The following is a 57,671-nucleotide window of genomic DNA, read 5'->3' on the forward strand; positions in this document are numbered from 1 at the left end:
TCATCCTCGGCACCCGCCTCCTCGTGGGCGAGGAGGCCTTCAAGGACTGGGGCTGGCGCATCCCGTTCCTCCTGTCGGTCCTCCTCGTCGGCGTGTCCTTCTACGTGCGTGCCCGCCTCAAGGAGTCGCCGATCTTCAGCAAGCTCAAGGCCGCGGGGAAGACGTCGACCGCTCCCATCAAGGACAGCCTCGGCAACAAGCGCAACTGGAAGGTCATCCTGATCGCCCTCTTCGGCGCCACGGCCGGCCAGGGCGTGGTCTGGTACACGGGGCAGTTCTATGCCCTCTACTTCCTGCAGAACACGCTCAAGGTCCCGTTCATCACGGCCACCATCGTGATCGCCACCGCGCTCGCCCTCGGCATGCCGTTCTTCGTGTTCTTCGGCGCGCTCTCGGATCGCATCGGCCGGAAGAAGATCATGCTCGCGGGCAACCTGTGCGGCGCGATCGGCTTCTTCCCCGTGTTCTGGGCGATGAAGCAGAACGCGGACAACCCGGTCGTGCTCACCGCGCTCGTGTTCGTGCTCGTGCTGTTCGTCACGATGGTCTACGGCCCGATCGCGGCCTACCTCGTCGAGGCCTTCCCCGCGAAGGTGCGTTACACGTCGCTCTCGATCCCGTACCACGTCGGCAACGGCGTGTTCGGCGGGCTCTTGCCGCTTATCGCCTCGTCGGTGACGGTCGCGACGGGCAACATCTACGCGGGGCTCCTCTATCCGATCGCGGTGGCGCTCATCACCGTCGTCGTCGGCGGGATCTTCCTGAAAGAGCGCAGCGACGTGCGCCTCTGGGACGAGCTCGATCGCCCGGCTTGACGGCGATCTCCCGGCGGACGGAGCGCTGCTCGCGCGCCGTCCGCCGCCTCCTGCTCCTCGCAGATTCGCGAGATACGGGCTCAGCCGTCAGGCAATGAAGCGAGGCATACGAAGGTACGCCGCAGCGAGCCGAACGGCGCGGATGAGCCCGTAGAGCTGAGGCATCTCCTCGAATTTCCGGAAGAACTCACAGGGAGGCGGGAAGACGGGGAGTGAGGTCCCACCAACCTCCCCGTCTCCCCGCCTCCCTGTTCAACTTCGATCGTTCACGCAGACCTGGCAGCGGGTCGCCCAGGCCCGATTCGGCTGAGGGGCGCTCTCTTACCGCATCGCTCGATGCGCGGCCCTGATCTCGTGCACGAACCACAGAGGCAGCGAGTGCACAGAGGAGCATCCGTGTGCTCTGTGCACCTGTGGTTCAAATAGTTTCTCCTCAAGGAACCCGGGCGGCCGTGGGAGACGCGATGTTGGCAAATCGCGTCGATGAATAGTTTCGTTGTCACTGATGGCTGTGGGCTCGCCGATGTGCCCTGTGCGGCTTCGTTACATTGAACTACAGCATGGTATTTGATTCGTCGCGGGCTTGGGAGAGCAATTGTTATTGACTCGGTACGTGGTGTGATCGAGGGGTCGCTGGTCGGCATCGAGATTGGAAATCGGAAATCGGGGGGCACGAACCAAAGATGGGTTGAGCGCGCCGTGTCATCTGCTTTGCGCGCGGCGCGTCGGCGTGGCATCTTACGGAACTTGCTTGCGGCCTTTCGGCCGCTCCTAGGAGAAAATTTATGCGCTTTGCTAGCTTGCTGAGCTTCGGCTCGGTCTCGATCGCTTGCTGCCTGGCCGCCTGCATCGCCGCGTCTCCGGACGACGAAGAGATCCTGTCGCTGGAGGGCGAGCTGCTCAGCTCGGACGGGACGATGTCGGCGGAGCTGTCGTACCAGTCGCAGTGGTCGACGGGGTACTGCGCGAACGTGACCGTGAAGAACATGAGCTCCAAGCCGAGCACGTCCTGGGGCCTTTCGATCGCGCTCAACGGCGCGACGCCGGTCAGCTTGTGGAACGCGCGGGCCACGCCGTCGAACGGGCAGCTGAACGCCACCAACGAGAGCTACAACGGCTCGCTGGGAGCAGCGTCGGCGGGAGCAGCAGCGTCGACGACCTGGGGGTTCTGCGCGAACGGCACGGGGAAGCCCTCGATCACGTCGGTCAACGGCAACGGGAACGGCGGCTCGACGTCGGCGAGCTCCAGCAGCGCTTCGAGCAGCTCCAGCAGCGCCTCGAGCAGCTCCAGCAGCGCCTCGAGCAGCTCCTCGGCCAGCTCTGGCGGAGGCGGCGCGGGCGGCAGCGGAGGCTCCGGCGGCGGAGGCGCGGGCGGCAGCGGTGGAGGCCCGGTGGTCAATTCCGGCCTTCCGACGCCGCCCGGACCCAGCAATGTGGCGAAGCCGTCCGGCGCGGCCGGCGGGTTCAGGGTCATCAACTGGGCCGGCTTCACGGGCGCCGTGTCGTACACGTTCGACGACTCGAACTCGAGCCAGATCCAGAACTACGACACGCTGAACGCGCTCGACGTTCCGTTCACCTTCTACCTCCAGACGGGCAAGAGCGAGTCGACCAACTCGGTGTGGCAAAGGGCGCTGAGCGACGGGCACGAGCTCGGCAACCACACGAAGAGCCACTCGAGCAATGACAGCGGCACCGATACGGACGCCGCGACGCAGTTCATCGAGAGCAGGTTCGGCACCAAGGTGTGGACGATGGCGGCTCCGAACGGCTCGTCCGTGTACTCGAACATCGCCAGGACCCGCTTCCTCATCAACCGGGGTGTGGCCAACAACCTCATCGGCCCGAACGACTCGACCGATCCGTTCACGCTGCCCTGCTATATCCCGCCGACCGGCGCCTCCACGACGGTGCTGGACCAGCAGGTCACGAGCGCGCGGGATGCCAAGAAGTGGCGCACCGTCCTGGTGCACGGCTTCACCGGCGGCTCCGATGGTGCTTATCAGCCCATAGGGCTCCAGGCCTTCGTCGATCACGTCAAGCACTCGAAGGCGCTCGGCGACATGTGGCTCGACAGCGTGGTCAACGTCGGCGCTTACTGGCGCGGCCAGAAGGCGGTCTCCTCCGCCACCACCTCGACGTCCGGCGGCGCGACGACCTACACGTGGCAGCTCCCCTCCAACTTCCCGCCGGGCAAGTACCTGCGCGTGACGGTCACCGGCGGCACGCTCAAGCAGAACGGCGTTCCGCTGAGCTGGGACCCGCACGGCTACTACGAAGTCGCGCTCGACGCGAAGTCCGTGACGCTGTCGCCGTGACGTAGCGGGCCCGCGCCCCGCCGGCCCCCTTCCGCCGCGCCGCGCGCGGTGGGTTTTTCAACCGCCAAGACGCCACAAGACGCCAAGAAAACCACAATCATCTTGGCGTCTTATGGCGCCTTGGCGGTTTCCTTGTTCCGGTAGGGTAGGGGACTTCCCACCAGCATCCGCAAAGGAGCGCTGTCTCCTCTGCGGTTCCAATGTGGCATCTTACAGAGTTTGCTCGCTGCTCGTTTGGCCGATTTCAGGAGAAAATTCGTGCGCTTTGCTAGTTTGCTGGGCTTCGGCTCGGTCTCGATCGCTTGCTGCCTGGCTGCCTGCATCGCCGCGTCTCCGGACTACCCTTCGTCGGCTCGATGACGGGGACCGCGCAGCCGAACTACGCGGTGGCGTTCGGGATGGCCGTGCCCTGAGGCTCGCCGGCGCGGCGCTTCCCTCGCGATCTTCGCTGCTCACCGCTTCTGACGCGGGCCCCAAGCGCGGTCGAGCAGCGCGCGGCACGCCTCGGCCCTCTGGTGCAGCTCTCCGTCGCGAAAGTGCGCTCCGAGCGATGCGTCGAGCGCTGCGGTCGCATCCAGAGCGGCCGCGCGCAGCGCCTCGTCTGCAGAGGGTGCCGCCTGCGCGATCGTCCGCGCCAGCGTCACCGCGACGTCGCCGAGGTAGACCTGCCCGCGCGTCTCTGCGATCGCGAGCGCCTTCTGGCCCGCCGCGAGCGCCGCGCCGAGATCTCCCGTTCCGAGCTCCGCCTCGGCCAGGTTCCGGTACATGTCCGCCAGGTCCGAGCCGGCGCGGCTCTGCTCCCCGATCCGCACCGCCCGCCGAGCGTGATCTCGCGCCGCGGTGAGCTCCTTCATGGCGAGCTCGGTCTCGGCCAGGTTGCTGTACCCGATCGCGATCTGATGCAGATCGCCCGAGCGCTCCTTGAGCCGGATCGCGCGCAGGAACGTCTGGCGCGCCCCCGGGAGATCACCCACGCGGAGGCGCATCACCGCGACACCGTTCAGGGCCAGGCTGACGAGGTGAGGGTGGGAGGCGTCCGAGACCACGCGGGTGACCTGGTGGTAGGTCCGCTCCGCGCTGACCGTCCGACCACGCGCCGCCAGCGCGAGCGCCACGCCGAGCAGGGTCGCTGCGACGTCCTCCCGCCAGCGCTCGTCGTTCCGGCGCAGGGTCCGGCAGATCCGGAGCCCGGTCCGAGCGGCCTGCCAGCTCGCTTCGCGCCGCCCCTCGCGGCGATGCAGGAACGTGAGCAGAGCGTACATCGCCAGCGTCTCGCGGAGTTCCCCCGCCTCCGTGGCCCGGGCGATCGCCCGCTCGGCGAGCGCCCGGGCCTCCGGCAGCGCGCCGCGCACCTTGGCTATCAGCGCGAGCCGCGCGTCGATGCGCGCGTCCCAGCTGAGCGCTTCGGGCCGATCTTCCCTCGCGCTCCCGCGGCGCTCCCCGCGGCGGATCAGCGCTCGCGCTTCCTCGTACACGCGCTCGGCGTCGTCGAGCCGGCCGACCCGGCGGAGCGCATCGCCGAGGTCGAAGCGCACGCGAAGGCGCTCCCGGGCGGCGGCGCTCCGCCGCTCCTGGGCGTCGTCGCCGCCGCCAGCCTCCTCGTCGTGGTCTTGCAGGGTGCGCGCGCGCTCCAGGTGGCGGATCGCCTCCGCGTTTTCGCCGAAGGACATGGCCCGCACCGCCGCCCGCGCGTACGCCGAGGCCGCGCGCGCCGCGTCGCCCGCCCGGTCATACTGCGCGGCCAGGAGCGCCACGGCGATCCCTGTCTCCCCTTGCCGATCGAGCCAGGAGGCCACCTCGAGGTGCAGCGCGCGGCGGAGCTTCACGCTCAGCATCTCGTACGCGACCTCGTGGGTCGCTGCGTCGGCGAAGGCCATCTCGCGCTCGCCCTGCAGCGTGGACGGCTCGCGTGCGCGGATGAGCCGCCGCTGCCGGAGCTGTCCGAGCGCTGCTTCCACCGGGACGCCGGTGTCGAACGTCGTGCTCGCCTGCTGCAGGCGCTCGACGGCCCCTTGCCAGAACGTCCGCCCGACGACGGCTGCGTGCATGAGCACCTCGCGGACCCTGGGCTCGAGCCGGTCCAGCCGTGTCTGCACGATCCCCTGGATCGTCGTGGGCAGCCGCAGCGCCCCGAGCCGCTCCTCGTGGAGCACCCACGCCTCGCGCCCTCGCGCCTCGATCGCGCCCGCGTCGACGAGCAGGTGGAGCAGCTCCTCGACGACGAGCGGGCTCCCCTCGGCGCGGTCGGCGAGCGCCCGCACGACGTCGGCGGACAGACCCGGGACGCGGCGGAGGCGGTCCTTGATCATGTCCTCGATGTGGCGGCGCGCGAGCGGCGCGACCTCCTGGCGGTGGTGCGCCGCGGCGTCGACGCCGAAGCCGGGGCGGCGCTCGATCAGCTCGGCCCGCGCGCTGCACACGAGCAGCAGCGGCAGGTCCGCCATGCCCTCGACGAGGCTCTCCAGCAGGTCGAGGCTGGCGTCGTCGGCCCACTGGAGGTCGTCGCAGAGCACCACGATCGGGAGCTGCCGAGCGGCGAGGCGGGCGAGGCGCGTCAAGGCGGCGACGATCCGCTGCTTCACGAGCACCCCGGCCTCTTCGGGCTCGAGCGAGTCGCAGGTGGCGACTGTCCCGGCAGTCCCGCCGAGGAGCGCCTCGACCTGGAGCAGTGCGGCGTCGATGTCCGCGACATCGAGCTCCTCGCCGGTCGCGTAGCCGATCGAGCGATCGTCGTCCGGGGGCGGCGCCGCGGCGGCGTGGTGCGTGTGGAGCCAGCGCAGGCCGAAGCGCAGCTTCCGGCGGATCCCGCGCTGGCTGTCTCGCGGGTGGATCCGGAAGCGCTGGCGGAGGAGCGCGGCGGCGAGGCTGTAGGTGACGTCGGTGGTGAGCGGCGAGCACTGCGCGGTCAGCACGAGGACCTTGTTGGGCTTGGCTGCGAGGTGCGCGAAGAGCTCGGCGAGCAGCCGGCTCCGCCCGGCGCCGGGTGGTCCGACGAGCGACAGGAGCTCGGCCCGGCCCTCGGAGAGCATGGTCTCGAGCGCGTCGAGCATGCGCTGGGTCTCGGCGCCGCGCCCCACGAGCCGCGTCGTGAGGCCGAGGAAATCGGTTCGGGCGAACGAGACGTGGCCGTGCAGCGCGCCCGTGACGCGGTAGCAGGAGAGCGGCTCACGCCGGCCAGGGACGTCGATGGGGGAGAGCGGCACCACGTTGAACCGGCCCGCGATCTGCCGGTACGTGTCACGCGCGACGGCGATGGCCCCGGCAGGCGCGGCCGCCTGCAGCGCGGCGGCGACCCGCACGACCTCTCCGGTCACGAGGAGCTCCGGGCGCTGCGGATCACCGCTCGTCCGCGTGAAGACCCGCCCCGTGGCGATCCCGAACGATGCGGCGAGGGAGGTGGGGGGCACGGCGCGCCGAGGCGTGGGGCTCACGCGCACGGCGGCCACGCGGAGCGCGGCGACGACGGCGCGCTCCGCGTCGTTGTCGGTCGCTCGCGGGACGCCGAAGACGGCGATCACGCGCTCGTCGGCGGAGCGCGTGATCACGCCCCCCGTGCGCTCGATCTCCTTCACGACCAGATCGCGGCTGCGATCGGTGAGCTCGGCGATCTCCTCGTCGTCGAGGTGCGATGAGCGCGCGGCGAGGCTGGAGAGGTCGACGCACAGGACGGTGCAAACGCGGTTCTCGCCCGACGGCGGGAGAGAGGAGCTCGCCGGCGCGGAGGGCGGAGGGAGCGAGCTCTGCGCCGCGTACGGGGGGCTGGAGCCGCGCCTGCCCTGGGACATGGGCGCTGTCCCTGCCGGGCGGTCGCTCTGATCGGGCGCGCGCCCCGTCGCGGCGAGCGACACCTCCGCGGGGGTGGAGCGTGCCTTCACCAGGCTCGACCAGAACTCCTTCATGTTGAGAAAGCGGGCGCCTGGCTCGGCGGTGAGCGCGCGGCGGAGGACGAACGCCACGCCCTGGTGCTGCGCGGCGATGCCGGAGAGCAAGTCCGGACGCCGCCACGCGTCGATCGCGGAGGCGAAGAGCTCCGGGATGGATTCGCCTCGAAGCACGCGCCGGCCCGACGCGACCTCGATGAGGATGAGCGCCATGGCGAAGACGTCGGTCCATGGCCCGGTGGCGCCGTACTCCCGGACAAACTGCTCCGGGGCCGCGTAGACGGGGGTGAACACGCGCTGGCTACCGCTCGTCCCGGCGCAGGCGGCAGCGAAGGGTGTTGTCTCCTCGAACACCTTGGCGATGCCGAAGTCAAGGACCTTGAGCCCGGTGCCGCCGCGAAAACGTACACGGAACAGATTGGCGGGCTTGAGGTCCCGATGCGACACGCGGTTCTCGTGGGCGATGGCGAGCGCCTCGGCAGCCGGAGAGAGGAGCGTTATCGCCTCGTCGAGATCCATGGGCCGGAACTCCCGAGCGTGGCGCGTCGAGAGCGCCGCGGCGAGCGTCTCTCCCTCGAGCCACTCCATCACCAGGTAGGGTGTCCAGACGCCGCGCGGAGAGGTGGAGGCGCCGATATCGAGCGCCTGGACGATGTTGGCTGTCTGCCGCGAGAGCTGGTGGAGGAGCTTCCCTTCGGCCCGGAGCATCGCGAGGAAGCCGTCCTGCCCGGAGGGCGGCATGCCGCGCTGCATCTGGAGGCACTTGATGGCGACAGGGACGTCGAGCCCGAGGTGCACGCCGCGATAGACGACGCCGAACCCGCCCTCGCCGACCGCCGCCTCGACGGCGAACTGGCCGTCGAGCGTCGCGCCCACCCAGCCGAAGGGGTCCGTCAACGTCATCGCAGCGGAGGGTACCGGCTGCCGGATCCCGTGAGAAGAGGGCGTTTTTGTCCGAGGGGACGGTGCCGTCGTGTCGGGTTGGCCGCCGCGCGGACCGATGCGACGAGAGCGGGGTTCGGATCGAGCGAAGCGCTGCCGCAGGGCCGGCCGATGGCCGGCCATCGGCCGGCGACATGACGAGGGCGGCCCGGGCAGCTCTTGGTCTCAGCGCAGGACGCCGTGCGGGCGGGCGCCCGATCCGGTGAAATTCGAGGAGCGCGAGGTGGCGATCGCCTCTGAACGACGTCGCACTGCGTCGACGGGCAGCGGTTCATCGGTGCGCTCATTTTTGCATGTCCGCGCTGCGCGTCGGCAAGCTAGGGTTTGCGGCGAATTCTGGAGGAAAGATGATGTCGAATGGGTTCTGGACCTGGTTTTCGGCGGTGTTCGTGGGCGGTGCCGCGTGCGCAACCGTCGCTGGATGCGGCAGCGATGAGCTCAGCCCCGCGACATGCCCCGAGGAGAACCAGGTCCGAGGTGTCTGCGTCGGTGTTCCGGCAGGGGACCTCTGTGTCGGCAAGAGCTGCCCCGAGGGGCCCAAGTGCAACGAGCTGCTCGACGTCACGAGCGGTGATGAGCTCACGTCCGCGGCTCAAGGAGCCTCACCCGGGACGTGCATCGCGCTCCGCTCGGGCCGGTACGACGTCGTCCGCGTCCCCGGCGGCGTGAGCCTCCTCGGGCGCTCGGCGGCCGCGGTGCAGGTTGAGGGGATCGTGCTCGCGGCGGGCGAGGGAGCCGTGGTGCGCGGGCTCAAGGTCGGCCGAGAGGGCGTGAGCGTACAGGGGGCGAAGGGCGTGCGTATCGAGTCAGTCCGCGTCGTCGGGGAGAGGGGACACGGCGAGCATGCTGGCGTCGAGCTCTATTCGGGGTCTAGCGTCACGATTGTGGACTCGGAAATTTCCGACTCTGGGTACATTGGCGTCTTCGCCGAGAATGCCAATGTGACCCTGGAGCGGAGCGTCGTCTCGGGCGCCCAGCGCGGCGGGATCGTGATTGAGGGGATCCCGGAGGATGATTGCGATTCGAGCTGCACCTGCGCGAACCGCCCTGTGCTGGAGGTGAGGAGCAGTATCATTCGTAGCAACCACATCGTCGGCGTCGCTCTGCGGGGCGCCACCGCCAGCCTGGATACCGTGGACGTGGACGACACAAAGGTTGGCGACGCCTTCGAGACGGGCTACTTCGGAGGCGGCATCTCGGCGGCGGAGTGCTCGAGCGTTTCAAGCGCAAGGAAGGTGCGGGTGCTCGATAACGATTCCTTTGGCATCCTCGTCGACCGATCGACGGCCGCGCTGGGGGATGAGAAGGAGGAAGACTCCATCGAGATCAGCCGCAACACGCGGGGGCTGTGGATCCAGAACGTCTGTAAGGGCGGCGGCGCGGGTTGCGTTACGCTGCACAACGGGAAGCTGGACGGCAACGTCGGCGTGGGCATCGGTATCACGGGCCAGTCGAGGAGCATCATCCTGTGCAGGTCCGCGATCACGCAGACCGCGCGCGCGCGGCTGCCTGTCTTCGACGCGATCAATGAGGACGGGATCGAGGAGCTGTCGGTCGACTACGTGGGCGACGGCGTCGACTGGCTCGGCGGCTCGGAAGTGATACTCGAAGAGCTGACCCTGAGCGGCAATGCGCGGCAGAGCCTATTGATCGATGGTCCTGCGGCAGGTAGAATCGAGAAGCTCCGCTTCACGGGGGACGCGGACACGGCCCCCGTGCAGCAGAATTTCACCGATGGGGATGCTCAGCCCGCAGGCATGGCGCCGCCGACCATCACGGAGCGCACATTCACGATTCCGCAGGCGCCTGCCTCGCCCTAGCCGGAGTGCGCGCGGCGCCGCGTCCGCCCCAGATGCTGGAGCGCGGGCAAGCTAACGGCGGGAGTATGCCGGGCTATAGCAGCGCGGAAGTGCTCGCAGTCAGTGGGCGTGTATAATACCGCTAGCGCGGACGGCGGCGCGCCGTGGTGTCAAGGCTGCGAGAGCGGCGGGAGCGGCTCCGCCTCGGGCGGGGGCTCCAGGTTGCCAGACACCACCTTGCAGTGATCGTCCGTCTCGGTACAGTCTTTGGCATCGTCGGGGGTGCACTGCCAGCCGTCGCTGCCGTGGAAGTCGGGGCGGGATTCGAGCAATGTCTCGCCGTTGAGATCAAATCCGTTGCAGGTAAGGATCGTATCGAGAATCTGGACCTTGGAGCCGAAGTTTGCGACCCCGGCACGGTCATTGTCGGTAATCGTGGAGCTTTGGATCGTGGCCGTGCTCGCTCCTAAGATGACAACTCCATCCCCGAACTTCTCGTCGTGACGCGCCTTCGTTGTCTGTACGAGCGTGGTGTCGATCGTCACGTCCGAATTGCCGACGAATATGCCGATTTCATGGTTCTGCTCAATAACACATGTGTCTATGTTCGCGTTCGTTCGCTTGCCGAAATCGGTTTCGTCTTGAACAACGATGCCCCGCCCCCGCGTACCGTCTCCGCGGGGCTGGGTGCTGCGGACCATGGTGGTCTCGATGGTTGCATCCGAGCCAAAGACGGCTACACCAGTATCATGGTTTTGCTCAACAATGCATGAGCGCACGAGAAGGTTCGCGCGCTCGCCTAGGACGCTGCTGTCCTGAGCATTGATGCCACGTCCTCGCATGCCATCTTCGAGGGGCTGGGTGCGACGGATCACGCTGGTTTCGATTGTAGCATCCGAGCCGCCGATATAGACGCCAAATTCGTGGTTTTCTTCGATTAGGCTTGTGCGGACAGCCAGGTTCGAACGCTCGTCTAAATCGAATACATTCTGAATGTTGACTCCTCGCCCAAAATTCCTATCTGCGCCGGGTCGGGTAGCTCGGACGATGGTGGCCTCGATTGTCGCATCTGCGCCGTCGACGGACACGCCAACCGTTTGATTCTCCTCGATGATGCATGCGTGCATGATCATGCTTGCGCGCTCGTGGGTCTCGAGGTTAACCTGGACAGTGACTCCACGTCCTCCCCACCCATCCGGGCCGGGTTGGGTGCCGCGGATGATGGTTGTCTCCAGAGTTGCATCCGAGCCATTGATGGACGTTCCAACCATGCGATTGTCGTCGACGAGGCACCCACGGATAGTTGCTCTCGCGCGTTCGCCTGTGTTGAGATCATCCTGTATGACGATTCCCCGTCCTCCCTCCTCGGCCGTGCTAGCCTGAGTGCTGCGGACCACGGTTGCTTCTATCTCTGTATCCGAACCGTGGACGTATACGCCGATATTATGGTTTCTCTCAATAACGGATGCGCGTGTGTTCGCGCTGGCGCGCTGCCCTGTGTCGGTTGTATTGTACGCATCCACGATGCCGATTCCATATCCTCCTGATTTGTCTTCGTTGGGCTGGGTATCGCGGATCACGGTTGTCTCGATCTTTGCATCGGATCCGTTGATTAGTATGCCGTATTCGTGGTTCCATTCAATGATTGATGCGCGTATGCTCACGCTGGCGCGCTCGATTCGCTCGCGTGACTCGCCTGTGAGGTCACCGTCTGCGATGTAGATACCCAGTCCTGTTGTCTCATTAATCTTGGACTTGGTGGAGCGGATGACGGTTCCTTCGATCATCGCTTCTGAGCTGAATACGGACACGCCGACGCGATGGTTCTCCTCGATGAGGGAAGCCTTCAGCGCTACGCTCGCTGGGCCGTCCGCATATGCGATCGCGATTCCAAAATCTTGCGTATGGTGCACCCACACTTGGCCTACGCTGATGTCGTGCGCACCGGCGATGCGGATCCCCATGCTCGGCCCGGTCACGGCAAGGCTCCGGATCTCGGTCCCGCTCGCCTTCGTTCTGAGCACCCGAACGGCAGCGGTCTCCTTGCCCACGCCTCGGATCTCCACAAGCCCAGGACATCTGCCCCACAGGCGCACCGCCTTGCCCGAGATCAACACGTCTTCCTCGTACGTGCCCTCTGCCACGGCGACGATGGCGCCGCTATCGGCTTTGTTGATCGCCGTCTGGATCGTCTTCCACGGCTTATCCTTCGTCCCGTCGCTGTCGTCGCCCGCGTAGCTTTGGTCGACGAACTGGGTATTCGCCTCGACCTGGATGTCGCCCCATGGCCCTTCGCCGCAGGGGGTGACCTCACGGCAGCTCGTTTCTCCGGGGATAGCCATCTGCCCCTCGGGACACTCGTCTTCCGGGAGGATCGCCGAGCAGCCGCCGCGGCCATCGGCGACGAACCCTTCTCCGCACGCCTCCGGCGGCACCCCCGCCGGCTGGCATCGGCCGTCCTCCAGCGCAAGCTGGCCCGGCGGACACGGCATGTCCGGCGGCAGCCCCGCTGGTTGGCATTTGCCCGTCGGCAGGGTGATCTCGTCCGGACCGCACGGCTTCGGCTCGCACTGTCCGTCTTCGCTCGCTACCTCACCCGGTGCGCACCGCTTCGCATCGACTGGATCACCACAGCCCATCGTCACGAGCGCAGCGACGAACACCCACGAACAGACCGCCACGAGGGGCCATCGGGTGCTCCGAGCCCTAGAACTCACCATACAAAGCATGCTCCTTCACTGGCTACATTGAAGCCACTGCCGATATCGAGCGCGCGCAGGTGCTAGCCTTGCACCAGGCTTGACCTGAGAGCGGCGGTCGACGGCTGCTCGCGCTTCAGCACGAACAGTGCCATCCTGCGGAGGGCGTATACTCCACAAGACGGGCTTGGTTTATGGGATTTTGCATGCGCGACCGAGGACCGGACGCGGCCACGGCCGGCCCTGTGGCCGGCCAGCAGATGGTTTGACCGACAGCGCTCCGTCATGACGCGGCGCGATGCGCGGGGTGCCAGAAGGGCGATTGACCCGAGCCGAGCGCGACCACATCACAGCCAGAGACGCCTTGCCACGGACAGCCAGACGCCCGGCCACGTCGACAGTCAGCCCCCCGTCACAGCCGCGGATCGACCGGCTCGCTCTCCAGCGCGAGCACCCCGAACACACACTCGTGCACGCGGTGCAGCGGCTCGCCCTCCACGAAGCGGTGGAGCGCCTCCAGGCCGAGCGCGTACTCCCGCAGCGCGAGCGCGCGCTTCCCGGACACGCTGCGGTGGCGCAGCCGCGCGAGGTGCTGCGGGGCCAGGTACTCCGGCCCGTAGATGATGCGCAGGTACTCCGGCCCGCGGCACTTGATCGCCGGCTGGACGAGCCCGCGCGGGCCGCGGACCACCCACTCCCACGATTTCACCACCATGCCCTCGCCGCCGCGCTCGACCATCTCCGTCCAGAAGGCCACCGCCTGCGCCTCGCTCTGCGGGTCCGAGAGGTCGACGACGCGGTGGGGGGTCTCCACGAAGAACGCCGGATCGACCTCGGCGAGCCGCGCGAGCTGCCGGAGGTGGAAGCCGTGGTCCCGCGAGGCGTGCACCGCGCCCTCGCTCGCGAGCAGGTGGAAGGGCGCCAGCCGGATGTCCGAGAGCGACCGCACCGGCCAGCAGTAGCGCCGGTAGGCCGCCACGTACCCGTCCATCGCCGCCTTCCGGGCCGCGTGCCGCTCGAGCAACACCCGCGCGCTCTCGTCGCGCGCTGCGGTCATCGTGAGCGCCCGCACCGCCGCGTCGAGCGACGCGCGGCCCGACGCGCCCACGGCGGCGTACTGGCCGCGCAGGAGATCCTGCGCCTTCGCCGACCAGGGCAGGAGCTCCGCGTCGAGGCAGACCCAGTCCGTGCGCAGCTCGGCCCACAGATCCGCCCTGTCCATCGCCGCCCGCACCCGGTCGATGAGCTCCCGGCTCCGCGCCTCGTCCGAGAAGAACGGCCTGCCCGTGCGCGTCGTGCACACGCCGAGCGGCCCCTCGTCGAGGCGGAACCTCCGCCGCCGCGCGGCCTCGTCGCGGCACACGACCAGCACCGCGCGCGACCCCATGTGCTTCTCCTCGCAGACGACGCGGCCCACGCCGTTCTGCCGGAAGTACGCGAACGCCTCGCGCGGGTGCTCGAGCAGGCCCCCGTCCTTCGCCGTCTCGCTCGGCGACATCGTCGGCGGCAGGTAGATGAGCCACCGGGGATCCACGGCGAAGCGGCTCATCGCCTCGAGCGCCGCCGCCGCGTTCTCCTCGCGGATCGTCACCATGCCGTGCACCCGCGTCCGGATCGCGCGCCGGCCGCGCACGTCGTCGATGTCGAGCACGTCGTAGGCGTGCCCGCGCGATCCGGCCTTCGGCTCGCCCGCGAGCGGCGCGAGCGGCTTCGCGGGCTCGTAGTACACGCGGCGCGCCTTGACCTCGACCAGCTCGCGCTCCGGGTAGCGGAGCGCCGTGAGCGCGCCGCCGAACACGCACCCCGTGTCGATGCAGATCGTGCGGTTCTCCCACTCGGCCACCGTCGTCGGCGTGTGGCCGTAGACCACCATCGCCTTGCCGCGGTACTCCGAGGCCCAGTTGTACCGCACGGGAAGGCCGTACTCGTCGGTCTCGCCCGTGGTCTCGCCGTACAGGCAGAACTCGCGCACCGCGCCCGAGCCCCGGCCCTGGAACGCCTCCTTCACCCCCGCGTGCGCGACCGCGAGGTTGCCGTCGTCGAGCACGTAGTGGCTGACGAGCCCGTCGATGAAGTCCGCCGCCTTCGCCTTGAACGCGTCCGTCTCCGCCTCGAGCTGCTCGAGCGTCCGCTCGAGCCCGTGCGTCGGCTTCACGTCGCGCCCGCGCAGCTTCTTCAGCAGCTTCACGTCGTGGTTGCCGGGCACGCAGAGCGCGGCGCCCGACGCGACCATCGCCATCGCGAGGCGCAGCACGTCCGGCGAGCGCGGCCCGCGGTCCACGAGGTCGCCGAGGAAGATCGCGCGCCGGCCCTCGGGGTGCGACGCGCGCGGCGCGTCCGGCAGCCCCTCCAGCTTGTAGCCGAGCGCCTCGAGCAGCTCGACCAGCTCGTCGAAGCAGCCGTGGACGTCGCCGATGATGTCGAACGGCCCGCGCTCGTCGCGGCGATCGGTCCACAGGCGCTGCCGCTCGATCGTGGCCGCCGCGACCTCCTCGGGCGAGGAGAGCACGTGCACGTAGCGGAAGCCCTCGCGCCGGAGCTCCTTGAGCGAGCGGCGCAGCTCGCGGCTCTGGCCCCGCACGACGTGCGGGCCGAACTGCCGGTCCGGCCGGCCGGCATTGCGCGCGTGGCAGAGCTTCTCCGGCATGTCGAGCACGATGGCCACCGGCAGCACGTGGTGCTCGCGCGCGAGCGCGACGAGCGGCCTGCGCGCGTCCGCCTGCACGTTGGTCGCGTCGACCACGGCGAGCCGCCCCGACGCGAGCCGCTTGCCCGCGATGAAGTGCAGGACCTCGAAGGCGGAAGCGCTGGCGGCCTGATCGTTCTCGTCGTCGGACACGACGCCGCGGTAGTGATCGGACGAGAGGATCTCGGTCGGCTTGAAGTGCGCCCTCGCGAACGTGCTCTTGCCGGAGCCGGAGGCGCCGACGAGCACGACGAGCGAGAGGGAAGGGACGATGAGGGGGGCCTGCTCGCTCACGACGCCACCTCCGTCGCCTGCGCGAGGGCGCTACCGGCGCCGCCCGCGCTGCCGTCCTGGACCTCTGCGCTACCCGCGCCGTTGGTGCTGGGTGTGCCGCCGGCGCCGCCCTCGCGCGTGAAGATCGCCATCTGCGTCGGCGCGCCGAGCGAGGGATCCATCGGGCCGATGGGCAGGTGCTCGACGGCGTAGCCGTGCGCGGCCGCGACACCCTCGCAGAAGGCGTGGAACTCGGCCCGCGTCCACTCGAAGCGGTGGTCGCCGTGGCGGAGCGCGCCGCGCGGCAGCCCCTCGAACAGCGCGTTGTACTCGGCGTTCGGGGTGGTCACGAGGACGACGCGCGGCCGCGCGTGCTCGAAGACGCTGCGCGTGAGCGCGCCGAGCCGCGAGAGGTCCACGTGCTCGATGACCTCGACGAGCGTCACGGCGTCGTAGCCCGAGAAGCGCGCGTCGCGGTAGGTGACCGACGCCTGGAAGAGCTGGATGCGCCGCCGCTGCTTGTCGGGCAGGTCGTCGAGGCGCAGCCGGTTCCTGGCGATCTCGAGGCTGCGCACGGAGACGTCCGCGCCCGCGACGCGCTCGAAGACGCGCTCGTCGACGAGGCGCTTCAGCAGCTTGCCCTCGCCGCAGCCGAGGTCGAGCACGCTCCTCGCCTCGGCCCGGCGGAGCGCCGCGACGACGGCCTCGCGCCGCGCCTCGTCGAGGCTCATCCGCGCCTCGCCCCGGTCCTCGGGCGCGGCCTTCTCGTCCTCGGCCTCCTCGGGGCTCGCCTCGTCGTCGGCCACGAGCCGCGCGAGCGCGGCCCGGAAGAGCGGCCGGCTGTGCTTCAGGTAGCGGAGCGCGATCGCCTCGCGCTCCGGGTGCTCCGAGAGCCACCCCTTTCCCTTGGCGAGGAGGTTCTCGACCTCCGCGTCGCCCACGTAGTAGTGCTTCTTGTCGTCGAGCACGGGCACGAGCACGTAGAGGTGCGCGAGCAGCTCCCTGAGCCGGCACGTCCTCGCGAGCGAGACGCGCAGGTAGGCGCTCTGGCCCCACTCCGGGAACGCCTCGTCGAGCGGGAGGCGCTCGGCCGTGATCTCGTAGCCGAGCGGCTCGAAGAGCCGCCGGAGCAGCGCCTCTCCGCCGCGGCACGGCAGGGCCTCGATCGTGGCGGAGAGGGGGATCGGCGCGTCCGCGAGCTCCGGGCGGTCGCGGCACTTGCCGCCGAGCGCCGAGCCGAAGACCTGCGCGATCGCCACGGAGAGGAACGACGAGGCGACGTAGGGACGGTCGTTCACGTACTGCGCGAGCGTCCCGGGCTCGCCCGCGCCGCGCCCGCGCACGAGGTCCACGGGATCGACGTCGAGCAGGAGGGCGGCGGTGCACCGCTCCTCGGTCGCCTCCGGATAGAACACGTGCGCCTTGCCGAACGACAGCGGGAACGACTGCGTATTCGCCGGGTTCTTGACGAGCAGGTAACCCAGGTCGGTCGCCGGCCGGTGCGTGGTGGTGAGCGTGAGGAGCATCGGGGGCCCGAGTCTACGTGAGCGGAGCGACTCGCCACAATCGCGGCCGCGGCAGGCCCGCCGCGCGGCGAGCGCCGCTCCCGAGCGCGGCAGACAAGGGATCTGCCGCCGCGCGGGGACCGGCGATGGCTCTGCCCGCCAGAGGTCGGCCCAGGGATGGCCATGGCCGGACCTCGTCCCCGGCTCGCGCTCTACGCTTGCGGTCAGGGTCAGCGGCGGTAACGGTGGTGGCGGTGCGATGGCGCGCGTCCGAGGCGCTCCCATCGCGTGACGCCGTGAACAATCAAGAGAAAAGGCCCATGAAGCTTCGTTCCATCTCGGTCCTGATCTGCGCCTTCGCCCTCGGCGCTGCGTCGTGCTCGAAGGAGGCGCCGAGCGCCGGCAAGACCGCGCCCGAGCCGGCGCAGGCGAAGGCGGCGCACGCGCCGGCCGACGTGAAGCCCGGCTCGCACGAGGACTGGTGCGGAGAGCACCAGGTGCCCGAGTCGCAGTGCACCCGCTGCAACGCGGATCTGATCCCGGCCTTCAAGGCGACGGGGGACTGGTGCGCCGAGCACGGGCTGCCCGAGTCGCAGTGCCTCAAGTGCAATCCTGATCTGAAGATCGTCCGGCCGCCGAAGGGGAGCTGACGTGCCAGGCCGCGTTGGCATCGCGGTGCTCCTGCTCCTCGCCGCGCTCCCGGGCTGCGGGGGCAAAGGGACCGACAGCTCCGCGGCGGAGAAGGCCGGGGCGAAGCGGAGCGCGGCGCCGGCCGTCGAGGGCGCCATGTGCAAGGAGCACGGCGTGCTGGAAGCCCTCTGCACGAAGTGCAACCCGAGGCTCGTCCCGGTCTTCCAGGCCAAGGGAGACTGGTGCAAGGAGCACGAGCTCCCGGAGTCCATCTGCCCCATCTGCCACCCCGAGCGCGGAGGCAAGCCGGCGGCCGACGTGGCGAGCGACGGCGCGCCTGCCGACGGGACGAAGGTCAAGCTCAAGACCAAGGACACGGCCCGGCTCGCCGGCATCCTCACCGCGAAGGCCGTCGAGCGTCAGGGCGGCGGCGGCATCCCCGTGACCGCCAGGATCGTCTACGACGCGCTCAAGGTGGCGGAGATCAACGCCCGCGCCGCGGGGGTCGTCCGGCAGCTGCACGTGGACGTCGGCGCCGAGGTCAAGAAGGGCGCGCCGCTCGCGATCATCGACAGCGCCGACGTGGGGGCGGATCGATCGCGGCTCGCCGGCGCGCAGTCGCGCCTCAAGGTCGCCGAGGAGAACCTGAAGCGCGAGGAGCAGCTCGAAAAGGAGGGGATCTCGTCGCGCCGGAGCGTCCTCGCCGCGCAGCAGGAGCTGGACGCCGCCCGCGCCGAGCGCGCCTCCTTCGCGGCCTCCCTGGCCGTCGTGGGCGCGAGCGCGGGCGGGAGCGGGGGCTATACGCTCACGACCCCGCTCGCCGGCGTCGTGACGCAGCGGAAGGCGACCGTGGGCAGGTTGGTCGGCGTCGAGGAGACCTTGTTCGAGGTGGTCGACGTCTCGAGCATGTGGGCCGAGCTCGACGTCCCCGAGACCGAGCTTCCTGCCGTCTCGCTGAAGCAGCCGGTGGTCATCGAGGTCGACGGCATCGAGGGGCGCGAGCTCAGAGGGGAGATCACCTACGTGGCGCCGGCCATCGACCCGGCCACGCGCACGGCCAAGGCGCGCGTCCCGCTCGCGAACCCGGGCGGCGCGCTGCGGGCCAACATGTTCGGCAGGGCGCGCATCCTCGCCCCCTCCCGCGCGGCGGTCGTGGTGCCCCGCGCCGCGGTGCAGCGCGCGAAGACCGTGAAGCTCGTGTTCGTGCGGCTCGCCGACGACCAGTTCGAGGCGCGGCGGGTCGAGGTCGGCGCGACCGAGGGGGACCTGGTCGAGGTGACCAGGGGCGTGCGCCCGGGCGAGGAGGTCGCGACCGAAGGGAGCTTCCTGCTCAAGACCGAGACCCTCAAGGAGAGCATCGGCGCCGGCTGCTGCGGCGAGGACTGAGCCGCGGGCCATGCTGAACGCCGTCATCACGTGGTCGCTCCGCCACCGTTTCCTCGTGATCCTGGCCTCGATCGGCCTCTCCCTGGCGGGCATCCTCGCCTTTCGCCGCCTGCCGATCGACGCCTTCCCGGACACGACGCCTGTGCAGGTGCAGATCAACACCGTCGCGCCTGCTCTCTCCCCCGTCGAGATCGAGCGCCAGATCACGGCCCCCGTCGAGCAGGCGATCTCGGGATTGCCCAGGCTCGAGGAGGTCCGCTCGCTCTCCCGCTTCGGCCTCTCGCAGGTCACGGCGCGCTTCGAGGACGACACGGACATCTACCTGGCCCGCCAGGTCGTCATGGAGCGGCTCCAGACCGTGACGCTGCCGCCGGGGATCCACCGCCCGGAGCTCGGCCCCGTCGCCACCGGGCTCGGCGAGGTGTTCCACTACGTGGTCACGGGCAAGAGCAAGTCGCTGAGCGAGCTGCGGGCGGTCCACGACTGGGTCATCGCGCCGCAGCTCCGCTCGGTGCGCGGCGTGGCCGAGGTGAACGCGTGGGGCGGCGATGAGCGGCAGATCCAGGTGCTCGTCGACCCGGCGGAGCTCACCGCGCGGGGGCTCTCGCTCCACGACCTCTCCGAGGCCCTGGAGCGCAACAACGCCAACGTGGGCGGGGGCAACCTGGACCAGGCCGGCGAGTCCAGCCTGATCCAGGGCATCGGCATCGCCACGCGCGTGAGCGACATCGAGGACATCGTGGTCGCCGCCAAGGGAGGGGTGCCCATCCGGGTGCGCGACGTCGCCCGGGTGGTCGAGGGGCGCGAGATCCGGCGGGGCGCTGTCACCGCCGACGGCCAGGGCGAGGTCGTGCTCGGCCTCGGCTTCATGCTGATGGGCGAGAACAGCCACGACGTCACGACGCGGCTCAAGGCGCGCCTTTCGGAGGTCGAGAAGAGCCTGCCACCAGGGGTGGACGTCGCCGTCGTGTACGACCGCACCGAGCTCATCGACAGGGTGCTCGGCACCGTGGAGAAGAACCTGCTCGAGGGCGCGCTGCTGGTCGTGGCGGTGCTCTTCGCCTTCCTCGGCAACCTCCGCGCCGGGCTCATCGTGGCCTCGGCCATCCCCCTGTCGATGCTCTTCGCATTCGATCTGATGCTGCGCGCGGGCGTCGCGGGGAGCCTGATGAGCCTCGGCGCGATCGACTTCGGCCTCGTCGTCGACAGCTCGGTGATCATGGTCGAGAACTCGGTCCGGCGGCTCTCCGAGGACGCGAGCGACCGGAGCACGACGGACGTCGTGCGCGACGCCTCGATCGAGGTCCGCAAGCCGACGATGTTCGGCGAGCTCATCATCATGATCGTCTACCTGCCGATCCTCGCGCTCGAGGGGGCGGAGGGGAAGCTGTTCCGGCCGATGGCGCTCACCGTCATCTTCGCGCTCATCGGCTCGATGATCCTGTCGCTCACGCTCATGCCGGCGCTCGCGAGCCTGCTCCTGCCGCGCCGCATGAAGGAGCGCGAGAACGTGCTCGTGCGCCTCCTCAAGCGGGCCTACCGGCCCGCGTTGCAGCTCGCGCTGAGGTGGCGCTGGGCGGTGCTCGCCGGCGCCGCGCTGCTCCTCGGCAACGCGGCCTTCCTCGCGACGCGGCTCGGCGCCGAGTTCGTGCCGCGGCTCCGTGAGGGCACCCTCGTCGCCAACACCGTGCGGCTCTCGGGGGTCTCGGCGGGCGAGTCGATCCGCTACGGCACCCGGCTCGAGCGGGTCCTCCTCGACAGGTTTCCGGACGAGATCGAGCGCGTCTGGACGCGCACGGGCACCGCGGAGGTGGCGACGGACCCGATGGGGCTCGAGCTGTCCGACATGTTCATCACGCTCAAGCCGCGCGAGGCATGGAAGCGCGCCGCCACCCAGGACGAGCTCGTCCAGGCGATGGAGTCCGAGCTCGCGGGGATGCCGGGCATGCGCGTCATCTACACGCAGCCGATCGAGATGCGGGTCAACGAGATGGTCGCGGGGATCCGGGCCGATCTCGGGGTGAAGCTGTTCGGCGACGACTTCGACACGCTCAAGCAGAAGGCGCGCGAGATCGAGGCCGCCCTCAAGAAGATCCCCGGCGCCGCGGACGTCGTGACCGAGCAGGTGACAGGCCAGCCCGTGCTCGAGATCGAGGTCGACCGCGCCGCCATCGCCCGCCACGGCATCGCGGCCGCCGACGTCCTGGATGTCGTCGAGGCGCTCGGCGCGCGGGAGGTGGGGCAGCTCCAGGAGGGCGAGCGCCGCTTCCCCGTGGTGCTGCGCATCGACGATCGCTACCGGGAGGACCCCGCCTCCATCGGCCGCATCCTGGTCACCGCGGCGGGCGGGGAGCGCATCCCGCTCGCGCGGCTCGCGAAGATCCGCACGACCGAGGGGCCGGCCGCGATCAACCGCGAGTGGGCCAAGCGCCGGATCGTCGTGCAGGCGAACGTCCGGGGCCGCGACGTGGGCACCTTCGTCGAGGAGGCGAGGGCGAGGCTCGATCGGGAGGTCGCGCTCCCGCCCGGCTATTACGTCCGCTTCGGCGGGCAGTTCGAGCACCTCGAGCGGGCGCAGGCGCGCCTGCTCGTCGTCGTGCCCATCGCGCTCGGGCTGATCCTGCTCTTGCTCTACTTCACGTACGGGCGGCTCCTGGATGCGGTCCGCGTCTTCACGGGCGTCCCGTTCGCCGCGATCGGCGGCGTCGTCGCGCTCTGGCTTCGCGATCTGCCGTTCAGCATCTCCGCGGGCGTCGGGTTCGTGGCGCTGTCGGGCGTCGCGGTGCTCGGGGACATGGTGCTCGTCTCGACCATCCGGCAGCTCACCGCGGCCGGGACGCCGGTGCGCGACGCCATCGAGCTCGCGGCCGAGCGGCGCCTCCGCCCGGTCCTCATGACGGCGCTCGTCGCCTCCCTGGGCTTCGTGCCGATGGCGCTGAACACGGGCGTCGGCGCCGAGGTCCAGCGCCCGCTCGCGACCGTCGTGATCGGCGGCGTGATCTCCTCCACGCTGCTCACGCTGCTCGTCCTGCCGGCGCTCTACAGCGTGGTCGGCGGAGGGCTCCGCGCGGACGCCGCCGGCGAGGCGGGCGCCTCCGAGCCTCCGCGGCGCGCCGGCCCGGCCCTGTCGCCCGCCGCGGAGTAGGCGATGCGTGCGCGCTCCCGCCTCCGCGCGATCGCCGCCGCCGCGGGCGTCCTGATCCTCGTCCAGGCGCTCGCGGTGGGGCTCTACTGGGCCGTGGAGCGCCGCCGCGGCGCCGAGCGGCCAGGTCGCGCTTTCGCGGTCGAGCGGCTCCACGACGGCCAGCGTGTGCCCGACGCTGCTTTCGAGCGGCCGGACGGGAGCACGCTCCGCGCCGCCGCCTTGCGCGGCCGGCCTGTGCTGCTCCACTTCTGGGCCACCTGGTGCGGCCCCTGCCGCGCCGAGCTCCCGCGCTTGCTGGAGCTCGGCCAGCAGCTGGAGAAGGCCGGGAGGCTCCAGGTCGTGGCCGTGAGCGTCGACGAGAGCTGGGAAGTCGTGCGCGCCTTCTTCGGGGGCGAGGTCCCTCCCGGCGTCGTGCGGGCCGGATCCCCTGCGGTGCAGCAGCGGTTCGGGGTCTCGACGTTGCCCGACACCTTCCTGGTGGAGGCGGACGGCAGGATGTCCCTCCGCTTCACGGGCGCGAGGGACTGGCGAGCGCCCGAAGCGACGATGCTGCTGCTTGGACAGGAGCGGCCAGCGCCCTGATCGCGCTTCCCGCTACTCGGCGCCCCCGGCAGACACCGACGACCCATCGAGGGAGCCGCCTGCGCCATTGGTGCCGCCTGCGCCATTGGTGCCGCCTGCGCCATTCGCGCCGCCGGCGCCGCCTGCGCCATTGGTGCCGCCTGCGGCATCCGTGCCGCCGGTGCCATTGGTGCCGCCTGCGCCGCCTGCGGCATCCGTGCCGCCGGTGCCATTGGTGCCGCCTGCGCCGCCTGCGGCATCCGTGCCGCCGGTGCCATTGGTGCCGCCTGTGCCACCCGCGGCATCCGTGCCGCCTGCGCCGCCCGCGCCACTCGTGCTGCCTGCGCCGCCTGCGGCATCCGTGCCGCCCGCGCCATTCGTGCCGCCTGCACCACCCGCGGCATCGGCGCCGCCCGTTGCATCGGCGCCCCCGGTGCCATCCGCGCCGCCCGTTCCACCGGCGCCGCCACCACCACCCGCACCGCCTGTGCCCGCGTCCTCCAGGGGGTAATTCTCGTCGAGGCACAAACGGCCTTCGGGCGTCACGGTGCAGATCTCTCCCTCCGCGCAGTTCCTCTGGCCCCTCGGGCACTTCGTCACGTCGAAGAGGCAGAATCCGTTGGTCTCCACGCCGAGGAACACACACGAGGCGTGCGGCAGCAGGCAGTCGCTGTGGCTGTTGCACGCGGGCGCGCACATTCCGAGGTCACCCACCCCGGGCTCGGCTACCAGCGGATACATGCAGACGCCGTTCTCCAGCCCTCCGCAGTCCTCGTTGGCGACGTCCCCGCCGAGCCCACACACCCCGGCGCACACGCCGACGTCAGCGCCGATGTCGATGCACCACGCCGCGCAGGGATCCCTGCCGTTGGCTCCGAGCGTGCACGCGGCGCCTGCCGGCAGCCCTTGCGTGGCCTTGTCGACGCAGATGTTCATGCGGGGATCGCAGACCCGGCCGCCGCACTGGCTGTCCGATCCGCAGTTCGGCATGCACACGGACACATCCTCGATGACCTCGCAGCGCAGCTCCTCGCGGCCGCGGCACTTCGTCGGATCGAGCTCGTCGACGATGGTCTCGAGCGGGGGCTCGCCCGAGGTGCAGCCGAGGAGGCAGAGGCCGTCGAAGCACGCGCTGCCTTCGCCCTCACAATCGCTGTCTCCTTTACACTCGTTCGTGCAATACCCGCCCGCCGGGCCTCCGCCGAGGAACTCGTCGCCCGACTCCGTGAAGCAGAGGCCGCGCGGGCCGCAATCCGCGTCCCTCTCGCATCGGGCGCCGAGCCCCCGCCCTTCGCCGGAGCCGCCGTCGCCAGAGCCGCCGTCGCCGGAGCCGCCGTCGCCGCCCCCGGCGCCGCTCTGGGCGCTGGAGCCGCCGTCGTTGCCGTCGGACCCGCCGTCGCCGGAGCCGCCGTCGCCGGAGCCGCCATGGCCCGCCGCGCCCGCGCCGTTGCTGCCGGCGCCCGCGCCGTCGCTCGTCGATGTGCCTCCCGGGCCGTCTTCGGAATCGTCAGAGCAGCCGAGAAATCCCGTCGAAAAGGCGACCGTGGTGAGCAAAGCCGCCGCAATTCTTCGCACTCTCATCGCTGTCACCCGAACCAGGAGGCCGCGCCCCCATCGGGCGCGCCATCGACTGATTCACAGACGGTACCGGAATCGGCGCCTCTCCAACATCGGCAAACCGCCTTGTGCCGGCGTTCGCTGCCCCCCGCCGGCCCACCCGGGCGCGGCCCCGCTCAGGGCCGCACGAGCAGCCCAAGAAACCCGGCGAACGTCGGTCTCCCCGCGGTGCCGAGCCGCTCGCCGCCGAGCGTCACGACGGCGCGGGGCTCGGCGAAGATCGCGTGTGCATCCACCAGGAGGGTCGCGCGGTCGGTCAGGCGCAGCCCGGCGCCCCCGCCCAGGGCCGCGGCGACCGACCAGACATCGCCCGTCGCGCTCCGCAGCGGCGGCAGGGGATCACCGCTGACGAACAGGTGAATTCCGCCCACACCGGCCGAGAGCACAGGCGAGATCGCGCCGCCCGTGTCCAGCGCCCATACCGCCTCCAGAAAGGCCATCTCCTGACGGACGGACACCGTGCCGAGCTCACCCTCGAGCGCGGCCCCGAGCGTCGGCCCGGCGAACGTCAGCCGCGCCGCGAGCCCCGCGGGCAGCGCGCCGCCGCGGCCGTGCGCGCCGACCCCGTACGACAGCCGCAGCGCGGGCCCCAGCGCAGGCCCGACGCCGTCCGCGCTCAGGAGCGCCACGAAGCCGGCCTCCACGCCCACGCCCGCGAGCATCCCGGCCCGCTCCGGCGAAGGGGGAATCCCGGCCCGCCGCCGGACGGGCGCCATCCACCGCCGCACGTCCTCGGGAACGGCGGCGCCGCCGTCCTGCGCGGCGCGCCCCTGCGGCTCCTGCAAGCTCGCCTCCAGCAGGCTCGCCTGCAGGAGCTCGACCGCGCGCACGGCCATCACCGACGGCGCCGCCGCGCCGGCCGCCTCCACGGCGCGCACCACCGTCTTCTGCGTCACCCGATCGACGATCCAGAGGTCGGCGGTCGCGCCCGTCCGCGAGCGGACGATCGTCGCGGCCGCGAACGCGTCCGCCTCCTTCGCGGCGCGCTCCAGCCCTGCGCGCAGATCGCCCTCGGGCGCTCGCATGACGCGCACCACCTCGAACCCCGCCGCGCCGAGCTCGGCCCGCAGCCGCGTCGCCGCCTCGAGCACGAGCGGGTCGTCCACGCCGGCGTCGACGATCACCACCCGCGACGCGGCCGCCTCCGCCTTCGGTGAGGGCGCGCCGGGCGGCGCCGCCTCGGCCCGCGCCGCGGCGGGCGCCGACGCGAGGAGGAGCCAGAGCAGGAGAGTGGGGGAGCGCACGCGCCAGGGCTCTATCAGATCGCAGGCGGCGGTGGAGGCGCATCGCAGCGAACGGGGAGGGGAGGGGGCACGGGGCCCAGCGGCGTACCCGAGGAGCCGAGCCACGGGATCCCGCAGCGTCCGTCCGGACGGGCCGCGACCGGGAGGACCTCCACGATGCGGCGCGCTCTCGCGGAGGAGCGTCGATGGGCATAAGCTCGACTGGGCCCCAACCTGCCGTCGAGGCGCCGCCGCAGGGATCAGGGGCGACCGCGCCGATCGAGGGGAAACGCCATGGCAGATGGGGAGCTCGAGGATCTGCAGCAGCTGCCGTCGCGCCGACACGGCGGCTCGGATTCGAAGCGCGACGGCGGTCCGCTGGTGCTCGTGAGCCCGACGACCGGGGGGCGGCAGGGGCAGTCAGGCCAACAGGAGGCCTCGTCGGAGGCCGGGCAGCCTCCTTCCAGGCCAGAGCGGGCGCGGCGGCCGCCCTGCGGGCGAGGGGACGTACGGCAGGCGCCGCCCGCCGAGGAGATCGAGCTCGTCAACAAGACGGCTCGCCGGATCTGCATCCGGCGCGATGGCAGCGATCTCGTCGTGGCGCCTTTCGACGTGGTGCGCACGACGGAGACGGCGGCGCAGGGGCTGGATCTGAGCGTCTGGCTCGAGCGTGGTTATGTGGAGAAGCGCGCCCCGGTCCAGGCCGAAGAGCCGAGCCTCGACGCCGCCGCCATCGCGGGGGTGCTGGTCCTCGGGGGGCTCACGTCGCTGTTCATGGTCACCCTGGACGGCTGGGCCCGCCTGGCCTTCGGCACGGTCGGCATCGGGATGATCGCGTTCACGGTGTTCCCGTCGCTGGAGCGCTGGGCCCGGCATCGCCATCGCAGCACCGCGTTGATGCTGCGCGACCAGTTCTGGCGCGCGATCGGCATGCTGGCGGTGTGCCTTGTGGGGTTCGGCATCCCCGCCGCCACGGTCCTCCTGCAGGCCGAGAAGCGCCTTCACGAGATCTTCACGTTATCGATGCGCAGCATGGCGCTGCTGCTCCTCTTTGCGCTGTTCATCGGCGCCGCGGCGACGTTGCCCGCGCTCCTGTTCTTTCTGTTCGCGGAGCAGCGCCGGAACGTGGTGAAGGAGCAGTTTCACCGCGACGTGCTGCGGCTCGACCCCGCGCTCCGCACGATCGACGAGGCGGAGCGGGCCTATTCTCCGCTGATGAAGGACGCGCTGGACACCCGGCGCGGTCCGCTGTTCTTCGTCCCGATCATCCTCAGCACGTTCCTCCTCTCGGTCGGCTGGGTGATCTCGGCGCTGCCGACGGTGGCGTCCGTGGCGGAGACGCTGGGCGACAAGCCGGTCGAGCTTCACTCCCTGTTCATCCCCAACCGGACCGCCTTCACGTTCGCGTTCCTCGGGACGTATTTCTTCGCGCTCAACATGGTATTCCGCCGCTATGTGCGGGCGGATCTCGGGCCCAAGGCGTACAGCCACATCTCCGTGCGCATCATCATCGCCACGATCCTGGCCTGGGTCATGAGCAAGACGTTCGAGGGCGCCTCGCCCTCGGGCGGCGCGGCGCCCATCGACAACGCGCCCTGGCACCTGCTCCTGCTCGCCTTCTTCATTGGCATCGTCCCGGACACCGGGCTCGCCGTGCTCCATGACCTGCTCAAGACGCGCATGGTCACCTTCTTCGTCCCGACCCTGAAGGACCGCGACCCGCTGACCCACCTCGAGGGCATCACGCTCTACGACAAGGCGCGCCTGCTCGAGGAGGGCATCGAGAACATCGAGAACCTCGCGCACCACAACCTGATCGAGCTGATCCTGCGCACGCGCATCCCGGCCCCGCGCCTGGTCGACCTCGTGGATCAGGCCATCCTGTATCTCCACGCGCGAGACGAGGCCGAGCCGGCCCGGAACGCGCCGTCGAGCATCCTTTCGAGGCTGAAGGCGCATGGGATCCGCACCGCGACCGATCTCGAGCTCTGCATGGCGGCGCAGGAGACGCGCGACGCCGTGATACGGCTGTCCTCCGAGTCGCGCATCCTGCTCCTGCTCAGCGCGCTGCGGGACGACGAGTGGATGCCGCAGCTCCGGAGCTGGCGCGAGTTCCGCAAGACCTACGAATTCGCCTACACCGTCGAGCAGCTCACGCCGCCCTCGCCCGAGACGACGCCCCGGGCGGCGTGACCGCGCGAGGCGTGGCGCAACCTTCCGGCTGAACGGGGCTGGCCGCGGTCCGTCATCGTGGGCCCGCGACCGCCCGCCACCATGGGGTCGGCGCCGCGACGCGCTCGGGCTCGAACGCGGCGCCGATCCCGGGGGTCACGACGCGCGCGCCGCGCTCGGTGGCCAGGGAGAGCAGCGTCTCGGCCGGCTCGTCCCAGTCGTGGAGGGCCAGGTTGAAGGTGCCCCAGTGGACGGGCAGGAGCGTGCCGCCGCCGAGCATCTCGAACGCGGTCAGCGCGTTCTCGGGGCCGAGGTGGATCGTCCCCCACGCGGGGTGATACGCGCCGACCTCGAGCATCACCAGGTCGAAGGGGCCGTGTCGCTTGCCGATGTCCTCGAACCCGGGGAACAGCCCGGTGTCGCCGGAGAAGAAGACCTTGCGCCGCTCCGCCTCGATGACCCAGGAAGCCCAGAGCGTCGCGTTGCGGCTCGTCGGCCCGCGGCCCGAGAAGTGCTGTGAGGGCGTCGCGGTGAAGCGGACGCCGCCGATCTCCGCGCGCTCGTGCCAGTCGAGCTCGGTGATCCGCGCCGGGTCGACGCCGAGCGCCTCGAGGAGCGCGCCCACGCCGAGGGGCGTGACGATGGGGACGCGCGTGCGGGCCAGCGCCTCGATCGTCGGCGCGCAGAGGTGATCGAAGTGGTCGTGCGAGAGCAGGACCGCGTCGAGCGGCGGCAGCTCGTCGAGCGCGGCCGGGACCGGATGGAAGCGCAGCGGGCCGGCGAAGGAGACCGGCGAGGCGCGCTCGCCGAACACCGGATCGGTGAGGACCCGGCGGCCATCGAGCTCGAGGAGGACGGTGCTGTGGCCGAGCCAGGTGACCCGCAGGCCGGTGTCGCTCTGCCGGGCCCAGGTCTCGTGGGGCCGCACGACGGGCAGCGGCGCGGGCGGCTCCCGCCGGCCGCGGCGGAAGAAGAACTCGCCGAGCACGGGCAGCGTCGAGCCCTTGATCATGGTGGGCCCGGCGCCCGACGGGTTCTCGAACTTGCCGTCCTTGAACTGGGCTGAAGCGCGCGCCCGCTCGAGCCGCAGCCCTTTGCGACGCCGTGAATCGTTCATGAGGGGACGACCTCCTGCCAGGCGCGGTGTCTGGCGAGACGGAACACGACCTCGAAGGCGACCATTCCGCGGCCTGGTCGCCGGAGGAGGCGTGGGCTCCTCCGGGTGGAGCGCGCGCTCGGCCAGGGTGGCTCGCTCACGCACCGGACGAGCTTTGGGATCGGCGCGCCGACCGTCAAGGCCTGAACTTGACAAATTGTTCTCAACTTGTCAATGTTGACCATCGCCTGACGCTTTCTCCGCGCCCTGACCCCTTGGCGATCCGCCCCGTGCCCCTCCGGGTACCGCCTCGGGGGAGCGGCCTGCCTGGATTTGTGCAGGAATCAACGCACGGCGAATCCCTGGTCATCCGATGATCCAGGGGGGCCACGGCAACTCTCGTTCAGGCGAGACTCGACCGGTTCAGTGACACGGGCGAAGAGGGCGCGAGAAGCCAAATGTCTCGGTCAATGTGGGACATCGCGGCACAGGTCATTGGCCATCAACTGTCGTGGTCGTGGCTTCGTAAATAGTCGTTTATAAATGCCGACAAATTGAACGAGATGGACGGGCGCGCGGCGAAGTGACGAGGATCGGGGGCGGGCTACCGGCGCGGAGATGCGCAAATTTGTGCGTGTTTGCACGGATTTATCAACGATCGCGCGAGCGAACATGTGACATGTGAAAGACCATGTGAACGCTCACGTGAAAGACCATGTGAACGATCAGGCAAACGTTCACACAAACGACCGTGCAAATGACGCGAAATGACGCGGCGGGACGCATGATGGGCTTGACTCGCAACACGATACGGGACAAGAGTAATCCTCTTAGCGGTGCCTGACCGCCTGTTGAACGAGTCCTCCAGCTCCGCACCTCGTGATCGAGATCCCCTGGGGGGCGATGACCGATGACCGCCGCGGCCGTCCCTCCGGAGCCTCCATCGCGCATTGCGTGTCGAGAGCCCCTGACCAGCGCAAGGGCAGCGTCGAGCTGTAGATAGACCGTACTTCTTACTTGACAGAGGAGAACAACATGAGATTCGCATCAAGGAGCGCCTTGCTTGCCTCCGCGACGAGCCTTCTCGCCGTCTCATGCATCGCTGGTCTGGATGACACCGGCAGCGAGCAAGGCGACGCGCTCGAGGAGAGCCTCACGATCGACCCGAACGCGACCTACACGCTCGTCGGCGTGCAGAGCAACAAGTGCGTCGAGATACGCGGGGGCAGCACGGCGAGCTCGGCGGCTGCGCAGATCGCCACGTGCAACGGCTCCACGCGACAGCAGTTCCGGGCGGAGTCCGCGGGGAGCGGATACTTCCGGCTGCGGAACGTGAACAGCGGCCTCTGCCTCGGGATCAACGGTGGATCGACGGCGAACGGTGCCACCGTCGTCCAATCCAGCTGCGGCAACGCCACGAGCCAGCAATTTTCGTTCGTGGACGTCGGCAACAACGCCCAGCGGATCATGGCCCGAAACAGCAACAAGGCGCTCGACGTCATCGGGCGGTCGACGGCGGAAGGCGCCGGCCTCCAGCAGTACAGCTGGGCGAACGGCGACAACCAGAAGTTCACGTTCAAGGTCGTGGGAGGCAGCTCGAGCAGCGCGAGCAGCAGCTCAAGCAGCAGCTCAAGCGCGAGCAGCAGCTCAAGCAGCGCGAGCACCGGCGGCGGTGGTTCGGGCGGGGCCGGCGGCGCTGGTGGCGCTGGTGGCGCTGGTGGCGCTGGCGGCTCGACCAGCGCCAGCAGCTCGACCAGCTCCAGCAGCGCGAGCACCGGCGTCGGTGGTTCGGGCGGTGCTGGCGGCTCGGGCGGTGCTGGCGGCTCGGGCGGTGCTGGCGGCTCGGGCGGCAGCGACGCGGACACGGGGGTCAACCCGGCGTCGGGCTGCACGCTGGGCTACAGCCAGATCCCGGACGGGAAGGGCGGCAAGAACGTCGAGGCCGTCTGCCTTCCGAAGGAGATGAACTTCAACATGGCCGCGTCGCTGGAGGCCTTCAAGACGACGGTCTACCCGCTCTTGACCGCCAACTGCTCTGGCTGCCACAGCTCGACGGGCAAGGCCCAGGCGCCCATGCACGCCGACGTCGATCCGGCGCTGGCCCACGAGTACGCGCTCACGCGCGTCAACTTCAAGAAGCCGGCGGACTCCAAGCTCGTGGTCCGGATGGGCATCGACCGGCACAACTGCTTCGGAACGAGCTGCAGAGACGCGAACACGCAGATGCTCAACGCCGTCACGGCGTGGGCGAACGCCGTCGCGCCGACCCTGCCGGCCACCCCGCGCCCCGTCCCGGCCGGCGAGAAGGTCACCGAGGACCAGGTGAAGGCGTGGATCGCGACGGACAAGGCCACCGTCGCCGCGGCGGACGCGGAGTTCATCAAGTACGCCTCGCTGCACGAGCTCCACAACGCGGGCGTCAGCGCAGAGGAGCTCAACGTGGCCCGCGTGGGGCTGTCGAAGGCCCTGAACTCGACCGCGCGCTGGGCCCCCGCGATCGTCAACCCGGTGGACATCAACGGCAAGGGCATGGTCTACCGCTTCGATACCCGCAACTACTGGGGGTACAACAAGGGGGTCACGAAGCTCCACTTCGGAGGATCGGACGACGACGTCTTCTTCGGAAGGACCTCGGTCAACTACCTGGGTGAGCCCGTCGGCTCCGACGTCACGTTCAGGGAGCGGTACAGATACACCTCGACGGTCCAGGTGGATCCGAGCTTCGCCCGGCTCGTCTGGGGGCGCGTCCTCGCCGGCAACGTAGAGGGCGCCACGGACAGCCAGGTGCTGCCGCCCAACGTCAACGGCTTCAAGACCGATTATATCGAGGCGAGCCAGCTCGTCTACACGCTGACACGCCCGGACGTCTACAACGCCATCATGGCGATCCCCTGGTACGCGCAGGATCTCGAGGCCGAGCTCGGCGTCATCAAGGACGCGGGGATCAAGTCGTACGAGTACATGCTCACGAAGCAGGCCATCACCGTCGATTCCCGCATGTACTACAGGGCCAGGACGAAGAGCGGCGGGTACTACTGGAAGACGTGGGACGTCTTCTCCGGGCAGCTCGACGGCGTGACCACCATCGAGCAGGCGTACGAGACGGGCCAGATCCGGTTCCCCTTCTGGGCGCACCCGATCCCCAAGTTCATCAGCGGGGCCGGCGGCTCGGCGAGCAACTACAGCTTCATCGCGACGCTGGCGCAGCCGAACGGCACGGAGCCGCCGGGGTGCGACGGGGCGCCGAGCTACGCGGGCGGCAGCTACATCAACTGCCGCTATTACACGGGGACCGACGGGCTCCAGCAGTCGGCGGAGGAGGTGATCTGGGATCTGCCGAACGGCCTGCAGGGGTACTCCCTCTGGGGCGGCATCAACCAGCGCCGCGTCGACGCGTTCGTCAACATCGTGCGCGATCCGCGCCTCCAGAAGAACGCCTCGGACGCGCAGATCAACAGCACGCTGGGCTTCGCCACCCAGGACCGCCGCCTGAACACCGGCAGCTCCTGCATCGGTTGCCATGCCGACGGCATGAACCGAGGCAACAACGACCTGCGCGACTGGCTGGACGCCGGCGGCTCGCGCCTCCCGAAGGGCGAGCACGGGGTCGACGGGTGGATCAACGACGCGGCGACGGTGGCCCAGGTCAAGGAGCTGTATCCCCCGTCGACCGTGATGCGGCCGCGCATGGAGGACGATCGCAAGGTCTTCCTGACGGCGATGGCGAAGATGAAGCGGGGCATGATCCTCGGCGCGGACAAGAACGTGTACGTGGAGCCGACGATCTGGACCATCGAGTGGGCGCAGAACTTCTACAAGTACCCGCTGAGCCGGTCGAATTGACACCTCCTCGCCAGCGCTCGCTCCTGGTCTCCGAATCCTGGCGTCTTGTGGCGTCTTGACGGAACCATCGTTCCGGCAGGGGGGTAAGCGCCCATAGGCGTTAGCCAAGCTCGTTCAGCGACGCTCAGGGCACGAAGCCCGCCCCCCCCGCCACCCACCATCGTCAGCAACGTTCACGTCCACGTAAACGTTCGGATGTAGGAGAACGTGGCGAAGCTTGGTTAACGCCTATGGGGGGAAGCCCACCACCCGAACGCTCTCCCGCCGGATCAAACGATGGATGCCAGAACGGCGTGAGTCCCCCGCCGGGCCTCACGGCGTGAGGAGATCGCGCGCCACGGGCTCGTGCGCGCCGCGCGGGTGGCGCTTCAGGTAGAGCTCCGCGATGGGGCGCGCCGCCGCCCGGCCCGCCGTGCGCTCGACCGCCACCATCTTGCGGCCGAGCGCCTCGGCCGCGAACGGGCCGCCCGGCGACTCGGCGAGGTACGTGTCGTACCAGGCGACGGCCGCCTCGGGCGAGCCGCCGTCGTGGATCAGGCGGCCGAGCAGGAAGGCCGCCGCCTTGCCCTGGCTCGTCCCCGGGAACCGCTTGCGCGTCGCCGAGAGCGCGCGCTGCGCCACGTCGCCGCGCCGCGCGTACCGCGCCGCATCCCCGAGAGCGACAAGGTCGTCCAGCGAGCCCCGCTCGAGCACCCCCCCGAGTCCGCGCTGCTCCGCCTCGGCCAGGACCGCCCGGAAATCCCCCGCCGCCACGCGCTGGGCCCAGCTCGGCGCCGCCGCCGCGCCGGCCGGCGCCGCCGGCCCCGCACCGTCCGTCGGAGAGCTCGCGGGCGCCCCCTCTGCCCGCGAGCCCTCCGGCCGTACGGCCCCAGCGTCGCCGCCCCCGGCGCCGCCAGGCCCGATGGTCTTCTCCTCCCGGGGCTGCGCCGCCGTGCCCGCGGGCGGCAGCGCCTTCGGCGCCGGGTCCGCCGCGCTCGCTGCGTCGCCGCTCGAGATCTGCACGTCGCCCTCGCGCATCCGCGCCACGAGCCGCTGCCCGGCGCGGAGCGGCAGCCCGTCGGGCGCGAGCGGCCCGCGCACGGTCACGCTCCCCTCGTGCAGATCGACGCGCAGCGTGCCGTCGCCGCGGCTCCAGGACACGTCGAACGCCGTGCCGGTGACCAGCACCGCGAACGGCCCCGCCTCGACGGACCAGCGCGCCTTCGGCCGCCGCGTGACGCGCAGCGACGCGCGGCCGTCCTCGAGCAGCATGCGTGCCCCGGCCGCGTCGACGTCGACCACGCGCATCGCGCTGCCCGGCGAGAGCGCGACGGAGGTGCCGTCCGTGAAGCGGAGCCGCGCCTCTCCGCCGGCCGTCGCGGCGATGTACCGGCCCGCGGTGGAAGGCGCGCCCTCGACGGCGTAGTCGAGCGGCCGCGCCGGCCAGAGCGCGACGAGCGCGAGCGCGAACGCCGCCGCGCCGGCGAGCGCGAAGCTCCACCGCGGCCGCCCCGAGAGCGCGCTCCACAGCGGCGAGGCGCGCAGCCACGCGCCCGCGCGGCCCAGGGCTCCCGCGCGGCCCGCGCCGCGGCTCACCGCCTCCACGAAGCGGGCGCGCTCGGCGGCGTCGTGCGCCGCGTCGACGTCCGCGGGGACGCCGCTCCGCACGAGGTCCGCGAGCCGGCTCAGCTTCTCCGCTTCATTCATCGCGATCTCCTCCGTCGGCGGGGAGGGTCCCGGGCCGATCGAGATCTTGCGGGGCCTTGGTGAGGTAGGCCGAGAGCGCGGGATCGCGCTCCGCGGCGGTGAGGATCCGGTGGGACGCGCGCGCGAGGTGGCGCTTCGTCGTGGCCAGGGAGCAGCCGAGCGCGGCGGCGATCTCGGTGAGCTCGAGCCCCTCGATGTGCCGCAGCACGAAGAGCGTCCGGGACCTGTCGTCGACCTGGTCGAGGATGCGGTAGAGCCGCGTGAGCGCCGCGCGCCCCTGCGGATCCTGCTGCGCGCCCCCCATCTCCGGGAGCTCGCCCGAGGGCGACAGCTGGAGCCAGCGCCGCACGCGCCTGCGCCGCAGCTCGGCGCGCGCGACGCGCACCGCGATGCCGACGATGAAGCTCGAGAGCAGCGAAGGGTCCCTGAGGTCCTTCGCCACGCGGAAGAAGCGCAGGAATGTGTCCTGCACATGATCGTCGACCTCGTCGCCCGGCCCGAGGGTGCGCGTCAGGATCCGGCGCACGAGCGGCGCGAACCGCTGCCAGAGGATCGGCGCGGCGCCCGGGTGCCCCTGCGCGGCGGCGCGCGCGAGCGCCTCGTCGTCGGTCGCCGCCAGCGGTAGCGCCTGCACGCCTCGCCTTTGCGTGAAGGGCGCGACCGCTGTCAAGGGCGGGACGGTCGACCGGCGCGTCGGGAACACGCTCAGCAGTGTTCTCCAGTGGTCCACCGCGGCTCAAGATTCGGCACGCCCGCGCACCGGAGGAGCTCGAGACAAGGAACGACGAGGAACATCGATGAAATGTGCGCTGGACTACCGTTGTCGGCCACGGCGGCTCCTTGCGCGATGTCAAACGCCGTCACGGCAGGTTCAATATCGGTTTAACGTGTACTTATGACCACAGTCGGTGCGGTCCATGCCACCGGAGCCGCGAGCCCGCTGCAGGGCTACGCCGCGGAGGCCATCCTCCACGAGGGGACGATGATCACGGTGCGCCGCGCGCGCCGCGCGTCGGACGGGCAGCCCGTCGTGCTGAAGGGGCCGAGCGCCGGGCGGGCGTCGCCGCGCGCGATCGCGAGGCTCCGCCACGAGCAGGTGATCACGCGCGAGATCGCGCACCCGGGCGTCCTCCGCGTCCTCGACGTCGAGGAGAGCGACGGGGGGCCCGTGCTCGTCCTGGAGGACTTCGGCGGCGCGTCGCTCGACATCGTCCTGCGGAGCGAGCGGCTCGGCCTGGCCACGACCCTGCGGATCGGCATCCACGTCGCGGACGCCCTCGCGGCGCTGCACCACGCGGGCATCATTCACAAGGACATCAAGCCGCACAACCTCCTCGTCCGCCTCGAGCCGCTGGTGGTCAAGCTCTCCGACTTCGGGATCGCGACGCGCCTGTCGCAGGAGGCGCCGAGGGCCGAGAACCCGGACGCCGCGGAGGGGACCCTTCTGTACATGTCACCCGAGCAGACGGGCTGGATGAACCGCAGCCTCGACTGCCGGACGGACCTCTACTCTTTGGGCGTCACCCTCTACGAGCTGCTCACGGGCGCGCCTCCGTTCACCGCGCCGAGCGCCATGGAGCTCGTGCACTGCCACCTGGCCAGGACGCCGACGCCGCCGCACGTCGCGTCGGCCGAGATCCCGCGCGTCGTCTCCGATCTCGTCATGAAGCTCCTCTCGAAGGCCGCCGAGGATCGGTATCCGTGCGCCGAGGCGCTGCGCGCCGATCTCGAGGAGTGCCTCCGGAGGTACGAGGCCGACGGCCGCGTCGATCCTTTCCCGCTCGGCGAGCGCGACGCGGGCGGCCGGCTCTGGCTGCCGGAGAAGCTCTACGGGCGCGAGGCCGAGACGCAGGCCGTCGTGGCCGCGTGCGAGCGCGCGGCGGCCGGCGCCGTCGAGCTGTTCCTCATCTCCGGCCACGCCGGCGTCGGCAAGTCCGCCCTCGTCCGCGAGGTCTACAAGGTGCTCGCGCGGCGGCCCGGGTACTTCGTCTCGGGGAAGTTCGGCCAGCTCAAGCAGCGCACCCCTTACGCGGCCATCGCGCAGGCGTTCGACGAGCTGTGCGAGCGCATGCTGTCGGAGGGCGAAGAGTCCGTGGCGCGCTGGAAGGCCCGGCTGAGCGCCGCGCTCGGCTCGATCGGGCAGGTCGTCGTCGACGTGATCCCCGAGCTCGAGCGCGTCGTCGGACCCCAGCCCGCCGTGCAGCCGCTCGGGCCGACCGAGTCGAAGAACCGCTTCAGCGTGGCGTTCCAGGCCTTCGTCCGCGCCGTCACGGAGGAGCACCTCCTCGTGCTCTTCATCGACGACCTCCAGTGGGCCGACCCCGCCTCGCTGAAGCTCCTCGAGCTCCTGATGACCGATCCCGACGCCCGCGGGATGCTCGTGATCGGCGCCTACCGCGACCAGGAAGTCGACGAGGCCCATCCGCTGGCGAGGCTCGTCGGCGGCTTGCGGGCGGCGGGCGCGTCCGCCTCCGAGGTGTGGCTCGGGCCGCTCGAGATCGAGGACATCCGCCGGCTCCTCGCCGACACCCTGCGCTGCCGCCTCGAGGACACGGACGCCTTCGCGGCGCTCATCCTGGAGAGGACCGCGGGCAACCCGTTCTTCATCCACCAGCTCCTGCACGCCCTCGCCGGCGAGGGGATCGTGCGCTTCGATCCGACCGCGGGGGCGTGGGCGTGGAGCCTCGAGCGCGCCCGGAGCGCGGAGGGCGCGGAGGGCGTCGTCGAGCTGATGGCCGCGAAGATCCGGCGGCTCGCGCCCGGCGCGCAGCGCGCCCTCCGGCTCGCCGCCTGCGTGGGCCACCGCTTCGACCTCCGGACGCTCGCGCTCGTCGCCGAGCAGCCCCCGGGCGAGGTGGCCGCGGCCCTCTGGGAGGCCCTGCGGGCGGGCCTCGTCGTGCCCCTCGATCCCGAGTACCGCCTCGTCCACGCCGGCGACGCGGCGGTCGCGGGCAGGCTGCTCGAGGACCCCTCGTTCCGCGTCTCGTACCGGTTCCTGCACGATCGCGTTCAGCAGGCGGCGTACGCGCTCATCGACGAGCCGGAGCGGAAGCGGCTGCACCACCGCATCGGCCGGCTGCTCGCGGCGAGCCTCGGCGAGGACCCGAGCGACGAGGACCTGTTCGTCGTCGTCGGCCACCTGAACCTCGCCGCGGGCCTGATCGAGGGCGCGGCGGAGCGCGGCGAGTTCGTGCGGCTCAACGTGGCCGCGGGGCGGCGCGCGCAGGCGGCGACCGCGTACGACGCCGCGTTCGGCTACCTGAGCGCCGCGGCGTCCGCGCTCGGCCCGGATCCATCGGCCGGCGAGCCGGGCCTCGCCTTCGACATCTTCGACATCTTCGACATTTATGCCGCGAAGGCCGAGTGCGCGTACCTGAGCGGCCGCTGCGACGAGGCGGAGGCGCTCTTCGACGCCCTCCTCGAGCGCGCCGCCTCGGACGCGGAGCGCGCGCGCGTTTACCGCATGCGGATGGTCCTCTACAACGCGCAGCACCGCTGGGCGGACTCGCTCGCGGTGGCGCTCCAGGGCCTGCGCCTCTTCGGCATGGAGGTGCCCACCGAGGGCGAGGCGCTCGCCGCCGCGCTCCGCGCGGAGCTCGCCGAGGCCGAGCGCGGCTTCGCCGCCCGGCGGGGCGAGGACGTCGGCGCGAGCCCGGAGCTCGCCGATCCGCACGTCAGGATCGTGGTGGAGATGCTCGGTTACGGCTCGCCCTCGGCGTATATCATCAACCTGCCGCTGGCCCAGCTCCTCGCCGTCAGGATGGCGAACCTGTCGCTCCGGCACGGGATCTCGCCGATGGCCAGCGTGGCGTACGCGCTCCACGGCTTCTACCTGGCCGCGTTCTGGGGCCAGCCGCACGAGGGCTACAGGATCGTGCGGATGGGCGTCGCCCTGAACGACAGGTACCGGGTCGATGCCATCAGGGCGAAGGTCGACTTCAACTACGGGGTCGTCATGAACCACTCGAGGCCGCAGCGCGAGGCGCTCGAGGTCCTCCAGCGGGCGCGGGTCGCCGGGATGGAGACCGGCGACTTCATGTTCGCGTCGGCGGCCTCCAACATCGTCGCCCAGATGAAGCTCAGCCTGGAAGGCGAGCTCCGGCGCGTACGCGAGGACGTCGGCGGGTTCCTGCGCTTCACCTCCCGCACGAAGGACGCGCTGTCGACGGCGGTCCAGACCGTCGCGCGGCAGGTGATCCAGAACCTCGAGGGGCGCACGCTGGACCGCGGCACGCTGAGCGACGCCGGCTTCGACGAGGACGCCTTCGTGCCGAAGCTCGATGGGATGGGCTTCGCGATCGTCGCGGGCTTCTACTACACGAACAAGCTCGCGCTCGCGTACCTCTACGGCGATCACGAGGGCGCGCTGCGGATGGCCCGCCGCGCGCACGAGCGGGCCCGCGCCCTGACGGGCCAGTACATCGGCATCGTCGATCTGCCGCTCTACACCTGCCTCACCATCCTGGCGCTCGGCCCTCGGGCGAGCGGGGAGGAGGGCGGCGCGCTGGCCGAGATGCTCGCGTCGAGCCACGACAAGCTCGCCGTCCTCGCGCGGGACTGCCCCGAGCTCCGGCACCTGGAGCTGCTCGTCCGGGCGGAGCGCGCGCGCGTCGCCGGGGAGGCGCTGGAGCCGATCCTCGAGCTCTACCAGCAGGCGAGCGACGCGGCGGAGCAGGCGGGGTACGTGCGCTACCGCGCGCTCGTCAGCGAGCTCTGCGGCAGGTTCCTCGCGGCGAGGCGCATGCCGTGGCTCGCGCGCTCGTGCCTCGTCGAGGCCTACCAGGCCTACGCGCGCTGGGGCGCCACGGCCAAGCTTCGGCAGATGGAGGAGGCGTACGTCGAGCTGCTCCCCCGCGCGGCGGCGGGCCAGCCCGCGTCCGCGAGCGTCCTGTCGAGCCTGACCTCGGTCGCCTCGTCGACGACCGAGGCGGTCGCGCGGCGCGTGGCGCTGCTCGACGCGGCGGCGCTCATCCGCGCCGCGCAGGCGGTGGCGCGCGAGATCGACCTCGGCCGCGTGATGACGCGGCTGCTCCGGCTCGCCATCGAGAGCGTCGGCGCCCAGCGGGGCGCGCTGATCCTGGACCACGAGGGCGGGCCGCGCGTGGAGGCCGTCGCCGAGGACGGGGGCGAGGTGTGCGTCGGCCCGTCCACGCCCGTGCGCGAGAGCGGCGCCGTCGCAGCGCGGGTGATCGAGCTCGCGATGCGCGCCGGGAGCGCCGTCGTCGTGGCCGACGCCGCGCAGGACGGGCGGTTCGACGGCGACCCCTACGTCGCGGCGCGCAAGCCGCGATCGGTGCTCGCGCTGCCCATGGTGAGCCAGGGGGAGATCTCGGGCGTCCTCTACCTGGAGAACAACGCCGCGCCCGAGGTGTTCTCGCCCGCCCGCCTCGACGTGCTCGAGCTCGTCGCCGCGCAGGCCGCCATCGCCGTGAAGAACGCGCTGCTCTACGCGCGCGTCCAGGCGGCGAGCGACGAGCTCCGCAGGGCCAACGACGCGCTCGAGGCGGCCGTCGCCGCCCGCACCGCGGAGCTCTCCGCGGCGAAGGTGCAGCTGGAGGCGGAGCTCGTCGAGCGGGAGAGCGCCGAGCGGGCGCGCGCCGCCCTCCAGGAGGACCTCATCCGCGTGCAGCGCGAGCGGCTCGCCGAGCTGTCGACGCCGCTCATTCCGATCACCGACCAGATCATGGTCATGCCGCTCATCGGGACCCTGGACGCGGAGCGGGCGGACGAGGCGCTCGAGACGGCGCTGCGCGGCGTGGCGGACACGTCGGCGCAGGTCGTCATCCTGGACATCACGGGCGTGAAAGGCGTGGACAGCAGCGTCGCCGCGACGCTCGTCCGGGCCGCGACCGCGCTGCGGCTGCTCGGCGCCGAGGCGGTGATCACCGGGATCCGAGGCCACGTGTCGCAGACGCTGGTCAGCCTCGGGATCGACCTCCGCGAGACCGTCGTCCAGGGGACGCTCCAGCGCGGGATCGCGTACGCGCTCCGGAAGACCGGCCAGGCGCGGCAGCTCGCCGCGATGGCCCCTCGCTGACGGCCCGCGATCGCAGGCGCTCAGTTGGCGAGCTTGTTCGCCTCTCGCGGGCCGAAGATCGCCTCCCAGTTCGAGCGGTAGGCGTCGGTCGCGACCTGCGCGGGGCCTGACCGGGCCGACTCGCGCGCCGCCGGGAGGAGCACCTCCACGTCGAAGAGCCGCGCGTGCTCGGACCGCTGCGTCAGCTTCACGAGCTCCCCGTTGAGCGGGCGACCGTGCTCGGTGGGCCGCAGCTCGCCGATCTCGAGCCGGTCCTCCCGGCTCCGGATCACCCGGAAGCCTTCCCCCTGCTCGACGGGGCTATGGATGAAGACGACATCCTGATTCGCGGCGGGCGCGGGCGTGTCCTGGTTCTGCGGGGGCTCGTCCTTGCCCATCGCGAGAGTTTCCCACGTTTGCCCCCCCGAGCGCCAGGTGAAGCGAGCGCTCGATCGCCGCCAGTCACCGCCAGTCCCAGTCACCGCCAGTCACGGCCAGCCACCGCCTGCCGCCCGTCGCACACCGCCTCCGCCCCCGTTGCTCGGTGGCTCCGTTGCTCCCCGTGCCGCAACGCTGCGCATCACGGCGGCGCGTGTTCACGTGGCGCATGGCCGGGGCCTCCAAAACTTGGCCAGCGCGGGGCTTACGCCGTACTGCCGGCCAATGGGCGCTCTGCACCGCGGAGGGCCCGCGATGGCGGACGCGGCTTCGCGGCGGAGGTATGGGCGTATGAACGGTCGAGGCGCAGAGGGAGAGGGCGTTCGCAAGGCGCCGGAATCCTTGGACAGGGAGCGCGAGGGCGGCGGCGAGCGGCGCGCTGGCGCCGGGCAGCGGGTCCGCGTCGAGGCGCTCGTCGCGGTCGGCGAGACGTCGGGCGGCGGCTTCGAGGCCGAGTCGATCGACATGTCCCCCGAGGGGATGCGCCTGCGCACGGCGTACCTGCCGCGGGTCGGCGACGCCCTGATCTGCCGGTTCGACGGGCTCGGCAAGGAGCTGGTCGTCGAGGGCGAGGTCTGCTGGCGCACCGAGCAGGCGCGCGGCGGCGAGTTCGGCCTGCGCTTCACCGGCCTCGACGCCGGGTCGGAGGAGGCGGTGCGCGCGATGTGCTCGTCGATCGACGCGGGACCCGCGCCGGCGCTCGCCGTCCAGGCCGCGGCCGCGTCGCCCGTGGCCGCGCAGCGGGGCTCCCGCGTGCGCCTCCACATCGAGGGTCTGGGCTCGCCGATGAAGGCGCGCGTGCGCGGCGGCGGGCTCGACGACCTCGAGGTCGGCTCCAACCTGGAGTTCCTCAAGGTAGGCCGCTCCCTCGAGCTGGAGGAGGTCGATCAGGGCACGCGCCGCGAGGCGTACATCGATCACGTGAAGGTCGAGGTCGACCCGGTGACGAGCGTGCCGCAGCTCGTGGTCACGCTGGCCTACGAGGCGCCGCGCGCGGCCAGGGCGCCGCGGCCGCGGCCCTCGTCGCCCGAGGCGCTCCCCCCGGCCCCGGCGCGATCTTCCCACGACGCCGGCGCGCGGGCGCCGTCGTCGCCGCCGCAGGGCGAGCGCGCGGCTTCGCGACCGTCGTCGGCGCCGACGGTTCCGGCGCGCGATCATCAGAGCGAGCGCGCGGCTGCGCGGCCTTCCTCGGCGCCGACGGTTCCGGCGCGCGATCCTCAGGGCGAGCGCGCGACGGCGCGGCCTTCGTCGGCGCCGGCGGCCGAGCCTCGGGGCGAGCGCGCCCCATCGGGCGCGAGCGGCGGCGCGAGCGGCGGCGCGGCGGCCCACGCGGACGACGACCACGACAGCGACGTGTCGCCGGCGCTCTCGGCCCGGGAAGCGCGCGCGGGCGCCGAGGCGGCCCCGCCCTCCGCGGACGACGGAGCGCCGCCCTCCGCGGGGAGCGCGGCCGAGGACGCGGGCGCCGAGGCGGCTGCCGATGCCGACGCGCAGCCGGGCCGGCTGCGCGAGGTCGGCGAGAAGGCCGCGATGGCGGGCAAGGCGGTGGCGGGCAAGATCGCGCCCGCGCTGGCCGGCGCCGGGGCGCGCGCGGCCACGGCGATGGCGGGCCTCGTGGCGAGGATCAAGGCGCGGCGCGCCGCGCGTGCAGGCGACGGCGACGGGTCGGGCAAGGACGGCGGACCGCGCCGCAAGACGGCGCCGCCGCCGGCTGGCGCGCTGAAGTCCGGCGGGCGCCGGCTGGTGCGCGAGGAGCCCGAGGAGGCGGCGGGCGAGGACGGGGAGCCGCCGCGCTTCAACAAGAAGGCGGCCGCGGTCGGCAGCTTCCTCGGGCTGGCGGCGGTGCTCGTCGTGTTCGGGGCGGCGCGCCTCCTCGGCCTGCGGGGCGGCGACGCGCCCTCGGCCGGGGCCGAGTCGGCCGCGGGCGCGCCGGCGCTGCCAGCGTCGGCGTCCTCCGGCGCGCCTGCCCTCGCGGCGGCCGCGGGGCCGGCTGGCGCGCCGGGCGGCGCGCTCACGGCGAACGTCCCGCTGTTCGGCGCGACGCCGCTGTCGACGACGGAGCCTGTGCCGCCGACGCCGCCGGCGGATCCGAGCGCGCTGGCCGGCGGCGCGCTCGCGCCGGGCGCAGCGGTCCCGGGCGGCCCGGGCGAGGACGACGAGGTGGAGGCGGCGGACGACGGCGACCGGGAGGGGCCGCGGGAGTGGGGGCAGGGGTCGGTGAGGAACCCCATCGTCCTGAAGCTCAAGATGGACGGCCCGATCGAGGAGCTGAACGGCGCGGCCGGCGCGATGGGCTTCACGGTATCGCTGCCTGATCGGCGGGCGCTGTCGTCGGGCAGCGGCCTTGCCCGCAAGGACAAGCGCATCGCGTCGGTGCGCGTGGTCAACACCGCGCATGGCGCGGAGGTCACCCTGCAGTTCAAGGACGGCGTGCCCGCCTACAAGGCGAAGGCGCGCGGCGATCGCCTGGAGATCTCGCTCGGCCGCGGCGAGTCGAAGAAGGTGGCGTCGAAGTCGAAGCCCGAGAAGAACGAGAAGCACGAGAAGAAGAAGGGCGACGACGCCAAGAAGAAGAGCGAGAAGGGGAGCGGCAAGAAGGACGACAAGGAGCGCTGAGGGGCGCTCGGCCGGGCGGAACTGGCCGGGTTGGCGCGCCGCGCTCGGCGTGGCATTCTCCTGGGGTGCGGTGGAACGACGAGAAGAGCCGGCGTTTCCAGGCGCTCCGCGCGGCCGAGGCGCGGGGGACGTTGACGGACCCCGAGCGCGCGGAGCTCTCTCGTCTGTTTGAGGATCTCGACGCGGAAGAGGCCGACGCGCTGCGCCCGGCGATGGAGCTGGCGGCGGCACGCGCGGAGGACCTCGCGGCGCAGAAGGCACAGCTCGAATCCCAGGCCGACGCGCTGGCGCGCATCGTGGCCGAGCAGGAAGGGCTCCTGGCAGATGCCACCGCCTACCTCCAGAAGCTGCGGGAGAAGAACGCGGCCTTGGCGGAGGACTACCGGCGCCTCATGGGGCACGATCTCGCCCCGGCCCGCTGAGGGTGTGGTCGCGTGGCCGATGAGTTACGCGCGCTGGTCCGGGAGGGCTTTCGCGCGCGCTGCGCCTACTGCGGGGTGCACGAGGATGCGGTCGGGGCCACGCTGACGGTCGACCACCATCGCCCGCGCGCACATGGAGGCACCGATGACGTGACGAACCTCGTCTACTGCTGTGCCAGGTGCAACGAACACAAGGGCGCCTACTGGCACGAGCAGGATCCTCCTTATGTCCGCCTGCTTCATCCCGGGCGAGATAATCTGGCGCAGCACCTGCGCGAGAGCGACGACGGACATCTCGTTGGCCTCACCCCCGCGGGCGAGTTCTTCGTCCAGCGCTTGCGATTGAATCGCCCGCAGCTCGTGGCCTATCGGCGCGCACGGCAGGCGGAGGTGACGCTTACGGCGGAGCTCGCGGCGAGCCGCCGGCGCGTCGAAGAACTGGAGCGCGCGGTGCTCGATCTGCGTGCGGCGCTGGAATCGACCGCGGATGAGATCGAGCGCCGGTCGAAGGGGCGCCCCGGGGAGCCCTGAACCATTCGAGTCCGGGCTCGGCTCCTTCTTCTCCTCCTCAGAGGAAGAAGTGGGCCGTCAGGTTGACGGACCCGCTGCTGGCGTTGCTGCTCTCGCCCATGTACTCGTAGCTCAGGATCGTCCAGCGCCCGGTCATCTCGAACCCGAAGCTTTTCGGACGACCCCACAGAACGCCCAGCTCCAGCATGCCGCCCAGGGCGTCGTCGAACCGAGCATCGGCGCCGCCGAGGACGCCGTCGCCATAGAGGTGCGGGTTGAGCTCCAGGATCCCGCCCGCGGCCACGACGCCGTGCCACGAGCTGTCGATTGCCACCAGGCTTCGGACGGAGGCCATCAACGGGATGCGCTCCAGCTTGATCGAGCCATCGGCGTCGACGAGGGTGCTCTTGTACTTCCACCCGGCGTCCAGCCCGAGACCGAGTCCCACGCGATCCCCGAGCCAGAGAGGCGTCCAGGTCAGTCCGCCGGAGAGGGAGACCCCTTCTCCGGCGTGGACGGTGGTCGCGGAGCCGTCCGAGTACGTGAGCACGGCGAGCTCATCGCCGCCGAAGGCGAGGCCGAGCGAAGCGTGCAACCCCAGAGACGAGAGCCATTCCTCGCGGCGCAGGGCCGGGGCGAACTCGTTCGGAGCGGCGTCCGCCTCGGGTGCTGCGGAGGGAGCCTCGGCGCGCGCCACGGAGGCCCAACCCAGTATTCCCACTCCCACTCCCAGCGCAGTGATCAGGAACTTCGAGTTGATGGTCATGGTTCTCGCTCCAATCCTGGCCGGTCAACCGGTGACGGCGACGACAATCTTGTCGCGCACGCCGACGAATACGTGTTCGCCAGCGCGGCTCTTCCCGACTTTGTGCAGCCTCTGAACGCCGTCATGCCGGCGATCGGTGCGGCGTTCGCCTCGGTGAAGGACAGGTGTGCTGGCGGAGAGTGAACCTTCGAGTAGCGCGCTGTTGGACAATGAGTTTGTTGTGTAATCGTGTCAACGGAGAAGCGCGGAGGACTCATGACACCATGACGGCGTACTGAGCGGGGTCGCGGCGATACCCCGGGAGCGCTCGCCGCGGACGCCGAGCAAGGCTCTGTCGAGGGGTGCGCCGGAGCATGGTGGCGGGCCGACCTGCGCACGCCTCTATCGCGGGATCGGGGGCTGCGGGCGGCGCTTGCGTTCGCCGATGAGGCTAGCCTCGACGCCGCGGCGGTGCGGGCTGTCGGCCAGCGTCGTCACGGCGAGGCCATGTCCCTCCACAAGCATGTCGCTCACGAGGACGAGCTCCTCGACGGTCTCGTCGAGATCGTTTTCTCCGAGAGGCTTCGCCTTCGATCGAGCACTACTCGGCGGTGTAGACGAAGGCGACGCGGTGGCCGAGACTTGGATTCGTGCCCCAACTGCTCGGCTCGCCGAACTTCGACCGCCTCGACGCCCACGACGCGCCTGCTCGTCCACCGAAATCCGAACGACGAACCCGCCGAGGTGATGCCGGTGAAGCTGAAGGCGGAGATGGGAAGCGCGAACAGCGAGGAGCCCAGGACGGGCGGTCGGCAACGTGGTCGGAGCGGCGGACGATGGTCGCTCGCCGCGCGGCGAACAAACGCGCGTACGACGCTTCGCGGGCACTGAGGGAGTGCTGGGATGGGAACCGAGTTCATTGCGAGCGGCGTGTGGTCGCGCATCACCAAGCTCGCGCGGCGCGTGCCGGGAGATGTCGCCGTCGCCTACTGCGCCCGGGGGGCGCGGAAGCTGCTGCCGCTCAAGCGCGGAAGCCGTCTCGTGGTCGACGCCAGCGAGCGCGCCGTCAAGTCGGGCCAGACTGACCCGGCCGAGCTCCTCTACTTCATCAACCGTGGCGTGGCCGTCCACAGCGTCGAGAACCTCCACGCCAAGGTCTTCGTGTTCGCGGACACGGTTGTCCTCGGCTCGATGAACGTGTCCCGCCGGTCGGCTTCCGTGCTCCAGGAGGCAGCTGTGCTGATCACGGACCGCGCCGTCGTCGCCGAAGCTCGTCGCTTCGTTGAGAGCCACCTCGGCGAGGAGGTGACGGCCGAACACGCCAGGCAGCTGCGGAAGCTCTACAAGCCCCCGCAGATCGGGCATGCTCCGCCGTCTGCCCCCCGCCGGCGTTCAAGCAAGGGGGGCGTGCCAGAGCATCCGCCGCTCTGGGTCGTCCCCTTGACGACGAACGAATGGGACGAGGACGATGAGCGTGAGGCGAAGCGCGCACGGCCGGCGGCCGCGCGGCGCGTCCGTCGTGGTGCCGAAAAGCTTCAGGAGTTCGCGTGGGTTGGGGCCTCTCTCTGCGAGCACCTTGAGAAGGGCCACCTCGTGCTCCAGGTGGTGAAGGACGGTCGCCAGTGGCACGCGTACCAGGCAGCTCACGTCATCGAGATCCGGCGCTTCCAGGGGCCCAGAGGCGCGCGGCGAATGGTCGTGTTCCTCGCTGCTCGCCTCCACGCCCACCGCAAGGGCCTGCGTGCCGTGCGTGCCGCGCTCGGGGGGCACCAGCGCCTGCTACCCAAGGGCTGGCTCCCACGCCTCGTGCGGGTGCCCGCGGCTGCACACGCGCTCCTCAATCTCTGGGGATCCGGCGGGGAGCGGCGGAAGTGACCTCCGTCTCTTCGAGACGCGCTGGCCTGATCGGGTAAGCATGCGGGCGACGTGGGCTGCTCGGAGATCCTCCCGCACACGGGCCAGACGCCGCGCCTGCCGCCCCGGCTCGCTTGCCGAAGCAGGCGGCAGGAGGTGTACGAGGATCAGGATTCGTCGGCGGGCGCCGCCGAGAGGTCGCAACGGATCGAAACGGTGGAACCGCCAAGAACGCCAAGGGGAGGGAGGACGTGCCGTCTCGGCATTCCCCCCGGTTCCCTGGTCTCTTGGCGCTCTTGGCGGCTTGGCGGTTCACTTCTCCGTCCGACTTCCCGCAGTAGCGCTGGGTTCCTCCCTGTTTCCACGTCCACGGGCTGGGTAGCTCGGCACGACCTCACTCGCAGCCAGAGAGGAACTCGGGCGACGAGGTACAAGCCTCGACTTGGGCACAGCTGCCTGACTCCGGGCAGCTGTGCCCAAGTCGAGACTATATCGACCCGCTGCGGCTCAGGATGACGTGGGGCAGTTTCTGCGCCTCAACGTCCGCGAGGAGCGCGCTGCCCAGCTTGATGTTCCCGCGATCGTCGGCGAGATGGGTCTCTCGGTAGATCCAGGTCGCGGGTCCGTCCTCCGACGGGAACTCGATCGCGTACTGCACTCGGATGGCGGGGTGCATGAGCACGGTGCTGCCTTCGGTCACCGGGACGACCGTGGGCGACCGTACGATCCGTACCTCGACGCCCATCTCGCGCGCCTTTTCGAGGAAATTCTTCCGATCGTAGATCTGGGTCACGAACATGGGCTCGCCCGGCTCTTTCTCGCTACGCCACCTGTAGGATCGCACATTTCTTGGCCTCCGCGAGCGGCGCCCTCAGGAACGACGAAACAAGGCGGAACGCCTTGGTTACGCGGCCGGCGACCGCCGGGTCCGCGGGGACCGTCTCGAGCACACGCGGCGCGGTCAACATCATCATCTGGTCGAGAAACGCGACGGCGGTGGGGGCGCCGGCCTCGCACTCGTAGAAGCGGTATGCCGGCTTGCCGGCATCGTCGATCTTCATGGCGATGGCACCCTCGTCCGAGAAGAGGAGGTCCGGAAGGAAAGGCGGGGCGAGCGCGGCCTGCGCCTCGCGTGCGGTCCGCTTCGCCTCGGCGTCGGACGCAGCGGTTACGGCGTTTCCGCGCTTGGCGCGCGCCTCGATGACGTCTTCGAGCCAGCCGCGGAACGTGGCCGATTTCGTCGGCGCTCCGAAGGAGAAGAGGGCGGTCACGAACGGGTTGTCGGCTCCGGCGTCGAGCTGGAGCCGTCCAAGCTGATCGACGGCATCGATGAACTTCGCCCCGCGCGCGAGGCCGCTCTTCACTTCCACCACGGCGCGCACCGCCTGCGGGATCGCGACGACCGTCGTCCCGACACGGAGAAGCATCGGATAGTCGATCGTGTCCACGAGCATGATGTCCGCCTGCGCGGTCGCCAATTGGGGCTGTCCCTGATCGTCCACGCGCGCGATCGCGCCGGTGAGGACCTCCAGGCGGCGCGGAACCACCTCGCGGAGCAGCTCGGCAAGCGCGTGCTCCCTGCCGGAACCGACGACCGTGGGGTGGTTCGTGAGCGCGGCGAAGAGATCCGCCTGGGCACGTAGGCGGTTCCGGAGGAGTTCTGCGAGGTTCATCGATTCGACCACCCCTCGCCCCCTACACCGATCTCCCCGGCCCCACCGGCGGCGGGATCGACCACTCCGCGCTGTCCGACAACCTGGGCTCCGCCTCCTCCGCCGCGCTCCCGAAGAAATCCGCGACGTCGTGCCGCCTCGCCTCCGCGTCCGCGCGCCCCAGCTCGATGAGCTTCCGCGTGAACGAGCCGTCGAACAGGAGGTAGCTCGCGAGATCCGCGTCGTTCGCCGCGCCGACGTCCACCAGCGAGAGCAGCCTCCGCATCATCGCCGGCCCCCCTTGCAGCTTGCCCGCCCTCACGTGCTCCGCCGCCAGGCGCCCGAGATCCGCGCTCGGACGCACCACCAGCGTCTCCACCCGCCGGTACGGCAGCGCCCCGCGCAGCGCCGCGGCCCCGTTGATCGATTGCAGGAAATCCGGGCCGAACGCCTGCTCCCCGTCCTCGATCATGTGGTTCACCCGCGTCAGCACCTCGAAATCGGTCTGGATGTGGTCGAGCAGGAACGCGTTCAGCACCTTGCCGAGCACGAGCGCCATCCCCGGCGGCTTGCCGCTGTCCCCCGCGTCGATGCTCCGCACCTCGCGCGACAGCCCGATCGCCAGGACGTGCGTCGCCCCCAGCCGCAGCGCCGGCGCGATGGGCGTGTTCTGCCGCACGCCCCCGTCCATGAACAGATCGCGGCCGATCCGCACCGGCGGGAACAGGATCGGGATCGCCGCGGACGCGAGCGCGTGCTGCGGGCCGATCAGCGCCCCCCGGATGATCGTCCGCGGCGGCGCCGTCGTCGGCAGCGCCCCGTCCGGGCCCGTCTGCATGAAGATCACCGTGCGGCCCGTCCCGATCTCCGTCGCCGACACGCTCACCGCCGAGAGGTAGCCGTGGCGCAGCGTCCGCGCGATCGCGCGCCACGGGATCTCCCGCTCGACGAGCCGCTGCATCGGCGAGACGTCGAACAGGCCCACCCCCTCCGACCCGCCCCCGAACAGGAGCTTCGGCATCGAGATCGCCTGCCGGACCCCGAAGCCGAGCACCGTCTCCAGCTTCAGCTGCGTCCACAGGTTGACGAGGCGCCGCACCCCCAGCGTCGGATCGTCGAGGTGCGCCGCGAGGTAACACGCGTTCACCGCGCCCACCGACGTCCCGCACAGGATGTCGATGCGCGGCGGCGCCCCGCGGAGGCGGGCGAACGCGTCGAGGACGTACGACAGCACGCCGACCTCGTACGCGCCCCGCGCGCCTCCGCCCGAGAGGATCACCGCCACCTTGCGCCGCGGCTTCGCCCCGGTCCTCGCGCCCGTTCCCGTCATGCCATCTCCCCGCGGCGGAGCGGGTCGTGCGCCGCCGCCGGTCCGTCCGCCTCCGCGGCGAGGACCCGCCGCACCACGGTGCGCTCCAGGAACAGCGCCCTGAGCCGCGCGTCGCGGATGTAGCCCGCCACCCTCCGTACGTGCGCCGCCGCGCGGTGGTACGCGTCCGTCGAGCTCGCCGGCGCCCCCTTCTGCAGCGCCTCGCAGCAGAGGTCGCGCACCTCGATGCCGTACTCCGAGCTGCCCGCCTCGACAGCGCCGAGCGCCGTCCGCGCGAGCAGCACCCCGGAGTGGACCTCCCCCGCGTCCACCCGCGACGCCGCCTCGATCGCCGTCGCGTGGGCGTGGTAGCTCATCAGCCCCTGCGACTCGGCGAGCTGCCGCGCCTCGGAGGCGTTCGCGATCGCGCCCTGGATATCGCCTCGCGCCCTCGCCAGGAGGCCGCGGACGTTGCGCTCGTGGATCATGTCGTAGACGCTGCCGGTCACCGCGATGAGCGCGCCCGCGTCGGCGCAGAGCGTGTGCGCGGCGTCGACGTCGCCCGCCTCGAGGAGGATCCCTGCCGAGCAGAGGAGCGTGTCGGCCCGCGCATCCTGATCGTCATAGCGCTCGTGGGCCTCGCGCGCCCGCTTCATGTACGCCAGGCTCCGCGGTACGTCCCCGAGCTTCGCGTAGGCGTGGCCGATGTTGCTCAATGTTTTGGCGATCTGGAACCGGCCGCCGATCGCGAGATCGATGGAGATCGACGAGAGCCCGACCGCGATCGCGTCCTCGAAGCGCTCGAGCACGAACATCGCCACCGCGAGCGAGTTCTTCGCGCGCGCCTCGCTGCGGCGCGCCCCCACCGCGCGGAACACCGCGATCGCCTCGGCGTAGGCCTCCACCGCCTCCTGCACGCGGCCGACCCGGCGCAGGAGCACCCCCTTCGTGCGCAGCACCTCCGCGCGCGCCCGCGGCGTCAGCCCGCCCGCCTGCGTCACCCGGAGCGCGCGATCCGACGCGCTGATCGCGCCCTGGACGTCGCCGAGCTCGCGCAGCACCTCCGACAGGATCGTGAGCGCCTCGACCTCGAGCGCGGGGCGGCGCGCGATGCGCGCGATCTCGGCCGCGCGCTGCGCCACCGGCAGGCCGCGGGCGAGGTAGCCGTCGTCGAGATCGAACCGCGCGGTGCGCACGAGGGCGAGCGCCGCCCAGCGGGCGTGGCCGCTCTCCTTCGCGAGCTGGCGCAGCGCCGCGAGGTGCCGCCGCCGGTCGCGGCGGCGGCCGAGGTGGCGGAAGATCGCCTCCAGCGCCTCGTGCGCGATCATCCGCCGCGTGTCGCCGTTCGGCAGGAGCGACAGCGCGCGCTCGTAGTACCGCCGCGACAGCTGCGCCTGGTGCCCCGCGCGCGCGGCCCGCGCGGCGTCGAGGTAGAGCTCCGCCGCCGGCCCGGGCGCCTCGCCCCGCGCGAGGTGCTGCGCCACGATCGCGGCCGAGAGCCCCTGCGAGAGCGGCGTCGTCGAGAGGTGCTCGCCGAGCCGCCGGTGCATGCGCACGCGGCTCGCGCCGTCGAGCGCGAGGTAGGCCACGTCGCGCACGAGCGGGTGCCGGAAGTCCACCGCCCCGGCGCGGCGATCGCACAGGCCGCGCGCGCAGAGGCGCGTCACCGCCTCGTCGTCGGCGAGCCGCGTCAGGTTCAGGATGTCGTCCTTGAGCAGCGGCCCCCCCGCGACCGCCAGCCAGTTCACGACGTCGTGCTCCGCCGGCGGCAGCTCGCGCAGGCGGTCGCCGATGAGCTGCTCCAGCGTCGAGGGCAGCGGCTCGCCGCGATCCCCCGTCCGGTCGTGGCGCACGAGCTCGTGCCGCCCGCCCGGGTGCTCGACGATCTCCAGCGTGCCCCGCTCGAGGAGCGCGTCGATCATCTCGAGCAGGAAGAACGGGTTGCCGGCGACGCGCGGCACGAGCTCGCCGCAGACGGCCGCCACCCCGTCGCGCACGCCGAGGCGGGCCTCGACGAGGCGCATCTGCTCCTCGGCGCTGAGCCCGCGGAGCTCGATCCGCACGAGCCCCTCGATGAACGGGGTCACGCGCTCCTCGGGGCGCGTGAGGAGCAGCACGAGCACTGGGAGCCGCTCCGCGCGCTGCTTCAGGAGCTCCGAGAGCAGCTCCAGGCTCGGCCGGTCGGCCCACTGGAGGCCGTCGATGACGACGACGAGCGGCTGGTGGCGCGCCAGCGAGCCGAGCAGGTACTTCACGCCCCGCACCACCACGTCGCGGCCGTAGGCGGCCGCCTCCTCCTCGGGGTGCTCGAGCTGCTTGCCCGTGACGAGCTCGGCGAGCCGCGTGACGATGCGCGCGCCGAGCGGCGAGCGCGCGATGGGCCCGAGCAGGGCGCGGATCACGTGGGAGGCGTCGTCGATCGCGTGGTCGAGCCCCATCCCGGTGACGTCGCGGAGCACGTCGCAGACCGTGGCGAGCGGCAGCTCGCTCTTCACGGGCGAGCACTCGACGTGGAGCACGCGCGCGTCGCCGGGGAGCTCCGAGAGGAACGTGGAGATGAGCGCGCTCTTGCCGATGCCCATCTCGCCGACGATGACGCGCGCCACGGACTGGCCCCGGAGCGCGCCGACCGGCGGGCTCGAGGGCCTGCTCGAGATGCTCGGGGGCCTGCTCTGCCGGCTCCCCGGCGGCTCGCTCTCGCCGAAGCGCGCGGGCGGCTCGACGTTGCCCTTCACGGGCGGCGAGATCGCCCGGTGGTAGGCCGCGTGCAGGTCGGCCCGCTCCGCGTCGCGCCCCACGAGGTCGTTCGGCGAGAGCGCGATCTCCGCCATCCGCTCCTCGCGCGTGAGCGGGCGCTGGAGCGCGTAGAGCCGCATCTGGTGCGGGACCGGGTAGCCGCGGGCGTCGTCGAGGTCGAGCGAGGGCGCGTCGCCCCAGCGGAAGTCGCGGCGGACGAGGCGGTAGACGCCGCCCGCGACCCAGGTCTTGCCGAACGGGGTGCGGGCGCCGATGCGCTCGGCGAGGAAGTTCGCGGGCTCCTTGAGCGCGTGGTTGATGAGGTGCCCCTGCTCGTCGCGCTCGCCGTACGCGATGCCGCGGACGATGCCGATCGCGGCGCGGAGCTCGACGGGCAGGTCCTCCGACGCGCCCGCGAGCGCCTCGTGCACGTCGACCGCCAGCGAGGCCGCGTCGGCCGCGGCGCGCGAGGGGTTCGCGAGCAGCCCGACCACCGCGCGCGCGCTCGCGTGCGACTCCCACGACCAGATCGCCCCGTGCTTGAAGGCGATCGCGTCGAGGGTCGTGCGGATCGAGCGCCCGCTGCGCTTGCCGGCGAGCCGGCCCTGCGCCCCGAGCAGCGCGTCGACGCCCTCGATGCGCAGCGTGACCACGGCGACGTGGCGCACCTCGCGCACGGCGCGCGGCGCGCCCGTGCCCTCGGCGTCGCCTCCGGTGCGCGCGGCCGGCACCGCCGCGAGCGTCTGCGGCTGCGCCACCGAGCCGTCGTCCGCGGGCTGCTCCTCCGCGCCCTCCGCGCCCTCCATGCGCCGCGCGGCGCCCTCGCGCGCCTCCTCCGCGCGGTCGCGGCCGAGCAGGTGGGCCACGGTCTGCTCGACCGAGGCGTTGTCGACGAGCTCCTGCCGCGCGAGCAGCGCGCGCGCGACCGCCCCGGCCAGGTCGCGCGCGGTCTGGAAGCGGGCCTCGGGCTCGCGCTCCATGGCGCGCATCACGATCGCCTCGAGCTCCGCGGGGATGTCGCGCGCGTGCGACGACGGCGGGTCGAACCGGCCCTCCTTCACGGCCTGGAGCAGCGCCTCGTCGTCGAGCTTGCCGTACGGCGAGCGCATGGCGAGCAGCTCGTAGAGCACGACGCCGAGGGCGTAGATGTCGCTGCGCCGGTCGACGCGCTCGCCGCGCGCCTGCTCGGGCGACATGTACCCGAACTTGCCCTTCAGCACGCCGGGCTCCTCGCGGAAGAGGTTGGCGCTGGCGATGCCGAAGTCGGCGATCTTCACGACGCCCTCGAGCGAGAGCAGGATGTTCTGCGGCGAGACGTCGCGGTGGACGATGGCGAGCGGCATGCCGCCCTCGTCCTTGCGCTCGTGGGCGTAGTGCAGCCCCTTCGCCGCCTCGGAGACGATGAACGCCGACACGAGCGGCGGGATCCGCGACTCCTTCTGCTGGGCGGCCCGCATCAGCTTGCCGAGGTCGAAGCCCTCGACGTACTCCATCGAGAGGAGCAGCCCGTCCTCGCCGTGGTCGGAGAACTCGTAGACCTGGACGATGTTCGGGTGGTTCAGGCGCGTGGCGAGGTGGGCCTCCTCCACGAACATGGCGCGGAAGCGCCGCGAGGCCCCGTGCGCCGGGAGGATGCGCTTGACGACGAGGAGCTTGTACGTCCCCTCGGCGCCCCGCTTCTTGGCGAGGAAGACCTCCGCCATGCCGCCAGCGCCGAGGCGGCGCTGGATCTCTAGGTCGGCGAGCTGGGACGGGTGCTTGGCCATGCAGCGAAGCGGCGCGCGGGCGCCCTGGCTGGGAGGCGCCGAGCGCGGTGAATCGGGTGACGGTGATGAACGAGGTCCGCGCTCGGTTCCCCCGATCCATGGGAGGACTACGGGTTGACCCGCATGGTAGCGTCCCGCCCGGGTCTCCGGGGAGACAACCAGGGTGGAAAGGCGAATCTTTCTGGGTGGCTCGGGGCTCCCCGCCGGGGGTGAGCCTGCCCGCGCGCCGCATATCCGCGATGGCGGCGCCGCCAGACCCCGGCCCTGACGTTCCGCTTGCAAGGCGCCCTCCCACGGCGCCCGACATCCGGCCGGTGCTGCGCCAGCAGCAACAAAGCTGTTGCCGGAGCACAGGCCATCTGTTAAAACGGATGCTGCGTCTGTGATGAGAGACGCCGGGCGTCCGACCCCGGCCGCTGGCCGTTGGCCATTGGGCCGAGAGGCGGTGGGGTCGTCGTGTGCGCGCGCCCGAAACCTTGAGGGCTTGTAATGGACATTCGCGTGACAGAGGCGGACGTCGTCGTCGTGGGCGGCGGCAGCGCAGGCTCCACTGCAGCGGTGGAGGCGCAACAGCGGTTGCCCCGGGGGAGGGTCGTCCTCCTCGAGAAGGCGCATATCAAGCGGAGCGGCGCCATCGCGATAGGCATGGATGGGCTGAACAACGCCATCATCCCAGGGCACGCGACGCCGGAGCAGTACGTGAAGGAGATCACGGTGGCCAACGACGGCATCGTGAACCAGCGCGCCGTCTATGAATATGCGCGCAACAGCTTCGCGATGATCCAGGAGCTCGATTCCTGGGGCGTGAAGTTCCAGAAGACGCGATCGGGCGATTTCGACGTCAAGAAGGTCCACCACAACGGGAGCTACGTCCTCCCGATGCCCGAGGGCTACGATCTCAAGAAGATCCTGACGCGCATGGTCAAGCGCGCCGGCGTGAAGGTCGTCAACCGCGTGATGGCGACGCGGATCCTCGTCACCGACGGGCGCGTCGCCGGGGTGATCGGCTTCGACACCCGGGAAGGACATATCGAGATCATCAAGGCGAGGGCGGTCATCCTGTGCTGCGGCGCCTCGGGGCGGCTCGGGCTGCCGGCGTCGGGCTATCTCCACGGGACGTACGAGAACCCGTCGAACGCGGGAGACGGCTACTCGATGGCGTACCACGCGGGCGCCGAGCTCTCGGGCATCGAGTGCTTCCAGGTGAACCCGCTCATCAAGGACTACAACGGTCCGGCGTGCGCGTACGTGACAGGCCCGCTCGGCGGGCACACGGTCAACGCGCGGGGGCACCGCTTCATCGAGAGCGATTACTGGAGCGGGCAGATGATGCTCGAGTTCTACCGGGAGCTCCACTCCGCGAACGGCCCCGTGTACCTGAAGCTCACCCACCTCGCCCCGGAGACGATCACCGAGGTCGAGCGGGTCCTGCACCAGACGGAGCGCCCGAGCCGCGGGCGCTTCCACGAGGGGAGGGGGCACAGCTACGCGAGCGATCTCGTCGAGATGCACATCTCCGAGATCGGCCTGTGCAGCGGGCACAGCGCGTCGGGGGTCTGGGTCAACGAGAAGGGCGAGACCACGGTGCCCGGGCTCTACGCCGCCGGCGACATGGCGTGCGTGCCGCACAACTACCTGCTCGGCGCGCTCACCTACGGGAAGATCTGCGCCCAGAGCGCGCTCGATTACCTCGAGCGCGCGCCCGCGGTCGAGCCGCTCGCCGCCGCGGTCGACGCCGAGCGGGAGCGCATCCTCGCCCCCCTCTCGCGGCGGAGCGGGGTGGCGCCGCACCAGTACGAATACAAGGTGCGGCGCCTGGTGAACGATTATCTCCAGCCGCCCAAGACGGGGAACAAGATGACGCTCGGGCTCGAGTACTTCCTGCGGGCGAAGGAGGAGCTCGAGGAGGTCACCGCGGAGAGCCCCCACGAGCTCATGCGGGTGATGGAGTGCCATTTCATCCGCGACTGCGCGGAGATGGCGGCGCGCGCGTCGCTGTACCGGACCGAGAGCCGCTGGGGACTCTACCACTACCGGCTCGATTACCCCGAGATGGACGACCGCAGCTGGTTCACGCACGTGAACCTGAAGAAGGACGAGCGCGGCGAGATGATCGCCTTCAAGAGGCCGGTGGAGCCTTATCTCTTCCCGATCGACGACGGAGAGCGCGCGGCCTACCACCGGCTGCGCATCCCGGCCGAGGAGCAGCGCGCGTCGGCCTGACGAGCGAGTTAGAACGCGAGAACACGAGGTCAATCAAGCGATGGGTCACCTGCTCAACCGCGAATCCGTCAAGGCGCAGAGCGCCAGGTCCGTGGGCCACGCCGAGGCCGCCGTGCGGCTCGATCTGCCCGTCGTCATCGACGAGGCGTCGTGCATCAAGGGCTGCCGCATCTGCATCGACTCGTGCCCGGTCGATTGCCTCGCGATCGATCCCGAGACGAAGAAGGCCCGCATGGCCTACGACGAGTGCTGGTATTGCCTCGCGTGCGAGATCGATTGCCCCAAAGAGGCCATCACCGTGAAGATCCCCTTTCTCATCCGATAACGACCCCACGGCGGAGACGACATGACACAGCCTTCGCTCGCGCGGGATCTCGAGGGTATCCTCGGGGATCCCGACCCCGGCGCGCGCCAGCTGGCGCTGACGCAGATAGAGGATCTCTCGGATCCGGAGATCATCCACCCCCTGATCGCGGCCGTCCGCGACGAGGATCCGACGGTGCGGGCGCTCGCGCTCGGGCACCTCGAGGATCTCGGCGACGCCCGCGCGGTGCCCGCCGTCGTCGGGGCGCTCGACGACGAGGACGCCCGCGTGCGGGAGGCGGCCGCCACGGCGCTCCGCGAGATCCGCGGGGCAGACGCCGCCGCGCACCTCATCGACGCGCTGGGGCACGCGAGCCCGTTCGTCCGCACCTCGGTGATCGTGGCGCTCCGCGAGATCCGCGACCCGCGGGCGCTCGCGCCCCTCGAGGGCGCGCTCGGCGACCCGGATCCCGAGGTGCGGCGCGAGGCGGTCCTCTCCCTGGCCTACCTGCGGCGGCCCGAGTCCGCGCCGGCGCTCCGCCCGAGCCTGCGCGATCCCGACGCGCGGGTGCGGCAGGTGGCGATCGGCGCGCTCGAGTCGCTCGGCGCGCGGGGTAATACCGCGCTCGTCCAGGACCTCGTGGGGCTGCTCTCCGATCCGGACTGGCGGGTGCGGGTCGAGGCCGCCATCGTGCTCGGCCGCTCGGCGCACGGCCTCGCGGCGCCGTACCTCCGGAGCGCGCTCGAGGACGGCGCCTGGCAGGTCCGGAAGGAGGCGGCGCTCGCGCTCGGGCGGCTCCGGGC

The 57,671-nt window shown here is 71.1% G+C and carries 33 protein-coding genes (2 of these 33 only partly in view); 17 read left to right on the forward strand and 16 right to left on the reverse strand.

What is annotated here, in order from left to right; all coding sequences use genetic code 11:
- Both WMF34_RS14230 and WMF34_RS14235 read left to right on the forward strand, forming a co-directional pair.
- Nucleotides 1-815: the 3' portion of an MFS transporter gene (locus WMF34_RS14230; protein WP_012235360.1), read on the forward strand. It extends 565 nt beyond the left edge of the window; the window shows 815 of its 1,380 coding nt (coding positions 566-1,380); the start codon falls outside the window, past its left edge; the stop codon is at nt 813-815.
- A gap of 785 nt (nt 816-1,600) precedes the next feature.
- The gene (locus WMF34_RS14235; protein WP_437993612.1) at nt 1,601-3,133 is read left to right on the forward strand and encodes a polysaccharide deacetylase family protein; all 1,533 of its coding nucleotides are present in this window, start codon (nt 1,601-1,603) and stop codon (nt 3,131-3,133) included.
- 452 nt (nt 3,134-3,585) lie between these two features.
- Here the strand turns inward: WMF34_RS14235 and WMF34_RS14240 are convergent, their stop codons facing one another.
- On the reverse strand, nt 3,586-7,917 hold the full coding sequence (locus WMF34_RS14240) for a protein kinase domain-containing protein (RefSeq protein ID WP_437993613.1): 4,332 nt from the start codon (nt 7,915-7,917) through the stop codon (nt 3,586-3,588).
- Between the two features lie 332 nt (nt 7,918-8,249).
- Between WMF34_RS14240 and WMF34_RS14245 the strand changes: the two genes are divergently transcribed.
- Complete coding sequence (locus WMF34_RS14245; protein WP_080598877.1) at nt 8,250-9,776, forward strand: right-handed parallel beta-helix repeat-containing protein; 1,527 nt, start codon at nt 8,250-8,252, stop codon at nt 9,774-9,776.
- Between the two features lie 149 nt (nt 9,777-9,925).
- Here the strand turns inward: WMF34_RS14245 and WMF34_RS14250 are convergent, their stop codons facing one another.
- From WMF34_RS14250 to WMF34_RS14260, 3 genes are all read right to left on the reverse strand, one after another.
- On the reverse strand, nt 9,926-12,418 hold the full coding sequence (locus WMF34_RS14250) for a right-handed parallel beta-helix repeat-containing protein (protein WP_437993614.1): 2,493 nt from the start codon (nt 12,416-12,418) through the stop codon (nt 9,926-9,928).
- 448 nt (nt 12,419-12,866) lie between these two features.
- Nucleotides 12,867-15,434: a polynucleotide kinase-phosphatase gene (locus tag WMF34_RS14255; protein ID WP_437993615.1), complete on the reverse strand. Its 2,568-nt coding sequence runs from the start codon at nt 15,432-15,434 to the stop codon at nt 12,867-12,869.
- Nucleotides 15,431-16,939: a 3' terminal RNA ribose 2'-O-methyltransferase Hen1 gene (locus WMF34_RS14260; RefSeq protein WP_437993616.1), complete on the reverse strand. Its 1,509-nt coding sequence runs from the start codon at nt 16,937-16,939 to the stop codon at nt 15,431-15,433. The genes WMF34_RS14255 and WMF34_RS14260 overlap by 4 nt, the downstream gene beginning before the upstream one ends.
- Before the next feature lie 299 nt (nt 16,940-17,238).
- On the opposite strand from WMF34_RS14260, the gene WMF34_RS14265 reads away from it, so the two are divergent.
- Genes WMF34_RS14265 through WMF34_RS14280 form a run of 4 tightly spaced genes read left to right on the forward strand, consistent with a single transcriptional unit; the run spans nt 17,239 to nt 22,661 of the window.
- The gene (locus WMF34_RS14265; protein WP_437993617.1) at nt 17,239-17,568 is read left to right on the forward strand and encodes a hypothetical protein; all 330 of its coding nucleotides are present in this window, start codon (nt 17,239-17,241) and stop codon (nt 17,566-17,568) included.
- A gap of 1 nt (nt 17,569) precedes the next feature.
- Nucleotides 17,570-18,934: an efflux RND transporter periplasmic adaptor subunit gene (locus WMF34_RS14270; RefSeq protein WP_012235368.1), complete on the forward strand. Its 1,365-nt coding sequence runs from the start codon at nt 17,570-17,572 to the stop codon at nt 18,932-18,934.
- 10 nt (nt 18,935-18,944) lie between these two features.
- On the forward strand, nt 18,945-22,079 hold the full coding sequence (locus WMF34_RS14275; protein ID WP_437993618.1) for an efflux RND transporter permease subunit: 3,135 nt from the start codon (nt 18,945-18,947) through the stop codon (nt 22,077-22,079).
- Nucleotides 22,080-22,082: 3 nt separating this feature from the next.
- On the forward strand, nt 22,083-22,661 hold the full coding sequence (locus WMF34_RS14280; RefSeq protein ID WP_437993619.1) for a TlpA family protein disulfide reductase: 579 nt from the start codon (nt 22,083-22,085) through the stop codon (nt 22,659-22,661).
- Between the two features lie 12 nt (nt 22,662-22,673).
- On the opposite strand, the gene WMF34_RS14285 is transcribed toward WMF34_RS14280, so the two are convergent.
- Entirely contained in the window at nt 22,674-24,194 is a 1,521-nt protein-coding gene (locus WMF34_RS14285; RefSeq protein ID WP_437993620.1) for a hypothetical protein, read from the reverse strand.
- Nucleotides 24,195-24,373: 179 nt separating this feature from the next.
- Nucleotides 24,374-25,501, reverse strand: coding sequence for a hypothetical protein (locus WMF34_RS14290; protein ID WP_437993621.1), 1,128 nt, complete (start codon nt 25,499-25,501; stop codon nt 24,374-24,376).
- 273 nt (nt 25,502-25,774) lie between these two features.
- Here WMF34_RS14290 and WMF34_RS14295 point away from each other — a divergent pair, with 273 nt between their 5' ends.
- Nucleotides 25,775-27,673 (forward strand): hypothetical protein, encoded by a 1,899-nt coding sequence (locus WMF34_RS14295; protein WP_437993622.1) that lies wholly within the window; start codon nt 25,775-25,777, stop codon nt 27,671-27,673.
- Nucleotides 27,674-27,725: 52 nt separating this feature from the next.
- Here the strand turns inward: WMF34_RS14295 and WMF34_RS14300 are convergent, their stop codons facing one another.
- Nucleotides 27,726-28,769 (reverse strand): MBL fold metallo-hydrolase, encoded by a 1,044-nt coding sequence (locus WMF34_RS14300; protein WP_012235374.1) that lies wholly within the window; start codon nt 28,767-28,769, stop codon nt 27,726-27,728.
- A 1,014-nt stretch (nt 28,770-29,783) separates the two neighbouring features.
- On the opposite strand from WMF34_RS14300, the gene WMF34_RS14305 reads away from it, so the two are divergent.
- On the forward strand, nt 29,784-32,591 hold the full coding sequence (locus WMF34_RS14305; protein WP_437993623.1) for an RICIN domain-containing protein: 2,808 nt from the start codon (nt 29,784-29,786) through the stop codon (nt 32,589-32,591).
- Between the two features lie 312 nt (nt 32,592-32,903).
- Here the strand turns inward: WMF34_RS14305 and WMF34_RS14310 are convergent, their stop codons facing one another.
- Nucleotides 32,904-34,277, reverse strand: coding sequence for a FecR domain-containing protein (locus WMF34_RS14310; RefSeq protein ID WP_437993624.1), 1,374 nt, complete (start codon nt 34,275-34,277; stop codon nt 32,904-32,906).
- A complete protein-coding gene (locus WMF34_RS14315) occupies nt 34,270-34,911 on the reverse strand; it encodes an RNA polymerase sigma factor (RefSeq protein WP_044968459.1) in 642 nt (213 codons plus the stop codon). The genes WMF34_RS14310 and WMF34_RS14315 overlap by 8 nt, the downstream gene beginning before the upstream one ends.
- Nucleotides 34,912-35,172: 261 nt before the next feature.
- On the opposite strand from WMF34_RS14315, the gene WMF34_RS14320 reads away from it, so the two are divergent.
- On the forward strand, nt 35,173-40,314 hold the full coding sequence (locus WMF34_RS14320) for an AAA family ATPase (RefSeq protein ID WP_437993625.1): 5,142 nt from the start codon (nt 35,173-35,175) through the stop codon (nt 40,312-40,314).
- 20 nt (nt 40,315-40,334) lie between these two features.
- On the opposite strand, the gene WMF34_RS14325 is transcribed toward WMF34_RS14320, so the two are convergent.
- Entirely contained in the window at nt 40,335-40,691 is a 357-nt protein-coding gene (locus WMF34_RS14325; RefSeq protein ID WP_437993626.1) for a hypothetical protein, read from the reverse strand.
- Nucleotides 40,692-41,073: 382 nt separating this feature from the next.
- Here WMF34_RS14325 and WMF34_RS14330 point away from each other — a divergent pair, with 382 nt between their 5' ends.
- From WMF34_RS14330 to WMF34_RS14340, 3 genes are all read left to right on the forward strand, one after another.
- Nucleotides 41,074-43,347, forward strand: coding sequence for a PilZ domain-containing protein (locus WMF34_RS14330; protein WP_437993627.1), 2,274 nt, complete (start codon nt 41,074-41,076; stop codon nt 43,345-43,347).
- A 65-nt stretch (nt 43,348-43,412) separates the two neighbouring features.
- The gene (locus WMF34_RS14335; RefSeq protein WP_012235381.1) at nt 43,413-43,769 is read left to right on the forward strand and encodes a hypothetical protein; all 357 of its coding nucleotides are present in this window, start codon (nt 43,413-43,415) and stop codon (nt 43,767-43,769) included.
- A gap of 12 nt (nt 43,770-43,781) precedes the next feature.
- Nucleotides 43,782-44,300: an HNH endonuclease gene (locus WMF34_RS14340; RefSeq protein ID WP_437993628.1), complete on the forward strand. Its 519-nt coding sequence runs from the start codon at nt 43,782-43,784 to the stop codon at nt 44,298-44,300.
- 37 nt (nt 44,301-44,337) lie between these two features.
- Here the strand turns inward: WMF34_RS14340 and WMF34_RS14345 are convergent, their stop codons facing one another.
- Both WMF34_RS14345 and WMF34_RS14350 read right to left on the reverse strand, forming a co-directional pair.
- Nucleotides 44,338-45,045, reverse strand: coding sequence for a hypothetical protein (locus tag WMF34_RS14345; protein ID WP_437993629.1), 708 nt, complete (start codon nt 45,043-45,045; stop codon nt 44,338-44,340).
- 381 nt (nt 45,046-45,426) lie between these two features.
- Nucleotides 45,427-45,558: a hypothetical protein gene (locus WMF34_RS14350; RefSeq protein WP_437993630.1), complete on the reverse strand. Its 132-nt coding sequence runs from the start codon at nt 45,556-45,558 to the stop codon at nt 45,427-45,429.
- A 369-nt stretch (nt 45,559-45,927) separates the two neighbouring features.
- Between WMF34_RS14350 and WMF34_RS14355 the strand changes: the two genes are divergently transcribed.
- Complete coding sequence (locus WMF34_RS14355) at nt 45,928-46,899, forward strand: phospholipase D family protein (protein ID WP_437993631.1); 972 nt, start codon at nt 45,928-45,930, stop codon at nt 46,897-46,899.
- Between the two features lie 466 nt (nt 46,900-47,365).
- On the opposite strand, the gene WMF34_RS14360 is transcribed toward WMF34_RS14355, so the two are convergent.
- From WMF34_RS14360 to WMF34_RS14375, 4 genes are read right to left on the reverse strand one after another with little or no spacing between them, the layout of a single operon-like run.
- Nucleotides 47,366-47,677, reverse strand: a complete 312-nt coding sequence (locus WMF34_RS14360; protein WP_437993632.1) for a hypothetical protein — start codon at nt 47,675-47,677, stop codon at nt 47,366-47,368.
- 22 nt (nt 47,678-47,699) lie between these two features.
- Nucleotides 47,700-48,551, reverse strand: coding sequence for a DUF6602 domain-containing protein (locus tag WMF34_RS14365; RefSeq protein ID WP_437993633.1), 852 nt, complete (start codon nt 48,549-48,551; stop codon nt 47,700-47,702).
- A gap of 22 nt (nt 48,552-48,573) precedes the next feature.
- Complete coding sequence (locus WMF34_RS14370; RefSeq protein ID WP_437993634.1) at nt 48,574-49,860, reverse strand: patatin-like phospholipase family protein; 1,287 nt, start codon at nt 49,858-49,860, stop codon at nt 48,574-48,576.
- Nucleotides 49,857-54,341, reverse strand: coding sequence for a serine/threonine-protein kinase (locus WMF34_RS14375; protein WP_012235385.1), 4,485 nt, complete (start codon nt 54,339-54,341; stop codon nt 49,857-49,859). Before WMF34_RS14375 ends, WMF34_RS14370 begins: the two co-directional genes overlap by 4 nt.
- Nucleotides 54,342-54,830: 489 nt before the next feature.
- On the opposite strand from WMF34_RS14375, the gene WMF34_RS14380 reads away from it, so the two are divergent.
- The 3 genes in view from WMF34_RS14380 to WMF34_RS14390 are tightly spaced (at most 40 nt apart) and all read left to right on the forward strand, a layout consistent with a single transcriptional unit that may run on beyond the window.
- Nucleotides 54,831-56,564: a fumarate reductase/succinate dehydrogenase flavoprotein subunit gene (locus WMF34_RS14380; RefSeq protein ID WP_437993635.1), complete on the forward strand. Its 1,734-nt coding sequence runs from the start codon at nt 54,831-54,833 to the stop codon at nt 56,562-56,564.
- Between the two features lie 40 nt (nt 56,565-56,604).
- Nucleotides 56,605-56,889: a 4Fe-4S dicluster domain-containing protein gene (locus WMF34_RS14385; RefSeq protein ID WP_012235387.1), complete on the forward strand. Its 285-nt coding sequence runs from the start codon at nt 56,605-56,607 to the stop codon at nt 56,887-56,889.
- A 21-nt stretch (nt 56,890-56,910) separates the two neighbouring features.
- On the forward strand, nt 56,911-57,671 hold the 5' portion of the coding sequence (locus WMF34_RS14390; protein ID WP_437993636.1) for a HEAT repeat domain-containing protein. The gene runs 235 nt beyond the window's last position; the window shows 761 of its 996 coding nt (coding positions 1-761); it begins with the start codon at nt 56,911-56,913; its stop codon lies beyond the right edge, outside the window.

The organism is Sorangium sp. So ce145 (genome assembly GCF_051525985.1).
GTDB lineage: Bacteria > Myxococcota_A > Polyangia > Polyangiales > Polyangiaceae > Sorangium > Sorangium cellulosum_B.

Excerpts from the sequence above, each read along its gene's own strand:
- WMF34_RS14235 (WP_437993612.1), top strand. The coding sequence starts at position 1,601 with ATGCGCTTTGCTAGCTTGCTGAGCTTCGGCTCGGTCTCGATCGCTTGC.
- WMF34_RS14240 (WP_437993613.1), bottom strand. The coding sequence starts at position 7,917 with ATGACGTTGACGGACCCCTTCGGCTGGGTGGGCGCGACGCTCGACGGC.
- WMF34_RS14245 (WP_080598877.1), top strand. The coding sequence starts at position 8,250 with ATGTCCGCGCTGCGCGTCGGCAAGCTAGGGTTTGCGGCGAATTCTGGA.
- WMF34_RS14260 (WP_437993616.1), bottom strand. The coding sequence starts at position 16,939 with ATGCTCCTCACGCTCACCACCACGCACCGGCCGGCGACCGACCTGGGT.
- WMF34_RS14265 (WP_437993617.1), top strand. The coding sequence starts at position 17,239 with ATGAAGCTTCGTTCCATCTCGGTCCTGATCTGCGCCTTCGCCCTCGGC.
- WMF34_RS14275 (WP_437993618.1), top strand. The coding sequence starts at position 18,945 with ATGCTGAACGCCGTCATCACGTGGTCGCTCCGCCACCGTTTCCTCGTG.
- WMF34_RS14280 (WP_437993619.1), top strand. The coding sequence starts at position 22,083 with ATGCGTGCGCGCTCCCGCCTCCGCGCGATCGCCGCCGCCGCGGGCGTC.
- WMF34_RS14295 (WP_437993622.1), top strand. The coding sequence starts at position 25,775 with ATGGCAGATGGGGAGCTCGAGGATCTGCAGCAGCTGCCGTCGCGCCGA.
- WMF34_RS14300 (WP_012235374.1), bottom strand. The coding sequence starts at position 28,769 with ATGAACGATTCACGGCGTCGCAAAGGGCTGCGGCTCGAGCGGGCGCGC.
- WMF34_RS14305 (WP_437993623.1), top strand. The coding sequence starts at position 29,784 with ATGAGATTCGCATCAAGGAGCGCCTTGCTTGCCTCCGCGACGAGCCTT.
- WMF34_RS14310 (WP_437993624.1), bottom strand. The coding sequence starts at position 34,277 with ATGAATGAAGCGGAGAAGCTGAGCCGGCTCGCGGACCTCGTGCGGAGC.
- WMF34_RS14320 (WP_437993625.1), top strand. The coding sequence starts at position 35,173 with ATGACCACAGTCGGTGCGGTCCATGCCACCGGAGCCGCGAGCCCGCTG.
- WMF34_RS14325 (WP_437993626.1), bottom strand. The coding sequence starts at position 40,691 with ATGGGCAAGGACGAGCCCCCGCAGAACCAGGACACGCCCGCGCCCGCC.
- WMF34_RS14345 (WP_437993629.1), bottom strand. The coding sequence starts at position 45,045 with ATGACCATCAACTCGAAGTTCCTGATCACTGCGCTGGGAGTGGGAGTG.
- WMF34_RS14355 (WP_437993631.1), top strand. The coding sequence starts at position 45,928 with ATGGGAACCGAGTTCATTGCGAGCGGCGTGTGGTCGCGCATCACCAAG.
- WMF34_RS14360 (WP_437993632.1), bottom strand. The coding sequence starts at position 47,677 with ATGTTCGTGACCCAGATCTACGATCGGAAGAATTTCCTCGAAAAGGCG.
- WMF34_RS14365 (WP_437993633.1), bottom strand. The coding sequence starts at position 48,551 with ATGAACCTCGCAGAACTCCTCCGGAACCGCCTACGTGCCCAGGCGGAT.
- WMF34_RS14370 (WP_437993634.1), bottom strand. The coding sequence starts at position 49,860 with ATGACGGGAACGGGCGCGAGGACCGGGGCGAAGCCGCGGCGCAAGGTG.
- WMF34_RS14375 (WP_012235385.1), bottom strand. The coding sequence starts at position 54,341 with ATGGCCAAGCACCCGTCCCAGCTCGCCGACCTAGAGATCCAGCGCCGC.
- WMF34_RS14380 (WP_437993635.1), top strand. The coding sequence starts at position 54,831 with ATGGACATTCGCGTGACAGAGGCGGACGTCGTCGTCGTGGGCGGCGGC.
- WMF34_RS14385 (WP_012235387.1), top strand. The coding sequence starts at position 56,605 with ATGGGTCACCTGCTCAACCGCGAATCCGTCAAGGCGCAGAGCGCCAGG.